Below are 57,671 nucleotides of genomic sequence, written 5' to 3'. Positions count from 1 at the left end.
CCACGGGGCTCTCGAGTTACCTGGCGGCCATCGGGGAACTGGCCGGCCCGTCGGCGCGCTACGAACTCCCCTCCTACGACGTCCTGGGTCTCAGTGAAACACCGATCGTGGGGCCGTTGATCTTCGGACAGAACGCGCTGGTCTACGTGTCGTGGCTCCTGGTGGCGCTGGTGGCCTTCTACCTCTATCGCACGCAGACCGGCCTGCACCTGCAGGCCGTCGGTGAGGATCCCCGTTCCGCCGACGCCATGGGGATCAACGTGTCCCGTTACCGCTACGGCCACACCATGGTTGGCGGCGCTCTCGCCGGCGTGGCCGGCTCCTACTACACGCTCGAACTCCAACCCTCTTGGATCGACGGCATCACCGCCGGTGCCGGATGGATCGCCATCGCCCTGGTCATCACCGCCTTCTGGCGACCCGGCCTGCTGCTTGGGGGGGCATACCTCTTCGGCATCGTGACCAGCCTCGGCTTCACCTTGCAGGCGCGCGGCGTCGATCTGCCGCCGGAGATCTTCAGTTCGCTGCCGTACGTCCTGACGATCGTGGCCGTCGTGCTGGTCTCCAGTGGCTGGGCTCGAGGGCGGCTCAACGCGCCGGCAGCGCTCGGTGAGCCGTACTCGAGAGAGGAGGCGTGACGACTTACCATAAGCAAGACATGTGCTAATGCTAGACTTTCCGTACTTGACTTATGAATTCGGCCTACTAGTCTGCATGGTCAGGCCAATGCGCGGCTCTCTCGCGATTCGCCGGAGGAAGCCGGGCGGGATTCCTTGAGGGGAAGGGGAGAGACCATGACGGTTAAGACACGAAAGGCCCGGCGCTCGAGCGCCGGCCGGTTGTTCCTCATCTTGGCGGTTCTGGCCGTCGGAACACTCATCGCAGGCGCCTGCGGTGACGACGCCGCCGAGCCCACGGCAGCACCCGCGCCGGCACCTGAGCCGGCCCCGGCTCCTCCCGAGCCCGCACCCGCACCACCGCCGGAGCCGGCAGAGGCGCCCGCTGCCGCACCCGAGGAACCACCGCCACCGCCACCGGAGGAGCCGCCGCCGCCGCCACCGGAACCCGCGGCCGAGGAACCGGCGATGGACGACGAGCCGCTGGAGATCCTGTTCCTGTATTCGGGGCCCGCCCGCGACGGCGGCTGGACCCAGACCTTCGACAACGCCCGTATGGGGATCGAGGAGACCTACGGGGATCGCGTCTCCACGACGTTCAAGGAGAGCCTCTGGGGGGCCGACGTCATCACCTCGGTCATCGAGACGGCAATCCTCGAGGGCATCGACGTGATCGTGGGCACGAGCTACGAGCAGGGTGAACCGATGATCGCCGCGGCCTACGAGAACCCCGACGTCTACTTCGTCGCCAGCCAGTGGGACAACCCCGGCGACCTCGACAACTTCGCCGGCTACGTCAACGCCCCCGAGGACGGCGCCTACATCTCCGGCGTCGTGGCGGGCCTGATGGTCGAACCCGGCGATGACATCGGTTGGGTGGACGCGTTCGCCATCCCCTACGACATCCGGACGATCAACGGGTTCGCCATCGGAATGCAGCTCACCAACCCGACCGCCACGCTCAAGGTCGTGTTCACCAACGACTGGGTGGACACGAGCCTGCAGGGCCAAGCGGCGCGCAGCCTCGTGGACTCCGGTGTCACCTTCATGTCCACGAGCCTGCCGAGCCCGGCGATCGGCCCGGTCGTCGAGAGCGCCGGGGTGCCCTACGCGGGCGTGCAGGTGGACGCCAGCACCTATGCACCGACCGTGACGGTCGTTACCGCCGAGTACGACTGGAGACCGCAGATCGAGAGCTACATCCAGTCCATCTTCGACGGCGACTTCAAGACCGAGTTCTCGTACTTGAGCATGGACGACGGCGCCATCACACTCACCGAGTGGGGGCCGCTCTACGACCAACTCTCCGACGACGAGAAGGCTATCGTCGAGGCCGAGATCGAGCGGATCTCCAGCGGTGCGGGCCAGGTGTATACCGGCCCGCTGTCGGACATCGGTGGCAACGAGATCCTCGCTGACGGTGAGGTGATGGCAGTCGGGGATCTGCGCTCGATGTTCTGGGTCATGCCCAACGTCGAGGGCGTCGACCTCTGACCGGTAGCCGGGAGGAACGACGGCCATTGACGTCACCGAGCCGAGGATCGAGCCTGGCGCCTGCGTAGGTGAACAGGCAGACGTGACGACGGTGCGCCCCGTCCTCGGGGCGCACCAGACCGCGGCAACCCTGGCGCCGCCGCGGCCGGCCTCGCGGGTGGGCGAGTCGGCGCCGCGCCCCGACGGCGTGCCCAAGGTCACCGGGGTGTTCGCCTTCTCCTCAGACCTGCACGCCGACGCCATGCTCTGGGGGCGCACACTGCGCTCGCCCCATCCCCACGCCCGCCTGCTGTCCATCGACACCTCCAGGGCGTTGACGATCGCGGGCGTGGTCGCCGTGCTCACCGCCGAGGACGTTCCCGGGCGGAACTCATACGGATTGACCCTCCCCGACCAGCCGGTCCTGGCCTCCGACATCGTGCGTTACGAGGGTGAACCGGTCGCCGTCGTGGCCGCCGATCATGCAGAGACGTGCCAGATGGCACTCGAGGCGATCACCGTGGAGTACGAACCGCTACCGGCGCTGACCGACCCGGAGTCGGCCGCCACCGCCGCGCCCATCCATCCCGACGGCAACGTGATCCACACGGTGCCGATCCGCCGCGGCAGCATCGACGGTTCCGCTGAGGTGGTCGTGGAGGGCACCTACGAGGTGGGGATCCAGGACCAGGCCTTCCTGGGTCCGGAGTCGGGCCTTGCGGTGCCCGACGGCAGAGGCGGCATCGACCTGTACGTCGCCACACAGGGCCTTCATCAGGACTTGGCGCAGGTCGCTCCGTGCCTGGGGCTGAGCGAGGACGACGTGCGGCTGCACCTTGCGGGCACCGGCGGAGCGTTCGGCGCCCGGGAGGACCTCTCCATGCACGTGCACGCCTGCATGCTGGCCCTGCGAACCGGCCGTCCCGTCAAGATGATCTACCAGCGCGACGAGTCGTTCGTCGGCCACGTCCACCGGCACCCCGCCAGGATGTGGTTCCGGCACCACGCCACAGCCGAGGGAGAACTCGTGGCCGTCGAGGGGCGCATCCTGCTCGACGGGGGTGCCTACGCCTCCACCTCGGCTTACACGGTGTCCTGCTCGGCGCGGTTCGCCTGTGGCCCCTACCGCGTCCCCAACGTCGACGTCGAGGCCACCGGCGTGCGCACGACCAACCCGCCGTCGGGAGCGATGCGCGGCTTCGGCGTCGTGCAGGCCTGCTTCGCCCACGAGAGCCAGATGGACAAGCTCGCCGCCGCCTGCGGTCTCAGCCCTCTGGACATCCGGCTCCGCAACGCCCTGCGCACCGGTGACGCACTCATCACCGGCCAGACCATCGACGTGCCCGCTCCCGTCCGCGAGTGCCTGGAGGCCGCCGAGGCGTTCGACCTGCCGCTCCCGACGGCGAACGACGACTACGCCCTGCCGGGGGGAGCCGGGCGTACCGCCGACCGCAGACGGATCCGCCGGGGCGTGGGATACGCCGCCGGCTTCAAGAACATGGCCTACTCCGAGGGCTACAACGACGACACCCGGGCCCGCTGCCGGCTCGAGGACGGCACCGTCACCATCACCTGCGCCGCGGCGGAGATCGGCCAGGGGTTCGTCACGGTGGCGGGCCAGATCGCCCGCTCGACAATCGGCGTCACCGAGGTCCGGCTCGCCACACCCTCCACCGCCACCATCGGGACGGCCGGGTCCTCGGCGGCCAGCCGGCAGACCGTCATGTCGGGCGGCGCCGTCGAGAAGGCCTGCCGGGCGATCGCCAACCTTGTGAAGCAGACCGTCGCCGAACGCCACGGGATCAGCGCCGACCTTCTCGCCGTCGAGGACGGCCGGATCACGAGCAGCGACGGCTGGATCGATCTGCCCGTCGCCGAGGCGGCTGACGGACCGGTCGAGGTGGAGGTGCGCCACGAGCACCGTCCGACCTCCCCGCTGGACCCTGAGACCGGCCAGGGCGACGCCGATGTCTCCTGGATCTTCGCCGCCCACCGCGCGGTCGTGGACGTGGACCTCGACCTGGGCTTGGTGCGCGTGGTGCAGGTCGCCGTCGGCCAGGATGTCGGCAAGGCGCTCAACCCTGTCTCGGTGATAGGCCAGATCGAGGGGAGCACCTCCCAGGGCATCGGGCTGGCGGTCATGGAGGAGGTCGTCATGGAGAACGGCTCGATCCGGAACCCGTCGTTCACCGACTACCTGATCCCCACGTCCGCGGACATGCCCCCGATGGAGGTGACGCTCATCGAGATCCCCGACGAGACGGCGCCGTTCGGGGCCAAGGGAGTCGGCGAGACGTCCAGCCTGCCGTCGACGCCGGCGGTGGTGGCCGCCATCAGGGCCGCCACGGGCCTGGAGCTGCCCCGCGTGCCGGTGCGCCCGCAGGACATCGTCGGGAGGAGGTCACGATGATCACGATCCCCGTCATCGACATCTCGCCGTTCGAGAGTGGGAGCCCGGCGGAGGACGCGATGATCCGCGCCGTCAACGACGCCTGCGAGGAGCACGGGTTCCTCGTCGTGGCGGGCCACGGCATCCCCGCCGAGGTGAACGATGATCTCGACCGAGCGTGCCGCGCCTTCTTCGGCCAGTCCCCCGAACGCAAGGCGCGCTTCACGCCGGCCAACGGCGACATCCTGCGGGGGTGGTGGGGTGTCGGCACCATGGCCACCGCCGCGAGCCTCGACATCGAGACCCCGCCGGACTTCATGGAGTACCTGGGCTTCGGGCCCGAACTCTCCGCCGAGCGACGAGCCGACTACGCCGGCCGGGACGTGAAGCACGTCGACAGCTTCTTCGCCACCAACGTGTGGCCCGACACCGAGGGGCTGCGGGAGGCCGTCGAGTGCTTCTACGCCGAGACGACCGCGCTGGCGCGCCGGCTGATGCGCATCCTGGCAGTGGCGCTCGATCTGCCGCCGGACTGGTTCGAGGACAAGCTCGAGGTGCCGGGCTCCTCGCTGTTCGTCAACTACTACCCGGCGACGGGCATCGAGCCCCAGCCGGGACAGTTCCGGCGTGGCGAGCACACCGACTACGGGGCCGTCACCGTTCTGTACACCGACGGCGAGTCGGGCCTGCAGGTCAAGACGCGCGACGGCCGGTGGGTACCCGTGCCGGTGGTGCCCGACACCTACGTGGTGAACCTCGGCGACCTCATGGGGTTCTGGAGCAACGGCCGCTGGCGATCGAGCCTGCACCGGGTGGTCTGCCCCACCGACACGAGCACCGACCGGCTGTCGGTGCCGCTGTTCTTCAACCCCAGCCTCGACGCCCTCGTGCAATGCGTGCCGACGTGCCTCGCTCCCAGCGAGCAGCCCAACGATCCGATCCCGGCCGGCGAGTGGATCGCCAACAAGGTCGCCGCCACGACGTAGCCCCGAAGTCGCCGCGGTCAGGCCGCGGCAGCGGCCTTGCTGCAGCACCTCCCATCCAGTGCTACAACACTCTCACGTCATTCCGGTGAAGGCCGGAGTCCATGGTCCAGCAGCCCGATTCACACTGCTGTAGGGATGGCTGAGCAGTCCCCTACTCCGTGAACTCCAACAGCGGCGCGAGGTCGGGATCGGCGACCAGAATGCTGAAGCGGTCGTACATCGCCGCCAGCACCTGATTGTCGAACAGGTCGATAGCGGGCATGAGCGTGGCCTCACCGGCCGCCACTTCTTCCATGCCGTTCGCCACCTCGACCAGGAAGCCCGAGTCGATCGTGGTCCGGCCGTAGTGGTGGGGCACGACCAGGCTCACGTCATCGGCGATGTCGGCGAGCCGCCGCGTCGACGCCGCATAGGTGCCGATGTCCGCTTCGTTGAACTGCGCCAGGTTGGCACCGGTCAGCACCGTGTCGCCCGTGAACAGGAGGCTGTCGCGCTCGTCGTAGAGGCAGATCGAGTCGGGAGTATGGCCGGGCGTGTGCATCACGACCAGGGAGCGGTCGCCGAGCTCGATCCGGTCGCCGTCGGCCACGGTGGCCGTCGGCGGTCCGGTCACGATGTCCCAGGAGTCCAGGTCGAAGCCGGGCGGCAGAGGCCCGATGTCGTTGAACGACTCGAGCAGGTGGAAGTGCTTCCGGTCGATCGCCCGGTACGCCTCAGCGCACGCCAACAGGTCCCGCACGTAGCTCGCGAAGCCGGCGCGCCACTCCTCCGCGAGGGGCTTGGAAATCAGCTCCGCGCCGACCTCGTGGGTGATGATCTCGTCGAACTCGCAGTTCCCGCCGATGTGATCGGAGTGATAGTGCGTGTTGACCACCGTGACCGGCAGGTCGGTCAGTCCGGCGACGACCGGCCGGAGCGGCGAGATGCCGCACCCCGTGTCGAGCAGAACCGCCCGTTCGGTGCCCGCGATGAGCCACAGGTTGACCAGGGCCGGCTCGGCGACCAACCAGACACCGTCGGAGAGCTTCCTGGTCCGGAACCAATCCATGGACATCCTCCCTTGCTGCGCCCGCCCATCGCAAGGCGGCGCCGGGGTTGCATCGCGGTGATCGGTGCCGCCTGTCGAGTCGGCTGTGGCGATGGTAACCCGCTCGCCGAACCGGACGGAACAGTCGCCGGCGACTGCACTCGAGTCCGACGCAGCGACCAGTCGACGCCGGTCGGTCGACGGGGACAGCCTCCTGGTCGGGCGGGCCGCCGGAAGCCTCGTCGAACTCGCCCTCTGAGTGACAGGTCACATGTCCCCGTGCCTCAGACCCGCGGCCTGGGCCGCGCCGTCCCTGCCGCGCACGGCCTCGGTAACAGAACCCCGGTGCCTGTTGGAGACGTAGCCGCCTGGCTAGCTGGATGGGTTCAGAGGACCCCGGCGAGCCACTCGCGGGCGTCGATCATCATTTCGATGGTCTGGCTGTGGGCCATGTCGTAGGCGTGATGCCGCAGATCCCACCCACCGTCGGCGAGGGCTGCGATCACCTCTTTGGGCTTGTCTGGGCCGATGACGATGTCGCGGGTTCCCCACTGGAAGAGCGCCGGTCGACCATTGCCGTGCGTCAGGTCGAGGTCCAGCCTTGGATCGCCCGGAAGGCCGCAGCAGATGGCCCACACGCCGGCATAGCGGGGCGCAGCGGCTCTGCCGGCGAGCGCCAGCGACAGGTAGCCGCCTTGGCTGAACCCGCCCACGACGCAACGCTCGAGTGGCACACCTGCCTTGTCCGCCTCGTCCGCGATGAACGACTCAAGCATCTCAAGCGACGGCATGAACTGTGAGAGGTCGGATTCGAAGGTGTCGAGGTCGATGGTCCACCAGCCCGCGCCGTCGCCGTCGGGCATGTCGATCGGTCCCCGCGGCGCGATCGCAGTGAAGCGCTCGTCCGGGTCGACCAACGGCACATACGACGCGAGGTGGTGCTGCTCGGCGGTGTAGCCGTGCATGAGGAAGAGCAGACGGTCGGCACCGTCGCGGTCAATCCGGTATTGGGTCAGTGGCATGGCGCTGCACGCTCCTGTGCTGTTCGTTCGATCTCGACACGAACGATGTGGGGGCGTCCCATCAATTGGTGGGCTCTTGTGTTGAGCATCGGTGATGGTCGCCGACTGTGAATACGGCTGTGGCGATGGTATCGCGCTGGGCGTAGAGCAGATTCATGGAGTCTTCGGAAAGGTAGCGGCGGTCGGTGGCCCGCCCTACGTGGCATTGCAGTGACGGCGGTCGCCGCTGGTACGCTCGGAGTTGGCTTCCCCCTGACAGAGCCGGCCGGGCGATCCCGCCCGGAGGAGGGAGCAGCGCAGTGGAAGTCGCTCAGATCCAGTTCATCATCGCCTGGGTGTCGATCCTCGTCACCATTCTGGGTGCCGTCTTTGCCGGCTACGCGTTCTTGCAACGCGAGATGCGAGACGGCTTCAAGCGCCAGGACAAGCGGATGGACGGCCAGGACGCCGAGATCAAGGAACTCAGAACCGACGTCGGTGACTTGAGGGTGAGCGTCGCTCGCATAGAGGGCCGCCTGGGAATCGGCTTCCCCCGCTCCGGCACCGACGAGCCGACGGAACCGAGCGAACGACCCGACTGCGCCGCCTGATCGGCTGCGCGGCGAACCCCGCGAGGCCGTCCGCCAGTCCACCCTGGCTGATCACATCGTCACCGGTGCGACACCTGTGACCACATCGGCGGTGCCTTGTGTCCGCACGTTTGCGCGTTCGACGGGTCCGAACCGAGGGCGAACTCCCCGGCGACGCCTCGTGCCTGCGCGCCCCGGATTGGATCGCTCTACTCGAAAGGTTTGCGATGACAGACGATGAACTGCTCCGGTATCTCGGCACCACCGACGATCACATCAGGTTGACGGTGCTGGTGCGCCTCGAGCGCCCAAGCGCCGAAGCCACAATCGGTACGCTCGATGGCCCCAACGCGTGGGTGCCGGCGTGGCCGCCGGACGGACTTGCGTACGCGTCGGTTCAGACGGAACCGATGATCGGGCTGCTCGGCCCCGCGGCGCGCGCGGTCGCCCGGGCCGCGGGCCACGAGTGCAATGGGCCGTACTCGGAGCGGTGCCCCGAGGCTGACGACATCATCGCCGCGTGGGTCGGGATCGACGACACCGAGGTAAACGGGGAACTGTTCGCCGCACGGGACGTGATGCTCGCGGTGCAGTCCCTGACCCGGCCGCTCGAGTCTCGGCGGATCTGGGGAGAGGCGGAGGGCTGGCAGTTGGTGATCGAGACGGTCGCCGTCAACCCGAACTAGCCGGGCGGGCATATGACTAGACTGCGACTAGTATTTTCAAAGGCTGAGGAGGCTCACATGACGGATGCACCCGCCGATGGCGGTGCCGTGGATCTCAGCCGCCCGATCGGCGCGGCGGACTTCAAGGCCAGATGCCTCCAGATCATGGACCTCGTCAGTGAGTCCGGCGCCGAGGTGACCATCACGAAGCACAACCGGCCGGTCGCCAAGCTGGTTCCCGTGCAACCCCCGGCGAGACGGGCGAGCATCCTCGGCTCGTGCAGGGACTCGCTGGTCATCGTGGGCGACGACCTGGATCTCTCGACCACCGACGAGTGGGCCGAGTGGGAAACGAAACTGGACCGGCTTCCCGACGCGCCCACAGCCACCTGATGCTGCTGCTCGATACCAATGCCCTGCTCTGGTCGCTGCGGGACGACCCGCGACTCGGGACGGCGGCGCGGTCCACCATCGAGGAGGGGTGGGAGATCGGCTCCCTGGGGGTGTCGGTCGTGACGTTCTGGGAGGTCGCCATGCTGGCGGAGAAGCGCGAACTTGTTCTTGGGTGCGAACCGGCTCGCTGGCGTCGGGACCGGCTTACCGACGGGCTGCGGGAACTCCCCCTCCAAGGCGCCGAGGCCGTCCGCGCCGCCACCTTGGCGCGCGACGGTTTCCACAACGATCCGGCCGACCGGTTCATCGTGGCGACCGCGCTCGTCGGTGGGCACACGTTAGTGACGGCCGATCGGGCGATTCTCGACTGGGGCGGGGATCTCCGCTGCGTCGACGTGCGGATCTAACCGTCGCCGAAGCCTGGATTCCGGCCTTCGCCGGAATGACGGGGATCATGGATCGGGATCCCCGGTCGGCGGGGGTTAGCGTTCGAAGGCTCCGGCGAAGCCGCCGATCATCGAACCCTCGCCCTTGGAGGCGCCGGGGACGGGGGCGGCTGCGGCCAGGATGCGGTCGGCGAGGCGGGAGAACGGCAGTGACTGCAGCCAGACCGAGCCGTGGCCCGACAGCGTCGCCAGGAACAGGCCCTCACCGCCGAAGATGCTGGACTTGAGGTTGCCGGCGCGCTCGATGCCGTAGTCGATGCCCTGCTCGAACCCCACGATGCAGCCGGTGTCGACGCGCAGCTGCTCGCCTTGGAGCTGGCGCCGGATGACGGTGCCGCCCGCCGACAGGAACGCCAGGCCGTCACCGCTGAGGCTCTGCAGGATGAATCCCTCGCCGCCGAACAGTCCGGTGCCGATCTTGCGCTGGAAGGCGATGTCGATCCTCGTGCCCAGGGCGGCGCACAGGAAGGCGTCCTTCTGGCAGATGATGCGCCCGCCGTGCTGCGCGAGGTCGACCGGGACGATCTTGCCGGGGAACTCCGCGGCGAACGCCACGCTGGACTTCCCCGACCCCATGTTGGTGAAGTGGGTGAGGAAGAGGGACTCCTGCGCCAGCACCCGCTTGCCGGCGGACTTGAGCTTGCTCCAGGTGCCCTCGTCGGGGTCGGCCCCGTCGCCCATCTTGGCCTCGAAGGTGATGCCGGGGTTCATGTACATCATGGCACCGGCCTCGCCGATCACCGTCTCGTGGGGGTCCAGCCAGACCTCCACGAATTGCAGGTCGTCACCGCCGACGCGGTATTCGATTTCGTGACTCTGTGCCATGGGAGCAGCATTGCACAGCACTCGCCGCGCGCGGTGGCACTCGCCGGCGCCCGGGAGCGTCACGGTCGGCGATGACCGGTCGGCCGCGGAACCGGATCCCGGTCTTCGCCGGGATGACGACTGGAAGTCCCGAGCGTGCTAGCCGGCGAAGGCGGCGGAGCGGGTCCTGAGGCCGCGCTCGTAGAACTCCTCGGGTATGTCGAGGTCGCGTTCCAGGGTCAGCCACAGCCGGATGAGGTCGCGCCGCAGAGCCGGGTCGGGATGGTCCTCGTAGGCGGTGCGCGAATGCATGACCGCGTAGTTGTTGATGAACTGGATCTCGCCCGGCTGGAAGTCCATGTGCAGTTGGTACTCCGGGCTGCCGTTGATCTCGTCGATCAGTGCCATCGCCTCCCACTGCTGGGGGGACAGATCGGGGACGTGCTCGCCGCGCTGCGCATACTTGTACAGATCGGGACCGTAGAAGGCGAAGAGCCGGCCGGCGCCGTTCACGGCGTAGATGGGGCACTGGGCGAAGCTGTCGGGGCCGTCGCCGCGCTTGCGGTCGAACCACCACGGCTCGTACATGACCGCGGCGAGATCGGGGCGGCGGCGGACGATCTCATCGTGCACGGCCACGGCGCTGACGATGGTGCTGGTGCCGCCCCGCATCGCCGGGTGGATGCACAGCAGCCCGACGATGTCGCTGGTGTCGGTATGGAACGGGAGCGCTTGATTGTGCCGGTTGAGCAGGCCGCCGCCGTAGGTGGACGTGCGGTCGACGCCCTCGTCGCGCACGTGGGCGAACAGCTCGGTGCCCTCAACGCCCTGCGGCAGACAGATGCCGATGTAGAGGCCCATCCCCCAGTACATGAGCTCGATCCGGCGCTCGCTGAGCCCCTCGATGGGCACGCCGCGCAGCAACACGAAGCCGCGACCCTCCAGCAGGTCGTTCAGCATCGATACGAGCAGCGGGCCGACAGTGGGCAGGGGAAAGCTCTCCCGGGTGATCTCCACGTAGTCCAGCCCGGCGTCCTCGACGCCCGCCAGAGCGTCGAGCAGTTCCCGCTGGTGCGACTCCTGCAATTCGAGGATCCACTCGTCGCTGTCCTGCAAATCGGGCCCCATCCAGGACGTCGGTCCGGCGATCTCGGCGATGGTCTTCATGGGCACGCTCCCGTCTCTCAACCGCTCGTGTCGTCGATGCCGGCCAGTTGCCTGGCGAGCGCCTTCAGGGGGGCGGCGTCGTAGGACATGCCGAGGCGCTGGCGGGTCGTCAGGTGCGATCCGGCGTTGTGCATCTCGAACAGCAGCTGGCGCGACCCGAAGGAGTCGCAGCCGTACTCCCACGCCAGCTTCAGCAGCCGGAAGCGGTCGACGGCGTTCTCGTCGGGCCCCACGAGATAGCGCATGACATCGCCTTCCACCTCGGCGTTGGCCAGATCAGCCGTCCCTGGTGCCATCAGTATGCCGGACCCGCACATCTCACGCACGATCTGCAGGATGCGGGGATGGTGCTCCACCGCGTGGATCCGCCCCAGCGTGACCTGGGTGGGGTTGGGGATCACGTTGCCGTCGGGGGTGCGCAGGTGCTGCTCCTCGGCGGCGGTGAGGAACGCCCGCAGCGTCTCCACGTAGCCGTAGACCTCGCAGAGTTGGAGCTGCAGGTACTGCTGGTTGTCCTTGCCGAGGTACTCGGTGACCTGGGCGCAGATGCCGGCCAGCACCTCGGCCTTGCAGGTCATCCTGATGAGGATGTGGTAGAAGGCCCACGGCAGGATCTGGCCGAGCAGGCCCAGATGCACATGCGTGGCCTGGCGGTAGAAGACCCGCTCGGCGGGCACGAAGACGTTGTCGAAGACGACCCAGCAGTCCATCTCGTCGAAGGCCGCTGCCAGCCGGCGATCCGGGACGGCCGGCGGCACCAGCGACGGGCGGCAGAAGACCCGCAGGCCGGGCGTGTCCATCGGCACGGCGAAGTAGACGATCTCGTCGTCGGCCAGCCCGGGGCGGTTGGGCGCCAGCGCCACGTACTCGTCCGCGAACGGCGCCAGCGTGGCCACCGACTTCACGCCGTGCACCACGATCCCGTCGCTGCGCTGCTCCTTCAGGCGCAGGTTCTCGAAGCGCTCCCGCGGGATGCGCATGTCCTTGGGTGCGTCCGCGAAGCTGTGCGTGAGCGCCACGTCGTTCTCGCGGCAGAACTCCATGTAGGCAGCGATGTTGTCGGCGTAGGCAGGTTCGACCTCGGCAAGCGTGGCCCGCACGTCGTAGAGGCCCACGATGATCGACGCCATGTACTCCGGCAGGCGCCCCAGGGTGCCGCCCGAGCGGCGGGCCAGCAACTCGATCATGGTGCGGCGGAGGCGCAGGTCCTCCGGTGACTGCGGGAGGATGTAGCTGAGGCTGACCCGGTCGCCGGTGGACGGCGACTGCATGGTCAGCAGGTCTCCGAAGGTGGGATCGTGCTGCAGGTCGTAGACGTCGGCCAGCGTCTGCGCGCAGCCGGCCAGAGCGGGATGCGCCGTCACGTCGTCCACCAGCTCACCGTCCAGCCAGACGCTCCGGCCATCGCGGATGCCTTTCAGGTACTCCTCGCCGGTACGGATCCCCATGGCTCTCTCCCGCTGCGTCTCAGCCCTGTGCTCCAGCCCACACCGAGTGGATTCCGGCCTTCGCCGGAATGACCGAGGGGAAGAAGCCGGGCATTCGTGACCCTATCCGGCAGTCCCTCGCGGTCCCGCCGCGGCCGGCTCGACAGCGTCGGCGGCGTACTTCGCCCGCAGCGCGGCGAAGCCCTCCACCTCCAACTCCACCTGGCGCTTCCAGGACTCGGGCAGGTCGGTGTACGGCGGCCGCACGGGGCCGGCGGCGATGAGGCCCGAGGCGTTCAATCGCCACTTGGCCACCTGCGTGTTGTAGCGGGCGAAGTCGTCGGTGTGATCGCGATTGGCCATGGCACCTGGCGGGAAGTACGACGGCACTGCCCGGAAGTCGGCGATGATCTCCTCCACCGGTTCCTGGTCACCGGACCGAATGGCCGCCAGCAGGGCAACGACCGGTTCGGGCCCCAGAGCGGCCTGCGTGGACCAGACCGCATCGATGGCACTGCCGATGAGACCCCAGGCAATGAAGATCCCCGGGTCGCCGGGGATCATGTTGATCCGCCCGGCGGTGGCTTCGACCTCCTCCCGGTAGTTCCGGAACCCGTGCGTGACCTTGGCGGCGACGACCGTCGGCGCACGGTCCACGAGACCGGACCAGAACTCCAGCGGGAAGTCGAACTTGAAGTACCAGGAGTTGGAGTAGACCATCACGGACATGTCCGGCACCGCCGCGGCGAGGTCGGCGAAGAATCCCACGGCGTTCTCGACTGTGGGCGTCTGCCACAGCGGGAGCCCGACCAGGGCACCCTCGACACCGACGTCACGCAGGCCTCGCATCTGACGGATCACGTCGCGGGTACCCAGGGCGGTGACACCGCCGAAGATCTGCACCCGGCCCGCGGCGGCCTCAACCGCGGTCTCGGCGCAGCGCAGCTTCTCCTCCCACAACAGCGAGTGGCCCTCGCCGGTCGTGCCGAACAGTCCGAGCCCGGTGACCCCCGGCTTGATGAGCCAGTCGGTCATGCGCGCCGTCTCGTCCAGGTCCACCGAGTCGACCGCGTCCCAGCCCCCGGCGTCGGGCAGGCAGGGCGTCGGCGGCAGGACGTAGACGCCGGCGATGTCCTGGACCTTCAGCATCAGTGGAGCGACTCCGGTGTGGCGTCGACCGGATCGCCGGCGGATGGATTCCGGCCTTCGCCGGAATGACGAAGTGAGGCGCCGGAATGACGAGCCGAGAGCAGTCGAGGCGGCATCATTGCTCTCCGAGATCCAGGCGCACGTCCCAGAGGATCGGCTCGTGGCGCTGGGCGATCTCCACGTCCAGCAGGGTGACGCAGCCGGGGCAGAAGAACTCGCGGCACACGAACCGGTCGCCGCCGATCTCGTTGGGGTCGACCCATGGGCCCGCGTTCTGCACCGGACCCTCGCGCATCAACAGATGCAGCTTGTAGTTCTCGGAGGCGGGGCCGATCTCGTGGCCGCAGCGGCAGACGGCGACCGCCTGGGCGCCCGTGCCCACGACCTCGATCTGCTCGTTGAGCCGCGCCACGGCTACGCGCCCCCGTGCGGTGCCGCCTCGGGCACGCCGCGCATCAGCGTCCGGGTCTCCGGCGTGGGACGCAGCGAGGAGATGTCGGCCCAGTCGTCGTACACCTCGTAGTCCTCCGGCACCCAGAACCGCGGGGCCAACTCGTCGTCGGGGATCTGCTCCACCTCGGCGGTGTACTCGACGACCTGTCCATTGGGCGCCAGGAAGTAGCCGAAGGCGTTCATCCCCTGGGGATGGCGGCCGGGACCCCAGATCGTGTCGAAACCGTGGGCGCGCATGTGCTCGATGCCCGCCAGGACGTCCTCCACCGTCGGCACCTCGAAGGCAACGTGGTTGAGGGAGGCGTGCGGGGACCGGGCGATAGCCACGCTGTGGTGGTCCAGGTTGCACTTCAGGAACACCATGTGCTCGGTCTCATCGGCGACCCGGAAGCCGAGGACCTCGATGAGGAGTTGCAGATAGGCGTCGGCTTCGGGCGAGTTCAGCACCACGTGGCTCACCTTCGTGGGCCGGATCGGCGGGCCGCCGGAAGCGGCTGCCCGCTCCCCCGCCTGCGCCACCTCGGCCGACAACTCGATCTCCCGCCCATCGGGGTCGATGATCCGCAACCCGTAGCCACCTCCGGGTCTCTCGAGGGGCCCTGGGCCGGCGACGATGCGGCTGGCGGGTCGGGCTCCCAACTCCTCCGCCGCACCGTCCACCGCGGCACGGTCGGCCAGTCCCAGGCGGTAGCCACGCACCGTGGTCTGGGGACCCGGGTGAATCGCCAGGATGTGATGCTCCGGTCCCGTGCCGCGGAGGTAGACCGACTCCCCTCCCGGGGCAACCCGCTGCAGGCCCCAGACCTGCTCGTAGAAGCCGGCGATCTCATGCGGCACCGGGTCGGTCAGCTCCACGCCGCGCAGGTGCGTGATCCTCATGCCGGTATGCCGCGCCTGGTTCGCGGGCGGTTGCAGAGGTCCAGCGCCAGCCGGGCGTAGATCCTCGTGACGGCGACGAAGTCGGCGATCTCGGCCGAGTAGCGACCTCCACCGACGCTGCCCGTGGGCCCGTAGGTGATCGCCGGGATACCCATCTCGATGAACGGGTTCGTGTCGCGCCACATGCTCGACATCTGCGGCTCCGCCTCGCCCGGCTCGGTGCCGAACTCGGCCCGGTGGGCGATGGCGGTGGCATCCAGCAGCTCATCGACGCCGACCGCCTCGTAGCCGCGGCGGTAGAGCGTGCACTCGAGTTGGGTGGGCACGTCGAGGGCGCCCAGCACCTCGGTCAGTTCCGCCTGGACGTCCATGGCCGTCTGCGCCGGGGTGAGACGCACGTCGAGATAGAGGTAGCAATGCTCGGCGCTCACGATCGAGAGGAACGGCTGACCACCGCGAATGGCGCCGATGTTCACCTTCGGCACGCAGCGGCCGCCGTCGAAGCGGTACTCGTGCTCCACCTCGTAGCGCCGCCCCCAGTCGGTCAGGGCCTCGATCACCGGCACCACCCGCACCAGGGCGTTGCCGTGCTCGGCGAGGCTTTCGGGATGGGTGACATAGGGCGTGTAGCGGGAGCTGCCGCCGAGCACGGTCACCTTGAAGAAGGCCTTGCCGGCCTCCACCCAGGTGACGCCGAAGCTCGTGGCCTCGGCCACCACGGCGTAGTCGCCGATGATGCCGTGGGTGATGAGGTAGCGCGCACCGACCTCCTTGGAGAGGTAGCCAGGGGAGGTGAACTCGTCGACGGGCTCCTGGCCGATCTCGCCGGCGACGCCGGTGACGATGAGGTCGCCGGCCAGCGGCGCGCCCGAGTCCTTCACCGCCTTGGCCGCGATCAGCGTGCACGCCAGCGGCCCCTTGTCGTTGATGAGGCCGTTGCCCACGAGCGTGTCGCCCTCCCGCCAGGCGGAGAAGTAGATGGGGTTGTCGGGATCGTGCATCCAGCGCCGCTCCTCGGGGCCCCAGGCCACGTCCATGTGGGCGTTGAAGATCACCGTGTTGCCGCCCCCGGAGCCCCGCAGGCGACCGACGACGTTCGTGCGATCGGCGAACATGCCCACCTGCGACGCCTCGAACCCGTTGTCGGTCAGCCACTCCAGGACGCGGTCCGATACGGGCTGCTCCTGGCCGGGCGGACTGTCGATCTGCGCCAACTCGAGTGACAGGTCGACAAGTTCCTCCCGGTCGATGGCGGCGAGCGCCGCCTCGTAGTGCTCGGGCGTGGGCCTGCTGGGCGGCGCGGTCATCGTCTACCCCCTGTGGTGTCGAGCAATATGTTGCCCCAGGCGTCCACGTCGGCGCGCTGGCCGGGGTGGATCAGCATGGTGGTGTCGACGGCCTCGATCACGGCGTGGCCCGGCACGGAGTTTCCGGGCCGGAGCAGCTCGCGCCGGTAGATGGGCGTGGGGGCGAAACCGCCGAGGGGCCGGAAATAGACCTGGCGCTCCGAGACGAGCGCGCCGCTCGGGTCCTCGGGCCCGAGGGCCGCGGGATGCAACTCGGGCTTCGCCTGCCGTCCCACGCCACGTACCACGAAGGTTCGCGCCTCGATGGCGGCGTCGGCGGCCGCACCCGAGCCGTAGCGGCGGTTGTAGCGGCGGCGGAACTCCTCCATCACCACCGCAAGGCTCCCGGAGTCGAGCGGGCCCTCGGGAACGGGCACGCGCACCTCGTGCACCTGACCGCGGTAGCGCATCTCGACCTCGCGGCTGGTGGTGATGTTCCCCCGGGCGACGCCGTTCGCCGCAAGCTCCGCCACCGCCCGCTCGGCGAGCGCGACATAGAGCGTGCTCAACCTCTCGGGGTCGAAGGGTGCGACCATCGGGTCACTGGCCTGGATGACCGAGACGGGATCGGAGGCGGCGATCCCGAAGGCCGAGAACACCGCCGAGTTCGTCGGCACGACGGTGAGGCGGGTGCCGACGTCCGCCGCGTACGCCCCGACGTGGAGAGGACCGGCACCGCCGAACGCGAAGAGCGCGAACTCGCGGGGGTCGTAGCCCCGACCGATCGTGCTCATGCGGACCAGGTCGGCCATGCGGGCGTCGAGGATGTCCACGATGGCCATCGCCGCCTCGGTGACCGAGAGTCCGGTCGGCGCCGCGACGTGGGTCTCGATCGCCTCTCTCGCTCCCTCGACGTGCAGCCGGCGCTCGCCGCCGAGGAAGTAGTCGGGGTCGAGACGTCCCAGCACCAGGTTGGCGTCCGTCACCGTCGGGCGCGTCCCGCCGGCCCCGTAGCACGCCGGGCCCGGGACCGCGCCAGCACTCTGCGGCCCCACCTTCACCAATCCGGTGCCGGGCTCGATCCAGGCGAGACTCCCCCCGCCGGCGCCGATCGAGACCACGTCGATCACCGGAAGGACGGTGTGGTACTTGTCGAACACCGGCGTGCCGACGACGAGGGGCTCGCCGTCGACGACGAGGCCGACATCGAAGCTGGTGCCGCCCACGTCCGTCGTCACGATGTTCTCCGCGCCGATCAGCCGGCCCAGCGAGGCCGCCCCGAACACGCCGCCGGTCGGTCCGGATCCCAGGAGGGTGACGGCACGTCCCTTGCCGACCTCGGCCCGGGTCAGACCGCCGATGGACTGCATGATGACCGGATCGTTGGCCAGGCCACCGTCGGCAAGTCGTTGCTGCAGCCTCGATATGTACGTGTGTGTCGTCCTGCTTAGGTAACCGTTGAGCACGGTCGTGGCACAACGCTCGTACTCCTTGATGACCGGCGCCACCTCGCAGGACACCGTGACGAAGAGATCCGGGTGGTGAGACCGGATCAAGTCGGCCACCGCCCGTTCGTGCTCGGGGTTCAGGAAACTCCACAGGAAGCACACGGCGATCGCCTCGACACCAGCGGTGACGAGTTCGTCGATGGCACCGGCCGCCTCGTCGGGATCGATCGGCACGACGACCGAGCCCCTGTAGTCGATCCGCTCGGTCACTCCCTTGATCAGGGGCCGCGGCACGATCGGGACCGCCTTCTCCAGGTGTGCCAGGTTGGAGAGTTCCGACTCGGCGATGCCGGCGGCCTTCTGGATCGTCCGTCCGACGATGATGGCGTCCTCGTGTCCCTTGGTCGTGACGAGGCCGACCGCCGAGCCCGATCGCGTCAGCAGAGCGTTGGTGGCGACCGTGGTCCCATGGCAGAACAAGCCGGTGCGCGCCAGGAGATCGCCGAGGCCGAGATCCTCACCGGCGGCGGCGCGCGCCACCGACTGCACGACCCCCTCGGAGAAGTCCGACGGCGTCGACGGCGCCTTGGCAGATCCGATGCGGCCCGCGGCGTCGAGCGTGACGCAGTCGGTGAACGTACCGCCGCTGTCGACGGCGACGAGGCGGTCCACGTTGATCAGGTCAATCCCGGGTGCCGCGTCGCGGCGCGCGGAACCGCGGCCGAGCGGCGGCGCTCGTCGCGGATCTGGCGGCGTCGCCGGTCGGTGGCGGCCTCGTCCACGCACATCCCGTCGACGTCGATCACCACGCCGTAGGCGTCGCGAGCGTGCGCCACCGTCACAGCACCGACGACGTAGTCGGCCAGCACCAGTTCGGGCTCGCGGTCCAGAGGGTCGAGGTACCCGCCCCCGCCCATGGCGACGTAACGGTGGACGTCGTCGGGCCCCTGGGAGGTCTTGACGATGGGGTCGGCGAAGATCTCGAGTTCACCGTCGAGGGCGCCGAGGTCGTCGGGCACCGCACCGCCGGCGAGCAGGTCGCGGACGTTCGTGTCGCGCTTGATGACGAACTGGTTGGTGTTCGACGGGTACCCGCCGGCCACGCCGATGGAGCCCGGCTGGAAGGTGCCGATGGCGTGAAGGATCTTCGTGGGCAACCGCTCAACATCGTGGGTGATGTAGGTCATGGCGAGCGTGTTGCCGCCGCGGTACTTGCCGGCGCCCCCGGTGTCGGGCTGGATCCGGCGGGACAGGTAGAGCACCGGGTAGCTGTACTCGATGTCCTCGATGTTGGCGATGATCGCCGACGGCGAGTCCAGGAAGCCACCGGCATCCAGCCCGTCGGCGAAGGCCCGCGCCCCCGACCCCCCTGCCATGGCGTCGAGGATCGCCGCGCCGAAGAACTCGCCCCGCTGATCCACGCCGAACATGTCCTCCACGTAGAGCCCGCCCATCCAGGTGGACATGAATTGCCGGAGATGTCCCTCGCTCGCCGCCAGCAGCTTCGACAGGCAGACACCCGCGGAGATCGTGGCCATGAAGCTGCCGGTGGTGGTGGCCTTCGAGGTGCCGGCCGGCCAGGCGGCGTGGACGACGGTGCCCTCGCGGGTGCGCACCTCGATGGCCCGCTGCAGCCCGGCGGGCGACCACGCCATGTCGTAGCAGAGGTACGGGAGAACGGCGGCCACGACGGCGCCCACGCAGGCCGGGCGGGTGCAGTTGATGACGGCGCCGGCCTGATCGGCACTCTGCGTGTAGTCGAACGTGAGCGAGTCGCCGTCCTTGGTCATCTCCACGACGACCGGGTACACCTCGTCGTACTCGATGTAGCCGCGATGCGACCAGGTGCCGTCGGGCAGCTCCGCCAGCCGGGCCCGGAACCGGGCGGCGGTGGCGACGTTGATCCCCTCGATGGCGGCCAGCACCACGTCGGTGCCGTAGCGCCCGGTCAGATCCTGCACCCGTGCCACCCCTACGTTGCAGCCGGCGATCATGGCCTTCAGATCCAGGTCCACGAGGTGGGGCAGGCGGGTGCGGCGGAGGTAGCCCCGCTCCACGTCGGGGCGAAGCTCCCCGGCGTCGACGATCTTGATGGGCGGGAACAGCGGCTGCTCGCTCCAGATGGAGGTGGCGCCGAGCTGCACCTGACCCTCGACCGGGCCGCCGAGGTCGATCTGGTGCACCGTGGAGCCGGTCCAGGCCACCAGCCGGCCGCCGGCGAAGATCGGGGCCACGACCGCCACGTCCATCTGGTGGCACGCCCCGACGTAGGGGTCGTTGGACATGAACACGTCGCCGGGCCCGACGTCGTCGGCGGCGAAGCGCTGCCTGATGTCCTTGACCGTGGAACTCAGCGCGAGCGCGTGGATGGTGATGTACATGCCGATGGCGAAGCAGTCCCCGTCGGCATCCATGAGACCCACGTTCATGTCGTAGGCCTCGTTGGCCACCGGCGAGCCGGACACGAGGCGCATCGTCATGGCAGCCTCGTCGTTGATGGCCGACAGGCGCGAGCGCAGGATCTCGAAGGTGACCGGGTCGAGGCTGCCGTTGCCGCACCCGATGAGATCTTCGGGGGCGAGAGTGTCGGTCATCGGTCGGCACCTCCGGCGTTGGCACGCAACTCCTCGACCACCTCGTCGGTGACGAGGATGTCGGCGAACTCCTGGATCAGGACGTTGAGCGAGGCCTGGTGCTCCTCGTCGGTGAGCGCGGCGGTGGCGTCGCTGAGGACCACGACCCGGAAGTCCAGCATCATGGCGTCCCGGGCCGTCGACTCGACGCAGATGTTCGTCTTGGTGCCGGCGAGCAACAGGGTGTCGCAGCCCAGGCTGCGCACCAGCCGCTCCAGCGACGACGAACCCGGGATGAGGCACGAGTACCGGTTCTTGAAGACGATGTAGTCCTCGTCGTGGATGTCCATGTCGGGATGGAAGCGCGAACTCGGGGCGTCGTCGGAGAGTGCCGCGGCGGCCGCCTCCCGCCGTTCCGGGCGCACGAAGTGGTCGAAGAAGTGGCGCCAGTCGGAGCCGCCCTTGGGGTGGTGCGAGCGGATCCAGATCACTGGCACGCCCAGCTCCCGGCACTCGGCGGCCATGCGGTTGATCACCGGGATGATCTCCCGGCTGGCCGGCACCTCGATGACGCCACCCTCGGCCACGAAGGCGTTCTGCATGTCGATGACGACGAAGGCCGTCTCGGTGGGCCGCAGATCGTTGTACAGCCGCAACTCGCCTCGTATGAGCGCCAGCCGCTCCTTGACGAAATCGGATACATCGGTGGGTTGCGGCATGAGTCCCCCCGCGCCGTTACGTGGTTCTCCGCACGACCGGAAATTACCATCACCGCTCCGATACCGGCCATCGGAGTGGCCGCCCGGTTGGGGGCCGGGGTGCCGTTCGCTCCTTCGGCGCGGGCGCAAGGCGTCGCGAATCGGCCCCCCGGCCCGCTCCCTCGACGCGACTCACTCGATTCCCAGCAACTCCACGGCGTTGTGTCGGCTCACCCTGGCCAGGTCCTCGGCGGACAGCCCCGCCGCTTCCAGGGTTTCCACGAAGACGCGCAGGGCACCCGGCACGTGCGGGTAGTCGGTGCCGAAGACGAACTGTGAGACCGGGAACGTCTCGAAGGCGCAGCGCATGGCGGCGGGGTGGGTGCTGACCGTGTCGAAGAACAGTTCGCGCAACTGCTCCGATGGCTTGCGCGTGATGTGGCGTCGGCACTCGGGGAACTGGCCGGCGTAGTTGTCGAAGCGGTGGTGCACGAACGGGATCGTCCCGCCCAGGTGCGTGAAGATCCAGCGGATCCCCGGGTAACGCTCGAGGGTCCCCGAGTAGAGCAGCCGGCCGACGGCGTTGGTGGTCTCGGCGAGGAAGTCCAGCGCGAGCGACAGCGCGAAGTCGCTCAATCCCTCGGTGCAGCAGGCCGTGGTGGGATGGACGAACACCACGGCCTGGTGCCGGGACAGCTCCTCCCAGAGGGGCCCCAGGAACGGGTCGTCGAGCGTGCGCCGATCCACTGTGGTGCAGAGCATCACGCCCACGACCCGGGGTCGCTGCAGCACGCGGTCCAGTTCGGCGAGCGAGGCGTCGATGTCGGGAAGTGGCAGGTTGGCGAAGAACCTCAGCCGCCCGCCGGAGGCTCCCGTCAGGTCGTCGAGCTCGTCGTTCAGGTCGCGGGTCAGCGGGACGCGCAGCGGCGCCGGCAGGCGGAAGACGTTGGGAGCCGACACCGACAGCACCTGGACCTCCACGTTCACCTCGTCCATGAGTGCCAGGCGGTGGTCCATTCCGGGCAGCGGTTGCGGAACGGCGGCAGCCACCGCCCCGTCCTGCAGCACGACCAGGCGGCCGTCGTCGCGGACGTAGTGCTCGAGGCCGCTGTCGGGACGCCGGCAGGCGTCGAGGTAGCTGTCGGGGTAGTGGTGCGAATGCACGTCGATCAGTCCGGCAGCCAAGAGGCCTCCTTCCTCCACCGCCCGGTGACGGTCCCGCCGGATTGGCCCGTCGGGTACGAACGAGCGCTCTGCCGGCGGCGCCCGGCCGCCTCCCGAGCAGGCACCGGCAACCGTAGCCCACTGCGGGCCGAGAACTCCAAGGAGTCCGACCGGCCGTGACGCACCGATGCCGCGGCGCTTACGATGGCGCCGTGCGACGTTCGACCGTCGGTGGTAGCCACACGGATGCCCTCACCGGCGGTGGATCCACCCCGCGCAGGATCGGCGCCCCCGTGTCCATCCGGGACGTCTCGAAGTGGTTCCGCACCGGTCGCAGCTTCCTGCACGCGCTCGACGGAATCGACATCGAGATCCAACCGGGCGAGTTCGTCAGCCTCATCGGGCCGAGCGGCTGCGGCAAGTCCACTCTGCTGCGCGTCGTGGGCGGGCTCCTGGCCTACGAAACCGGCACCGTCGAGGTCGACGGCGCCAGTCCGGCAACCGCGCGCGACACGAAACAGATCGGGTTCGCCCCGCAGACACCGTCACTCCTGGGCTGGCGGACCGTGCGCCGGAACGTCACGCTGCTGGCCGAGGTGAACCGGCGGGGCGCCGTGCACCCGCCCCTCAGCGAGGCCGACACACTCAGACTCCTGGAGACCGTCGGCCTGGGTGACTTCCTGGACCTGCTCCCCAAGGAACTGTCGGGCGGCATGCAGCAGCGCGTCTCACTGGTGCGCTGCTTCGCGCTCGGGGCACCCGTGCTGCTTATGGACGAGCCCTTCTCGGCTCTCGACGAGATAACCCGCAACGAGATGCGCTACCTCCTGCTGGATCTGTGGGAGCACACCGGCCACACGGTGATCTTCGTCACCCACAGCATCCCCGAGGCGGTGATCCTCTCCGACCGAGTCCTCGTGATGGCGACACAACCGGGCCGGATCGTCCATACCGAGACGATCTCCCTGCCCCGACCCCGGTCGGCGGCGATGGAGGACGACGAGCGTTACCTGGTGCACATGCGCAACGTGCGCCGCGCCCTCGGCGAGGTGTCGGCCCGATGACCACCGGTACCACCCAAGCCGACGGCGCCGGCGCAGCGAAGCAGCCTCCCCCCCAGCGCCCGCAGCGCCTCCGCCGGTCGGCGATGCTCGGGGCACCGGTCGTGGGTATCGCCGTGGTGTTCGCCATCTGGGAGTTCTACGTGCGGGTCTTCGATATCTCCCGCCTGACGCTGCCGACGCCGATCGACATCGTCGTGCACGTCATCGACCAGGCGGGCTTCTACGGGCGCCACGCGCGGGTCACGCTGCTCGAAGCGGGCTTGGGATACGGACTCGCCCTCGGCGCGGCGCTCGTCGTGGCCACGTTGATGGCGCACTCGCGCTTCGTGGAGCGCGCCTCGATGCCCGTGATCGTCCTCCTGCAGTGCACGCCCGTGGCGGTTCTGGCACCGGTGTTCCTGATCTGGTTCGGTTTCAGCGTCTGGCCCAAGGTCCTGGTCGCCACCGTGATCTGCTACATCCCCTTCACGATCAACGAGTTCACCGGGCTGCGATCGGTGGATCCGAACGCCTACGAGTTGCTGCGCTCCGTGTCTGCCAGCAGGACGGAGATCTTCCTCAAGCTGCGGTTCCCCCAGTCTCTGCCCTACCTGTTCTCGGCGGGACGCCTCTGCGTGGGTCTGTCGCTCATCGGAGCGGTCATCGGCGAGATGTTCGGCGGCTCCACCGAGGGTCTCGGGAACACCGCCCGCGTGGGCCAGACGCGGCTGCTCATCGACCAGCTCTGGGGCTCCATCTTCGCTCTCGCTGTCATCGGCGTGATCGGGTACCTGCTTCTTGCGGCTCTCGAGGCTCGGGTATTACGGTGGCATAGTTCCCAGGATCTCCCCGGCGGATCGGCGACGGCTCGCTGAAGGGCGAATACGCCGGAACTATGGCAGGATTCAGTGGCAACCCGATCGGCGACAGTACAAGGGGGAAGCCGAGCAATGCTAAGACTCTCTACACGACATGGTGTCCGGTGGACCTGTGTCGCATTGACCTGTGTCCTCGCATTGGTCGCTGCCTCGTGCGCCGAAGACGATGACGCAGACACGATGGCCGCGGTGGACGCCGCCGCCAGTGCCGCGGCCGCTGCACAGAGCGACGCGGCGGCGGCGCAGAGCGACGCGGGAGCCGCGCTGAGCGAGGCCCAGACAGCACGCGCCGAGGCGTCCGCGGCCGACGCCGAGGCCTCCGCGGCGGCCGCCGAAGCCGAGGCCGCCGCCGCGGAAGCGGCCGCCGCAGCCGCTCTGGCCGCCGAAGCGATCGCTGCCGCCGACGTTGCGAGGGCGGCGGCCGAAGGCAACGAGGCCGATCTCGCCGCCGCGGAAGCGGCGCTTGCAGCGGCACAGGACGCGGCATCCGCCGCGCAGGCCGAGGCCGCGAGCGCCGAGGCCCAGGCTGCGGCCGCGCAGGAAGAAGCCGCACGCGCCCAGGCCGAAGCGGAAGAGGCTCGCAGCGCGGCCCAAGCGGCTGCCGAGGAGGTCGCCGCCGCCGAGGCAGCGGCCGCGGCGGCCGCTGAGGCACTCGCCGCCGACGCAGCGTTGGGCCCCGACGGGCTTCCCGCCTTCGGCACCCCCGAGCGCTGCGAGGCCAACCGGGCCGCGGGGAAAATGGTGTTCATGACGGGCTTCGACTTCGCCGCCGCGGCGGGGATCATCGAGAACGTCGTCGCCGAGGCCGAGGGCTACTTCGACGACATGTGCCTCGACGTGGAGGTCCAGCCCGGCTTCGCCCCCGGCCACCTCGCCGCAGTGGCGGCCGGCACCGTCCAGGTGGCCGACGCGCCCGATTTCGGCTCACTCGTCCGCGCCAACCTGGCCGGCGATGTCGAACTGGTGGGCTTCGGCCAGTTGGGACACACGGCGATCAACCAGCTCCTCGTCTCCCCGGACTCGGGCATCACGAGCTTGGCCGACATCCGGGGCAAGACGGTCGGCATCAAGGGTGACCTCCCCGTCGCCATCCAGGCGATGATGGCGGAGGAAGGTCTGCAGCGAGGCGAGTTCACCGAGTTGCTGCTCGAGGGCTTCAACCCCGTCGAGCACTTCGCCCTCGGCATCGACGCGCTGCCCGTCTACCGCTCGAACGAGCCGCGCTGGCTCGACCTGGCGGGCATCGACTACATCACATTCGACCCGCTGGACTACGACGTGCCGGCCAGCTTCGCCGTCATCGCCACGAGACGCGACTTCTACGAGGCGCACCCGACGGCCGTGGAGGATTTCGTGCGGGCCGGGCTCCGGGGCTACTACTTCGCGGCCGAGAACCCCGAGGCGGCCCTCGACCACGCCTTCGAGCGAATCGAAGCCGCCGGAAACAACCTGTTCTTCGCCCGCGAGCACGAGTTGTTCCGCTGGACGACGGATCAGAAGAGCATCGAGGAAGTGACGCCTGAGGGTCTCGTCATCGGTCAGTTCAACGTAGCCGGCCTGGGCAGGGAGATGGAGGTGCTGGTCGAGTTGGGGGTCTTCGACGAACTTCCCGACTGGCGGTCGATGATTGACGTCACCGTCATCCCGAAGCTGTACGACGGCGACGAACTCATCTGGACGTCGATGAACTGAGCAGTAGCGCACGGGGCCGCAGGCGGGAACCGAGCCTCGCCGGCGGCCTTTGCGCGCTGGACGCCCCTAACGCCTGGGGCGACCTGGAGTCGTTCCTCAGGGTCAGACGCACCCGGTGACGGAGCTGCCCTGCAACAGCGAAATCTGTAGGCGCGCCTTACGATCTGCACCCGCGGGAGTTGGCCGCGGAGTCTGCCCGGGCATCGGTGTGATCTCCACCTCGACGTTGTGGTTCAGGCCGAAGCGATCACGCAGACCTCGGGAATGGTGATCTGGCCTCGCTCGGAAATGATCATGATCTTCTCCATCCGAATCACGGCTACAGGAATTCATCTTCCAGCCATCGGAGAAACCTCGGGCACGCATGCTGCCCGACGTCGTGCCCACCATGGTCGTCCTGTACCTGCGATCGCCAACCGCTGCACCGGCGGTTGTCGGCCGCCGAGGCACTCAGAGCCGGCGGACGACTCAGCGGGGCGGCGAACCTTGACGGCACATCCGACTTGGACGCACCAACGCGACATGTGCTCAACGAAGGCCGGGGCAGCCGCCCCGGCAACTCATGTCAGCCTGGGATGTGCACTTGCCAGACATCCTCGCTCAACGAAGGCCGGATCGGTCGATCACGGCAACCTGAATTACGTGCGATTCCTGTCGTTGGGGACGGCGGCGACAAGAATCGCAGGCCGTCGACATGAGCGGTGCCCTGTGACGTACCGGTTCGTCGCCGCGGGCCGCCCTCTGCACCTGAACCGCGTCGCCGCCCACCTCCCACAATCCGGCCAATACGGCGCCTACCCGCGACGCCGTTCGGGTGGGCGGAAGTGGCTGGGGTCGTAGCCCTCACCGAGAATCTCGACGGCCTCGCCGTGGCGAGGATGGCCGGCATTGCCGAGAGCGTCCAGCAGATCGGCATAACCCCACGCGCCGCCGCAGTCCTCGGGCGGACAGGCACCGCCGCCGTCGGTGCAGCGCGGCAGAGTCACCCCGGGACCGGCCGGCGCGATGGATTGCACGACGATGTCATGGTTCCAGGAATCACCCATGTCGTACTCCCACTCCATCGTCATCCGACTGCGCGGCAGCACATCGCCGACCCGGTGCCGGGACTCGTCCTCGTAACCGCCGAACCAGTCGTCGTTGCCGGGCGGCCAGTATGCGGTGCCGTCGGCGGTGAAGACGTGAAGATGGTAGCCCTCCCACCCCATTGCCCACACCAACGCGCCCGACAGCTCGCCGAGCGTCATCTCCGAGGGAACCTCCAGCAGCCGCCACACCGGCGGCCTCACGTCGCGCAGAGTGACCTTCAGCGTGTGGACGGTCGCAGGCATCGGCAACTCCTCATGTCCGGGACACGACACCCAGGTCTAGCAGGTCCGTCCCCCTCGTCGTCCCCTTCTGGGGCTCGGCGGGCGTCTGCGACACTCTGGTGACGCGCACGGGGAAGCCCAGGGGCCGCCGGTCGGTGCTCGTGGCATGTGGGGCTCAGGGGCCGCGGGTGGTGGGTCTGTCGGGGGGCCGGGTGAACGAAGGGCGGTCACGGCCGCCGGACCGCCAACTCCGGAAGCTAGCTGTGACAACCGGGGAGGTTGTCCCTGGGTTGAGGGGATCGAGGGGTCCCCGTTGGGGTGAGCCCTCCGGGCGATGCTGTGGGTCTGTAACAGTCCACGGCTCCCAAGGAGGGCTCATGGCACAGATCACACAGCACCGCAACGCCAAGCTGACGCTGGCGGCGCGGCGGGCGATGGCCGGGTTGATGCTCGAGGAGGGCTGGAGCGTCGCGGCGGCCGACGAGAAGGGGTCGGACGTCAACGTGGCGTCGCATCTGCTGATCGACGTCCACACGCAGGAGATCGACGCGGCCGTGCTGATCTCAAACGACAGCGACTTGCGTCTCCCCGCGCAGCATGCTCGGAGTCGCGTTCCGACCGGCACGGTGAACCCGCGCGGGCGGCCCACCGCGAGGGGCCTCAGGGGCTCGCCACGCGACGGTGTCGGCGGACACTGGTGGTACCGGCTCACGGCCGAGGACTTCTTCGACCACCAACTGCCCAACTTGGTCGGCGCTGCCCGGAAGCCGGCAGCCTGGTAGTGGCCGCTCCGGCCGACATCGGGTTGTTGCGCCGACCGCGACAGTTCGCTATACTGAATGTCACCCACCCGGTCCCTGCGGGGGCCGGGTCTTCTCTTTTTCGACTCCGCCGTCCGACCGCAGCCGACCGTCGAGCTGCGCGGCACTCGGCCGAGGATCCACCCGCTCGCTCTCCTCGACGCGGCGGCGCCCGTGCGGGCGCTGGTCGGTACGTGCATCCGAACCCCGACGGTGACGCAGTGACGGCCTGAACGTCCAAGGGGGGCGACCCGGTGAAGGAATCCGCCCCCCTTGTGGAATCTCCCCCAAGCCGACGACCGTCCTGGCCTGCGGCGCGGCCTGTCAGGCGATTGGGTCGGACGCGCCGTGCGCCACGTCCAAGCGCAGACCTCCTCAGTCGGCATTCTCGTAGAGGTGCTTGGCCACGTCGTTGATGGTCACGATGGCTGTGACGGTTTGCCCCTCGTCGTCGGAGATGAGCACGAAGTCATGCTCGAATAGCAACTCGAACACCTCACCGAGAGTTGTGGCCGAGCGCCGCACCCGAGCGGGCGGCATGACATCGAGAATCTCGGAAACATCGACTTGACGCCAGTTCAGTTCTCTCCACAGCCGCCTCCGTGTCACAACGCCTCGCAGCCGATTTGCATCGTCAACGACCGGCAGCTGATCAACGTTGAGTTCATCCATCAGCGCTCCAGCGCGCCGGCCTGTGTCGCTGGGACTCACTGATTTGACGGGTACTCCCAGCGTCGACAGCGGGATTCGATCAACGCTCATCAGAACCTCCTCGAAGGTCATGCGCAGCCGAGTGAATCCTATGACCGGCTACAGCCTCGAAGCACGGTCAAACCCTTCGGGGGCGTGGCTCTCGGCAGTCGCGACGAGGAGCGCGACGGCGCAGCCAGGGCCACGCCGTGACGGTTCGGGGTGCGCGGGGCTCGATCACTTCGACGAGATCGACGCAAGCCCCCCTCGATCGATGGCCGCCATTCGATCTGCGGGCGGCGCTGCGCGAGTTGGCAGCGGGCTGGGCGCAACTCGACAGACTACCGCGAGCCCGTCGCCGCGGTGCGCGCCTCCGGAGCCAGCTTGGGCGACGGGCGAAGGTCCGTCGACAGGTCCGAGGCCTCGCTCGCTAGCTGTAGGCACCGTTTGCGACGATACGAGAACCACGGCTCGTTCTCAGGCGGATCGTGGAGTTCCTCTTCGACGTAACGTAATTCGTGGTCGACTCTGGCCGTCGCGGCTCGCAGTGACAAGATCCGATAGGCCATGGCCGCGTTGATGGATGTCCAGTCGATTTCCGCCGGAAACTCGGGTTCGGTCGGCATCGGAACGCTGGGGAGGCGGTTACCGTTCCGATATCTTCCTTCGTCGTTGATCGCGGCCTGACAGTCGGCGACGAACTTGTCCAGAATGGGACACACGAGCAAAGCGAATGAGCGGCGTCGGCGCTTCCTGGTGAGCCAACGGGTCGCAGCCGGGGTGAACATGGACAGCACCCAACCTGCACAGACGCTGATGAGCACGATCCACACGTCGTTCACGACGATGCCGTCTCCCTTGTGGCGCAGCGGGTCAACACCAGCCACGCTATCGGGGCGTGCAATCGGGAGGCCGGCGCAGCGCCAAGTCCCCGAGCGCGGCCTCGGCCTCACCTGTGACTGAGGCCCCGACCACTGACCTCCAGAATCATGACTGCCATACGCCTGTGTGGTGTGCCGTGGGTTCCGCGGAGTCAGCTTGCCTGACTCCGGCGATGGTGGAATTGGGGCTGGAGGTCCGGTGCGACGTCGCCGATAGCTTTACCGCGTGAGGGAGCTCCGATCCGCAGCCAGAGCGTGCCGATGGGCACGCTGGTCCCGTCAACGCCTGCTACGAGCGTTCCTGAGCCGGAAACCATGGTCTTGAGACGGGAGACGACGGTAGCCGTCACAGCTGTGCGCTGTACGCCGGTGTCCACCAGTGCATCGAATCCGAACTTCTCGCCGTTGGGAATGAAGGTGAGAGCCGCTGTGGCGACGATGAGCGGCCGGTTCTCGTCGCTTCCAACGCCCGCCGAGCCGTTGGCCACCGCTGACTACGCGGGCAGAAGGAACATGCCGAGGCAATCGAGTTGCAACGGCGGATGCCCGATCGGGTGTGCGGAGAATTGACCCGGAGGGAATCTGCCGCCGGAAACAACCTGTTCTTCGCCCGCGAGCACGAGTTGTTCCGCTGGACGACGGATCAGAAGAGCATCGAGGAAGTGACGCCTGAGGGTCTCGTCATCGGTCAGTTCAACGTAGCCGGCCTGGGCAGGGAGATGGAGGTGCTGGTCGAGTTGGGGGTCTTCGACGAACTCCCCGACTGGCGGTCGATGATTGACATCACCGTCATCCCGAAGCTGTACGACGGCGACGAACTCATCTGGGCCTCGATGAACTGAGCGTCTCTCAGAGGGGCCGCCGGCCGGAGCCGAGCTCCGCCGGCGGCCCCTCTGCGCGCTCGAGGGCGGGACCGCCAGTCGAGCGCCACGTTGCGGCCCGCCGCTCCGGACCCCCGTGTGAACTACAGTCCGAGGTGCGCAGCCCGGGCCGGAGCGTCCGCCAGGGCACAGGAACTCCCGGGGGGCCGGAGATCAAGGAGGGAGATCATGCACGCGCGATCCATCACATCCAGACACGAGCGTCGGCGTCCGGCCGGCAGGAGGCGGGGTCTTCTCCGACTCGGAATATCGCTCCTGGTCCTCACGCTGATCGCGGCGTCCTGCGGCGACGACGAGGACGCCGGCGAGGCACCGGCGCCTGCTCCGGCAGCACCCGCCCCGGAGCCGCCTCCTCCACCGGAGCCGGCGCCGCCGGCCGCGGCCGAGAAGGAAACGGTGCGCTTCCTGGTCTGGGAGGGCTACGAGGTGCGCGATCCCGAACCCGCCACCTACGAGATCGAAGCGACTTACATGGTGGCGAACGAGGACCCGATCAACAAGAAGGGCACCTACGACATCAGCGTCGGCATCGAGAACATCTTCCCGACCCTCCAGGCTGCGGGAGTGATGCAGCCGCTGGACGTCAGCCGGATCCCGAACTGGGAACAGTTGCCCGCCGAACTCCGCAATGAGCCGCTGATCAACACGGACGAAGGGGTGATCGGTGTTCCGATCGCCTGGGCGAGCATGGGCTTGACCTACGTCGACGACGGCACCGGACCACCTGAGTCCCTCGAGTCACTGCTCGAACCGAAGTACGACGGCAAGTTCGCCATCGGCGATGACGGCAACACGGTGATCATCATGGTCGCCCGACTGCTCGGGCTCGGCGGGGACACGCCGGGGTTGCTGACCGAGGATGAGCTCGATCAGGTCTTCGAGAAGCTGGAGGAGTTCAGGGACGCCTCCTTCGGCATCCTGGCGAACCCCTATGCCGAGTACGCCGGCGCCTACACGCGAGGCGAGATCATCGCCGCCTGGCCGGACAACGCGCCGACAGCACTGAGGGCCCGCGAGGCCGACATCCCCGTGGAGGTTCACTTCCCGCCCGGGGTGGGCTGGTCCTGGATCGACGCGCTGTTCATCGCCTCCGACGTGGAGCCCACCGACGCCATGTACGAGGCGTTGAACGACGCCATCAGCGAGTCGACGCAGTTCGCGCAGGGCGAGATGCTCGGCTGGGCGGTCACCCATCCGGCGGCAATGGCACGGCTCGTCCCGATGGGGTTCGAGTGGGCCGTCTACGAGGACCGCGCGGCCGTGTTCGAGGCGGCGCCGCCGGTGGAGTGGCCACCGGTCGAGTCCGACCAGTACGCGACGTACGACACGTGGCTGAAGCGCTGGCAGGACTTCAAGGCCGGCGCATAGAGACGTCGTGACCGCCCGGGGCCGGCGTCGCAGCGCCGGCCCCGGGCCTGTCCTCGTACGGTTTGAACGTGGCTGCAGGAGCAGGAGAGCACGAGCGCGCCGGTCCCTCGATCGGTGATTCGCGACCCGCAGCCCTCGTTCTGAGAGGCGTCTCGAAGTACTTCGACGAGGTCTGCGCCCTCGACAGCGTGGACCTGCAGATCTCGCAGGGGGAGTTCGTCACGCTGCTGGGTCCGTCCGGCTGTGGCAAGACGACGCTGCTGCGCATCGTGGCCGGACTCGATCGCCTCGACACCGGCGACGTCGAGATCTCCGGGCACACCTCCACGTCGACACCTCCAGAGCAGCGTCCGGTCAACTACGTCTTCCAGCACTACGCCCTCTTCCCGCACCTCGACGTCGCCGACAACGTCCGGTTCGGCCTCAAGGTCGCACGCACTCCTCGGGAAGAAGCCGCCGAGAGAGTCGGGACGGCGATCTCCATGGTCCAACTCGAAGGACTCGAGGCTCGGAGAGTGGACCAGTTGTCCGGCGGCCAGCAGCAGCGCGTTGCGCTGGCGCGGGCGATCGTCAACCGGCCTGACGTTCTCCTCCTCGACGAGCCGCTCGGCGCGCTCGACCTCAAGCTGCGAAAGGAGATGCAACTCGAACTCCGAGCCCTGCACCGGCGACTGGGCGGGACATTCGTGTACGTCACGCATGACCAGGAAGAAGCCTTGGTGATGTCGAACCGGGTGGTGATCATGCGGTCCGGGCGGATCATGCAGGACGGCACCCCCCAGGACATCTACCGGAATCCTCGCAACCGCTTCGTGGCGGAGTTCATCGGCGAGACGAACCTGCTGGCGGCACAGGCCACCGAGGCGGCGATCACTGTGCGCAATCTCGATCTGCGAATCCCGAACGAGTCAGACGCCACCGGTGACGTCTCCCTCTCCGTGCGGCCCGAGCACCTGAGACTGGACGATGGAGCGGGAACCATCGAGGCGGAGAGGCTCAGTGTCGGCGGTGAACTCCTCGACTCGATTTTCCTCGGCTCGCTGTACCGGCACCTCGTCCGGCTCGGCGACGGCAGCATTCTCACCGTGCAGGAGCTGGCCATCGACGACCGGCATCATGCAATCGGGTCGCGGGTGGTCGTGAGTTGGTCGCCGAGCGACATGGCGATCCTGCCCGGGTGATGCCGCCGAACCTGCGAGCATTCAGTCTGCTCGACCGGTCCCGGCGCCGGAGCTACCTGCCTCCGCTCGCAACCTACCCGAGCATGGGCTGGCTGCTCGCCGGCCTCCTCATTCCCGTCAGCGTGTTCTTCCTGTTCAGCTTCTGGGAGACGGGGGTCTTCACACTCATCCGAACCTGGTCCTTGGACCAGTATCGGGAGGTCGTCACCGACGATCTCTACTACGGCCTCATCCTGCGGACACTGTTGCTGGGGTTGACGGTTTCCGCAGTCGTTCTCCCGGTGGCCTATCTCGGGGCCTACGTCCTGCGATTCATCATCTCGCGAGGTCGCCGGATGATCCTGTTCCTCATCGTGGCTTCGGCCCTGGCGTCATACCTCGTACGGATTTATGCCTGGAAGGCGATCCTGACCCCCGCCGGCATCCTGAACTCCGCGCTCGACTCGCTCGGCCTGATCAGCGAGCCTCTGACGTTGCTCGGCCGGCCGGGCGTGATCATCGCATTGACCCACATCCTCGTCCCCATCGCGATGCTCCCGATCGCCGGGGCCATGGAGTCGGTCAATCCCGATCTGATTCGCGCCAGCCGGGACCTGGGCGCCGGACCCGTCGAGACATTCCTGAGAGTCACACTCCCGCTCACCGCCAGAGGCGTCCTCACGGCGTTCGTCCTGACCTTCGTGCTGGCGGTCGGCGACTACGTGACCCCTCAGCTCGTCGGGGGCAAGGGAAGCCTGATGATCGGCCGTGTGATCTTCGACCAGTTCGGGATCACCGGCAACTACGCCCTGGCCTCAGCCCTGTCGTTCTCGCTGATCGTCGCGGCGGCCGCATTCATCGTCGGTGTCCTCCTGTGCGTAAGGGTGCTCACGGGGGGAGCGCGCTGCCTCGGCGCAATGGCCACTGCCGCTCGCGCTCGTCAAGTGCGGCCTGCGTGGCCGGTGTGGGTCAGGCGCCTGCCCTGGGGGCACGCCTACCTGCTCCTGCTGCTGCTGTTCCTGTGGGTGCCACTGATCCTCGTTCTGATCCTCTCGTTCAATCAACTGCCGATCGCCTCCCTGCCGATCACCGGCTGGACCCTCGACTGGTACAGGGAGATCTTCACCGACGAGACGATCCGCGGTGGGTTCGGGACGAGCCTCAAGGTGGCCGGCCTGGTCGTCGCCATCGGATTGGCGATCGGACTCCCGACCGCGTTCGCGGTGACCCGCCGAACCTTCGTCACCAAGCCCGCCCTCATGGGAGCGGTCGTTCTCCCGATCGCCCTGCCGGGGGTCGTGGTGGGCTTCTCGATTCTGGCGATGTTCCGATTCCTCGAGTGGATCCCGTCGATGCGATCCATCGTGCTCGGCCAGGTGACGCTGGTGCTCCCGTTCGTGGTCCTGATCGTGATGGCGGCGCTACAGAACTTCGATCGGAACGTCGAGGAGGCCGCGAGGGATCTGGGCTGCAGCTACTGGGGAGCGCTGAGGCGGGTGACCCTGCGGATCCTGCTCCCCATCATCGCCGGAACGGGACTGATCGTCTTCGCCATCTCGATGGACGAGTTCGTGGTGACCAACTTCATCGCCGGGACGGACCCGACGCTCCCACCGGTCATCTGGAGCATCATGAACCGTCGCGGGATCCCGCCGACCGTCAACGCGGTGGCCTCGATCCTGATGGTCGTGCCACTCATCGCCGCGGTGGTGTACATGGCGCTGACACGTCGGACCCAGCGGAGGCCCGATGCGGTCACGGGCAGAGCCGGCGGCGAGGAGGACGTCGACGCGAGGCTCCCGTTCACATAGGAGTCGGGACGGCGAAGACGATGGGAGAAGGAGAGATGCCGATGTTGCGCACGGTCCTGGGGGACGTGGATCCAGCCGAGATGGGCATCACGCTGCCGCACGAGCACGTGCTGTGCGACAGCTCCGCCTGGTTCTCCGAACCGACCGACCCCGAAGGGGCGCGGCTCGCCGAGGCCGAGCCGACACTCGAGAACCTGTGGTGGATGCGCCAGCACCCGAACTCCAACCGGTTCCTCCTCTACCTGGACGACGTCGACACCGCGGTCCGTGAACTCGACGCCTACGCAAGGCTGGGCGGCCGGACGGTCGTCGACCTGAGCTGTGTCGGTCTCGGCGGGCAGCCCGAACAGTTGGCGGTCGTCTCGCGCCGCACCGGCCTCAACCTCGTGCTCGGCTCGGGCTTCTACGTCGACGCCAGCCTCAGCGACGACATCCGCGCGGCGAGTGTCGAGCAACTCGCCGACCACATCGTCCGGGACCTCACCGAGGGCGTCGGCGGCACGGGTGTCCGCGCCGGCGTGATCGGGGAGATCGGGATGTCCCACCCGCTGACGCCTGTCGAGGAGCGCTCCCTGCGGGCCGCGGCCCGTGCCTCCCTGGAGACCGGCGCCGCCATATCCGTGCACACGGCAGCGCACGCGGTCGAGGTGGACTCCGCGCTCCAGGCAGCCGACATCCTCGGTGAGGAGGGAGCGGACCTGTCGCGGGTGATCATGGGTCACATGGACACCACGCTGCACCGCCCCGACTACCACCGGCGGGTGCTGGATCTGGGTTGCTACGTGGAGTTCGACCTGTTCGGTCACGAATTCTTCGAGAGTGAGAACGACTTCATCTCGCCGGGCGACTACGCCAAGACGAAGGCGGTGAGCCGTCTGGTCGCCGAGGGCTACGAGTCGCAGATCCTGCTCTCCCACGACTGCTGCTTCAAGATCCAGCTCCGTACATGGGGGGGATACGGGTACGCGCACCTCCTCCAGAACATCCTGCCCCGTTTCGTGCTCGAAGGAGTCCCGGAGTCGGTGGTGCTCCAGATGATGACCGAGAACCCGGCGCGCGTGCTGCCCCTCCGGCAATAGAGCTGCCGCAGTTGCTCAGGCGTTCTCGAAGCCGCGCTGGAGATCCCAGTCGGTCACAGCTGCTCGCGCCTCGTCGCGCTCGTTGCGGACCATGCCGAGCAGGTGAGCGTGCACGCTCGGACCGAACGCCGCCCTTGCCACCTCAGAGTCCCCGAATCGCTGGACGGCCTCCGTGAGATCGGCGGGAAGCCCCGGAGCGTCGGATTCGTAGGCATTCCCCGCCACAGGCGGCGGTGGACCGAGTTCGCCGTCGAACCCGGCGAGGCCGGAGGCAAGCAACGCCGCGGCCGCCAGGTACGGATTGACGTCGGCGCCGGGAAGGCGGAACTCGAAGCGGAGGTCGCGGTCGCTCCCGACGACCCGGACCAGGCAGGTTCGATTGTCGAAACCCCAGGTCGCGTTCACCGGCACCCACGAGCCGGGGCGGAGACGCCGGTACGAGTTGGCGTAGGGAGCGTGAAGCGCCGTGAAGTCGCCGGCGAATCCCACCAGACCCGCGAGGAATCGTTCGCCGGTGTGGCTGAGCGATCCCCCCGGTCCACCGAGAGCGTTGCGCCCCTCGCCGAGGATCGACAGGTGGATGTGGCACCCGGAGCCCACATCGCTCGAGGGCTTGGCCATGAACGTCACGGAGCGATTCAGGCTCTGAGCGGTGGCCTTGACCGCCAGCTTGTACAGCACGTGGGTGTCGGCGGCCCCCAGCGGATCGGAGTGGCGCAGATTCAACTCGTGCTGGCCGCGCCCGCCTTCGCCCTGGGAGGCCACGACCGGGATCCCCATGCCCGCGAGGTACCCGCGCAGCGCCTCGAGGAACGGCTCGTCGTAGCCCGCAATCAGGATGTCGTTGTCGGGATGGCGGTGATAGCTCGGCTCGACACGGCTGTAGGCGGCTTTGTGCGCCTCCTCATAGCTCGTGCGGAACAGGTAGAACTCCAACTCCGAGGCCACCGTTGCCTCGAGCCCCCTCTCCGCGAGGCGCGCCACCTGCCGGCGCAGGATGCTGCGAGGCGCCTCGTCAACCGGCTCGCCCGCGCTGTCGAAGGTGTCACACAGGACGATCACGGTGCCCGGCTCCCACGGGAGCGGTGCAAGGGTCGCCACGTCGGGACGGAGCACGCCGTTGCGGAACCCGGTGTGGAGTCCGGTCACCTCCATGTTCGGCACGGGGAAGTTGTCCACCGCGGAGACGAGGTGGAAGTCGGGCATGGCCATGCCCGACTCGACCACGGAGGGCCACCGCGCCGCGGGCAGGCGCTTGCCGATCAGGCGGCCGGCGTAGTTCGGCACAGCCACCGCGACGGTCCTCGCGGACGACGGCAGTTCGGCGACCGCCGTCACAACTCCCCGCCGTCCACCTCGATGGCAGTTCCGTTGACGAACGAGGCGTCCTCGGTGGCCAGGAACGCGCAGACGGTGGCGACCTCGGCCGGCTGCGCGAGCCGTCCGAGGGGAATCCCGGCCCGGTAATTCTCGTTGATCGACGCCTCAGGGGTCCCCGTTTGCTGCGAGAGCGCCGTGATGGACTCGCGCATCATCGGTGTGTCGACCGACCCGGGGCACACGGCGTTGACGCGTATGCCCCGCGGGCCGAGTTCGACGGCCAGTGACTCCACGAGCCGGAGGACGCCGGCCTTGGAGGCCGAGTAGAGGGACCAGTACTCGCCCGATCGCACACCGGCCTGCGACGAGATCAGGGTGATCGTGCCTCCGTCGGCCAGGAACGTTGCCGACTGCTTGGCCACGAGGAAGGCTCCGAGGAGGTTGACGTCCAGGATGCGCCGGATCTCCGTCGCGTCGAGTTCGATCACAGGTCCGACGGACAGAGCACCCGCTGCGTGGACGACGTCGGTGACCGGCGACCGTGCCGACGCCGCCTCGAGAGCCCGCGCCACAGAGGGCTCATCGGTGACGTCGCACCGCTGCTCCCGCGTCACACCCTCGATGTCCAGAGGCGTGACAATGGCCCCGCGACGTTCGAACTCGTTGCAGATCGCCCGCCCGAGCGTTCCCGCGGCGCCACTCACGACGACGTGGCGCCTGTCCCGATCCGTCGACATCATGACGCGGCGCGCTGTGGCTGCCCGGTCGGTTGCTCGATCAGTTCCACCGTGACCCCGTCCGGGTCCTGGACGTAGATCGACTTGACATCCTTCCAGTCGCCGAACGGGATCCGCACCGGCCGCCGCGACCGGGTGTTGACGCCGGCGTCCCGGAGCCGCTCGACCAGCCGGTCCAACCCCTCGACCTCCAGGCAGACGTGCGTGCAGCCCGGGTCGGGGATCCGAGGGCGCACGGCGCTGCCCACCGGACGGTGATACCGGAACACCTCGATCATCCCCCCGCCCGGGAGCGCCAGTTCGGCCCACTCGATGCGGGTGTTCTCGAGCCCCACGATCTCATCCAGATGGCGGTACTCGACGATCCCCCTCCCGAGCAGGTCGAGGCCCAGCAGGTCCCGCCAGAACACGAGCGAGCGATCCATGTCGCTCACGGTGACGTTGAAGTGATTGAACGCGACGACCTGTGACATGCGTCAGGCCCGCAGCAGTCGCTCGGCCTGCCGGACGATGGATCGGGCGGACGGCACGACTTGCTCCTCCAGCACCAGCGACGCCGGCTGGGGTACCTCCAGAGCGTGCCGCGCCATGCGCACCTCGCCGGGGATTCGCTCTGCGATGGATGCCATCACCTCGCCGGTGGTGCCGAAGCCGGCGAAATCCTCATCCACGATCAGCGCACATGGCGCTCTCTGAGCCTCGCTCGCCAGCCCCTCTCGATCGAGTGGGACGAGCGACCTGATGTCCACGACCCCCGCAGAGATGCCCCCCGATTCGAGCTCTCGGGCTGCAAGCACGGCCTGCTGCACCATCCAGCCGCTGGCGATGATCGTGACATCCGACCCGTCGCGGATCCTGCGCACCTCGCCGACCGCCGCAGGCTCGACCGGCGAGTCCGGCGAGTCCGCGTCGTTGAACGGGAGTTCGACCAGCCGTGACTTCAGCAACCACTTGTGCTCGAGGAAGACGACGGGATCGTCCGACCGGATCGCCGCGACGAGGAGACCCCGGAGATCCCCAGGCGTCGCGGGGAAGAGCACCTTGATCCCAGGGATGTGGGCGAAGGTGGCAGACAGGACCTGGGAGTGCTGGGCCGCCGAACCGATGCTGCCGACCGCGGTACGCATGACCAGCGGCACCCTGACCCGCCCACCGGACATGTAGTGGTTCTTGGCCATCTGGTTCAGCACCTGATCGAAGCACACGCCGACGAAGTCGACGAACATGATCTCGGCGACCGGCCGCAGCCCTGCCTGTGCCGCCCCGATCGCCATGCCGACGAACGCCGTCTCCGAGATGGGTGTGTCGAAGACACGGGCATTGCCGAACTCACGCTGCAGTCGCCGCGTGGCACCGAAGACGCCTCCGAGCGCGCCGACGTCCTCGCCGAACACGACTATCCGGTCGTCCTGCCGCATCTCCTCCATCAACACTTCGGCTACGAGGTGCGAGCCGGTGCGGCGATCGGACGCGCTCGTCGATTCAGGCATCGACAAAGGTCCCGCGGCGGGCTTCGGACGGATCCGGGAACGGCAACGAGCGGGCGGCCTCGAACCAGCCGGCCACTTCGCTCGCGACCTCACCCTCGAGTGCAGCGATCCGATCATCCGACCAACCGGTGCCGGCCAGTTCGCGCCGCGCCACCGAGAGCGGATCCCGCTCCCGGAGAGCGGTCTCCTTCTCCTGAGCAGGCCGATAGTGGTCGGTATCGCCCTCGTAGTGCCCGCGGAACCGGTACACGTGCGCCACGATCAGGGTTGGACGCGCATGCTCGCGCGTCTCGGAGAACGCTGACGAGAAAGCTTCGTCCAGCGCCCGCGGGTCGACGCCGTCGCACTCCCATCCGCGGATCCCGAAGCCCGCGCCTCGCTCGACGAGGTTTCCGGCCGTGGAAGTCTCTCGCGGGACACTGATGCCGTAGTCATTGTTCTCGCACAGGAAGACCATCGGCAGGGACAGAACCGCCGCCAGGTTCATGGTCTCGAAGACGGCGCCCTGGTTCATCGCTCCCTCACCGACGACGGCGACGGTCAGCCCACCTTCGGCAACGAGTTTCTGGTGGAGCGCATAGCCGGCGGCAAGCGGCGCGCCGGAACCGACGATGCCCGTGCACATGAAGTTCGCGGTCGGATCGAAGAGGTGCATGTGCCCACCCTTGCCCCTGTTGAGACCGTCCCTCTCCAGCAACTCGGCGAGCATCTGGACGGGATCCACGCCCTTGGCGAGCGCATGGAGATGGGGACGATGGGTGGACACGAGCGCGTCGCGTGGCTGCAGATGCGGACCCATCACGGCCGAGACCATCTCCTGGCCGACGCCGAGATGCATCTCTCCATGGATCTCGCCGGTCTGGACCGCCCCTCCGACACCCTCCTCGAGGAGCCGCATACGAAGCACGGTCTCGTACAACTGGCGGGGAGTGAGCATGTGACCAATCCGGGGCGTGCGGCAACCGGTCCGGGGAATAGTAATACTCGCGCCTGCGGCCACGAGGGGCGCTGGCTGGGCGAGGCGGTCACGCAGGCGGGGGCGGGAACCTCGCCAGCACCGGCTCAGCGCGGTTCCCGCTGAGTCGGGCGATCGGATCGCCGACCTGCGAGTCCGATTGCCAAAGTAGCAACTAGACGCTACATTAAGCACATGAGGTCGGTCGGGATAAAGGTGCTGAACAGCCGGTTGAGCGAGTACGTCCGGCTTGCCGCGTCGGGCGAGACGATCCTGGTGACCGATCGCGACCGAGTGGTGGCGGAACTCGGACCGCTCAGAGAGACCCGGAGCCCGGTCCTGGCCGATGCCTTCCTAGCCGATGCGGTGCGGACCGGCATGCTCACGCCCCCGGCCCTGGGCGGTTCGGGGCCGCCGCCGAAGCCTCCAGCGGTCGCGCGGCTGGACGAGATTCTGGCTGAATTGGACAAGAGCCGCCAGGACCGTTGATCTATCTCGATACGTCGGTCGCGCTCGCACATCTTCTCGCCGAAGATCGCCAGCCGCCGGCCTCGCTCTGGAGCGAGACCCTGATTTCCAGCCGGTTGCTGGAATACGAGGTTTGGGTCCCGCTGCACGGTCGCGGGCTAACCGGTGTCCACGGCGAGGCGGCCCGCCAGCTGATCGGGCGGGTCGCGCTGCTGGAACTCACCGCACCGGTTCTGGCGCGGGCGCTGGAGCCGTTTCCCGGCCCCGACGCCTTGCGCACCCTCGACGCTCTGCATCTGGCGTCGTGCTCATATCTGCTTGAGCACGGCCAATCGGTCGCTCTGGCCAGCTTCGACCGGCGCATGACCACGGCGGCTCGCTCCATGAACCTGCCACTATTCGAACTGGACGGGTCACCCTGAGACGACCTCTCAAGTTGTCACATGCGTGCACCCGCCCGCCTCGTACCGTGACCGGCGCGGGCGCTACGCTTGGCCACAGTCGCCGGGGTCGGCCCTTCAGCGAGTTGCTGGCTGCCTGCCCGGTGACGCCCATACCGACGACGGAGGTGCCCTCGATGCTTCTCAAGCAACTCCGCACCAAGCGCCCGACGACGCCACGGCCGATGTCCCGCTACGTCAGCCGCACTCAGACATCGCAGATTCTCGAGGACGGCGTCTGGCTCGACTCGTGGGAAGCCCGGGCCACCCTGCAGACGAAGAAGGCCGACATCGAGACCGGCGAGGATCAGAAAGGCGCATGACAGACATCCTCGTCCTGTCAAACGAATCCGACTACTCACTTGACCGCGTCGTCCATTGGCTTGCTCACAACGAACCCGCGCTCCGCGTACAGCGGATCAACAGGGAAGACCTCACCCCACTCGGTGACCTCGCCGCTGTGCTCCGCCCGCATGGCTGGAGCACCGACGAGCGCCCACGGGTCGCCTGGCTGCGGCAGTTGCTGCCCGACAGGGATCCCTACGGTCCGGCACCGGCACCGGAGGAGATAGATGACATCCTCGTCGCCCGCCGCCAGTGGTTGGCCTGGCTGTCGCTGATCCGTCTCCTCGGCGTCCGGTGGCTGAACGATCCGCTTCGGGTCCACGTCGCAGAGACCAAGCCCGACCAACTCGTTGTCGCAACCCGGACCGGGTTCGATGTGCCTCGCACCGTGCTGACGTGTGACAGGCGAAAAGCCGCAGCGTTCGTAACGGAAACAGGCCCATGCGTCATCAAGTCGCTCACCACGGCTTTCTGGGAGTTCTCGGATCAGTCGTTCGTCTTTACGACCCCCGCCGAGGCTGCTCTCGCCGCCGACGAGAACTCGTGGCGTTCGCACGTCTCCCGCTCAACCTCGCTGAACTCGACAACAACCGCCGAAAGGCCACCCCGCCGCGGCGCCCACTGATCTTGGGCAATGATCGTCTGGGTCATGATCGTCTCCGATCACCGCCCACTCGCCGCCGCCCTAACCCACAACACCGCACCACCAACGAACTAACGGCTCACGACACTAGCAGGTCCGTCCCCCTCGTCGTCCCCTTCTGGGGCCCGGCGGGCGGGCGTCTGCGACACTCTGGTGACGCGCACGGGGAAGCCCAGGGGCCGCCGGTCGGTGCTCGTGGCGTGTGGGGTTCAGGGGCCGCGGGTGGTGGCGGTGGCGCGGGTGGTGGCTGTGGAGGGCGGCGGATGGTTCCCAGTGGGTCTGTCGGGGGGCCGGGCGGGGGGCTGTTTGCTGCGGTCGGAGTGTTCAGGCCGGCTTGCGCGGTGGTGGCCCGTGTCGGTGTCGTCGGTTTGGTGGTGGTGGGTGTGGCAGGGTGCGCAGAGGAGTTGGAGGTTGGTGATTTCTGTCAAGCCGCCGGCGGCGTGGGGGAGGCGGTGGTGGGCGTGGGTCGCTTCGGTGTGGGCGCCGCAGTGGGCGCAGCCGCCGTCGCGGGCGGCGAGGATGAGGCGTTGGGCGTCTGAGGCGTTGCGGCTGCGTCCGAGGGCGAGGTTGGTCCAGTCGGCGTTGAACACGGCGCAGTAGACCTCGGCGTCGAGGGCCTCTTGGGCGAGGAGCTCCGCCGACAGGGGCGTGCCGTCGTCCAGGCGGGGGTTCCGTAGGGTGTCGGCAGTGCAGTCGTAGTCGGCGAGGATCAGCAGCTGGGTGTCGGGCCGCCCGCCGGGTTGGCCGCAGAGGAGTTCGGCGAGCGCGTCGGCGGCATGCTGGGCGGGCGTGTGGTCGGCGGAGCCCTCGTGCTGTTTCCGGCTTCGGACCGCGGCGGCGAGCGCCTGATTGATTCGCCGTCCGGTGAGGAAGTCGAAGCGGCCCCGCAGGTGCCACAGGCCGTCGGCGCCGCAGTTCATGGTCGCCTTGCGTTCGGCGCGCTGGAGGGCGTACTCGGCGTCGGCGGGCTCGCGACTCTTGGCGGCCTGTTCGGCGGCAAGGTCGGCGTACATCTCCTCGGATTGGTACGCGAAGGGGTGCTTGGCGACGATGTCGGCGGGGTAGGCGCGGCACAACTCGAGAAACTTGTCCTCGCTGCGGCGGTGCTTCTTGGGCGCCTCGCGGGCGATCACCCGCGCGTGCGCCATGTTCACCTTCCCGGCGCGGAGGGCCTCGATCGTGTCGCCGAGATCGTTCTCCTTGAGCTCCAGGGCCAGGCGGGCGTCGCCGCGGGCCGCCATGGAGGTCATGCGGTTCATCTCCCGCAACCGATGCGCCGCGCCCGCCACGCCCGAGCGTGACGCGTACTCCCCCAGCGCCGCGAGGTACTCCCCGTCCAGGCGCGCCCGCGCCTCGGCCAGGTCCACTATCCGGTCCTGCAGCTCGCCATCGCTCATCTTCTCGGGATCCTTGCAGGAGACCCGCACCAGCGCGCCGCAGTCCCCGCAGTCGACCTTGCCGGTCCCCTCGCCCCACTGATGCTGGGACAGGAACGTCGTCTCGGTGCCGGTGGCGGTGACCCGCTCGGACCGCTCCGCGGGTAGGCCCCCGAACCGGTAGCGCACCGTGAAGGAGCGGCTCTCGGGGCGGGGCACCAGTGTGTCGCCCTCCTCCAGGTTGCGGCGCTGCCACGCCACCTCGTCCCAGAACCGCTCCAAGCTCACCGGCGCAAGCGGCGGCACCGGCTCGAAACGCAGATGCCTACTCCCGCCCACGAATTCCATGCCTGTAACACTACCAACAATAGTGCAATTATTCAAGCCTAAATCAATAAAACCGGCGAAATCCCCAACAAATCCCCAACGGGTGTTCGAATCCCCCCAATCCGTGCGCACGGCCGACACCCAACGCCTGTTCGACAGCGCGGCGAGGTCAGGCAGCCCTTCCATGTGAAGCCTGACCCGCTACCTGATTGCTGTCGCCGAATCGCCGGTGCCAGCGACCCGCCGGCGCGCGACACGATCCAGCTGCAATGAGGGGCGGCGTGCGCACTCCGCCGAATGTGAGCCCGAGTTCGCGCAGGTCCAACTCATCCTGAAGCTTCAATGAGGGGCTGTTGCAGCAGGGTGTTTGCCACTGTTGTTCGTTGCGTTCACGGCCCGCTGGGGCCATGGCCAGGCCCGTATGGGCCAGCGTCGCTTGCCTACTCGCTCGGCCACTTGGTCTGGTCCTGGCGCGGCCGCCGGACAGCGTCCCGCCGCGGCGGTGTGCGCTTGGATGGCGGACGACCGCGGGGACGCCTACGGTCGGGCTGGGCCGCTGCCGCGGGATCGCGGTGGCCACCGGCTGGAAGAAGTGGCCGCGGCCCCGCCGCCGGCAGCTGCGACGGATAGTCCCGGACTCCGCGTTGTTCATGGCGCTGGAGTCGGGCGCCGCGGTGCGGTCGACGTCGGACGCGCAGCGGTAGGCACGGACCCGTCCCGTAGCCGAACGCCGCCTGACCGGTCAACCGGAGGGAAATGCCGACCGCCCAACAACGAAGAGGAGGACCTCCTCGTTGGAGGGAGGACCTCACGCCGCTGTCGACGCGAGCGACCACACTGATGGAGCCACCTGTGTCGTACCCCTGACCTAACCTGACCGCCGTGCGAAAACCCCTACGAGGATTCGGGCGCTGATGGGCTCTCCGAGTTCCTGCGAGCCCTCGACCCCATCGGTGCTCAACCGTGGTGGCGGGGTTGGTTCATTGGAGTCAGCTTCGGCGCCGTTTGCGCTTTGGGGGAAGTCGCGCGGACTTGACACGCCGTATCCTCTGATAGCTCATCTGTTGGACGCGGCCGCAGCAGCGCAGGTCGTTGCCACGGGCTTCGTTCCGGATTCGCTTGCGAAACGAGCCGCTCGGTGGATGGAATCGACGCCCGCTGAATGGGCGCAGACGGTGACGGTGCTGGCGGGTTGGCACGACATCGGCAAGGCCTCGTGCGGGTTCCAGGACGGCGACGCTACCGCATGCCCGGATTGGGCGCGCGGACGACAGGATCGGTCAGGCGTGGGGGCGCACGATCAGGTAGGGGCATGTTTGGCCTGGGACCGGCTGGACCATCATAGAGACCGCCATCGCGCCGCTCAGATCGTCGGAGGGCACCACGGCACGATCCGTCCACTCCAGGAGAAATGGCTTCGCCTTGTGGGCGGCGCTGGGTTGGTTGACGACGACCCGCCTGATGAGCTGCTGAGGCAGCGCAGCCGCTTGTGGGAGATCCTTGACGAGGTCGTGGGCGAGCTTCCCGACATCAGGCTTCCTACCCCTGCGGCATCGGTGACGCTCGCAGTCGTCGTTCTAGCTGACTGGATCGCTTCCTCTTCGGAACTCATCGAGCGTCAACAGGCGCATCTTGGCGACCACCCGGTCTCATGGGATCCGCTCGCCCACTACGAGCGCGCTTCGGAGCTGGCCAGCCTGCACTTGGCCAAGAACGGGTTGACGGCCCCGGCTGTGCGCAGAGTCCCGAACGCCGCCGCCATGTTCGATTCGGATCGGGCAGCATGGACCGATCTACAGGCGAGCCTCGTGGACAAGTTCTGTCCTTCGGCACCCGGGATTGCGTTCATTTGCGCGCCGACGGGCGACGGGAAGACGGAGGCAGGACTCATCGCAGCTGAGCGGTTCGCTGAGGCGTCGGGCAGGCACGGGTTCTTCTTCGCCATGCCGACTGTGGCAACGGTTGAAGGCCTCCACGAGCGGCTGCAGAGCTACCTCGATCGCCTCTCGCATGAAGGCCACAGCCTCCGAAGGGTCCACTCGCAGTCCATCCTGTATGACTCGGGCTCCGTGCCGATCTCCGACGATCGAGACGCGGTGCGTTCGGCGGCCAATTGGATGTCAGGCACCCGCAAGGCGCTGCTCGCGCCGTTCGGGGTGGGCACAGTCGATCAGGTGCTGCTGGGAGCGCTGAAGGCGAAGCACTCGCCGGTGAGGCTCCTCGCGACAGCCTGCGGAACGTTGATCGTCGATGAGGCTCACGCCCTCGATCCGTACATGAGGAAGTTGCTAGGGCGCGCGGTTGAGTGGCTCGCTGCGCTCGGTGCACCGGTGGTAATCCTGTCGGCGACACTGCCGCCGAACCGTGTGGCCGAACTCGCCTCGGCTTACCAGGAAGGGGGTCGGCGCGGCACCAACGCGGGAGCCGGACATGCGAGCGGAGATCCGGTGCTTGCAGGCGACGCGGAGCCTCCCGGCGGTGTCGGCTACCCGGGCTGGGTCGCATGGACTGCTGCTGACGGATGGTCGAAGGCTGACGTCTCGCCTCGGAGCAATTGGAGGTTGCGCGTCGAGACCGAGGATGTTCCCGAGGCGGCGGCACCGGACCGCAGGGCCGAGCGGGCCGTCGCGGCTTCGCTCCCCGGCGAGTGCGTGCTCGTGGTCTGTTCGACCGTGCGGGCCGCCTGTGCCACATACTGGGCGCTGCGGCGCTTGGATGAGACGCTCGTCCCGGGCGAGAGCGTCGAGATCCTCCACTCCCGCATGCCGCACGGCGTGAGGCGTGATCGCTCCAAGAGGCTGCTCGAACTCGTTGGTCCGGCCAACAGGGGCCGGCCCCGGCGGCTGATCCTCGTTGCCACGCAGGTCGTGGAGCAATCGTTCGACGTTGACTTCGACACGCTGATCACAGAGCCCGCACCGGTCGCCGCGCTGCTACAGCGCGCCGGTCGGGTCCGCCGCTTTCGCCCGCCGCCCGCCGGAGAGGCCGTTGGTGCACATGTCGTGTGGCCGACGGGCCAGTGCGGCGCGCCCCGCTTCGGTTCGCCCGTCTACCCGAAGGCGGAACTGATGGCCACGCGGGCCTGCCTCACTAGCGGGGAGAGCGCAAGAACTCTGGAGGTCCGAGTGCCGGAGCATGTGCCGGATCTCGTCACGCGCGCCGACCCCGAGGACGCCTCGGGCTTCGACTTCGACGAGTCCGTCGCGGCCGAAGCAGAGGAGGCGACCCTCGCCCAACTCGTGCGAGTGGACTACGACAAGGCCGAGGGGATCAAGTGGGCCATACCGACAGCGACCCATGACAGCCCCCTCGTGGGACTCACCGGCACCCTCGACAGCGACGACACCCATCCCGGAACGCGTCACAGAGCGGCTCAGGTCCTTGTCGTGCCCGCCGAGCCGAACGGCGAGTCGTGGACGCTCGCCGGCGGCGAGTCGTTGAGCCGCAACCCGAGCATCGCCCCAGCCCGAGGACTGGTCGCGGCGGCCTTCGACGCGGCCATCCCTGTCTCGTATCCCGACGACTCGTGGGTCAGCGCAATGCCCCGCCTCAGTGGCGGTTGGGGCCGCACTCCCCTCGCCGGCGCAGTCGTCCTCGACACATCGTGCGAACAGGTCGAGGCGGGAGGGTATGCCCTGCGGCTCTGCGATGAGACGGGCCTGACGGTGGAGACGGTCGGCTCATGAGTGACTCTCGTGGATTCAACTTGGTGAATGACGCCTGGATCCCCATCGGCGGGCGCGAGGTGTCTCTGTCCGATGCGTTGACCGAGGCTCATGAACTGCCCGGCTGGCCGGACGGCGAACCCAGCTTCGCCGCGGTCCTGCTGCGGCTGATGGCAGTCATCACATACCGGGTCACGGCACTCGACGACGAGACCCTGAACCGCGCCCAGTTCGCGGAGCGTCAGCGGCGACTGCTCGACGAGGGTCGCCTGGATCCCGGCCGCGTGCGCCAATACCTCGCACAGCACCACGACAGGTTCTGGCTGCTCAACCCGCCCGCAGGCCTGACACCCTTCGCCCAGGATCCAACCTTGCACACAGCTGGCTCGCATCCAGCTGCCAAGGCGGTTAACGCCTGGGCGTCCGGCAATAATCCGGCCCTTGGGCCTCACGGCGAATGCACTGCCATACCCGCTGCCGCCGCGGCGAGGCAGTTGCTGATGCAGCGCTCCTATGCGTCTGGCGGGCTTCACACGAAGCATCCTGACCTCCGCGGCAAGGGCAAATTCGTTGCCGGACCGCTACGGCGCACGATCTCGTTGCATCCAGTCGGAGCGGATCTTGCAGTGACACTGGTGGGCCATCTCGTCCCTCGTCCACCAGACGGAACCGGCTTCGGCAGGCCGTTCTGGGAGGAGCCGCCGCCAACGAATCCCGTAGCGCCCCCCACTGGCATCCCAGGACTTCTTGAGCAGGTCGCCGGTCGCCAGGACAAGACGATGCTGCTACGGGCGGGTGTGGAGCAGGGGGCCGATGCGAATGTGACAGGGTTCACGATCTCCGAGGGCCCAGGTGTTGACCAGAGTCTGCGCTGGAGGGACCCGTACCTTCTGGTCGATGCGCAACGGGAATCTCTCAAACCCCGTGCTGGCCGAGCGTTCTGGCGGGAGGCCGAATCACTACTGGCCCAAGACGATCAAGGCAGGAGACACCTGTCCGCCCGAGTCCTGGATTGGGCCCGCGGGGAGCACGCCACATCGCTGTACGAGCCGCAGACGTACTCCTGGATGGCCATCAGCCACAACGGCGACAAGTCCAAGGAACTCGCCTGGACGACATCGACATCACCGAACCTGCTCAGCCTGTTCGCCCCCGCTGCAGCCCTCCGTGCCCATGGCTTCCTGACACTCGCTTCAGAGGCCGAGGAGAGGATGGTCAGCCAAATTGCCAAGGTGTACAAGAGCCCCCATCCCTCGGAGGATCCCTATGGCCGTGTCTGCCTGATCCCTCATAGGGGACGGCAAGTATATGAAATCCAAGACCTCCTATGCCGATCGGCGCGCGCCGAGTTCTGGAGGCGATCCGAAAGCGACTTCTGGGATTCTGCACTTGATCGCCTCGACACGCGCACCATGACCGACAGACTGCGGAACCACGCGCTCGCAGGATATGACACAGCGACCGCAGGTCTGTTGCATAATCCCCGCGCTCACATGATCGCCGTTGAGAGTCGCAGATGGGTTGCCGCTTGGCAGCGGCGATCATCCGCCGCCACCGAATCACCCGGGGAGTAGACGCCCATGAAATCCACAGAACGAACCGACCTGGCTGAGCCTTCGGCACGAGGCGCGTCAAGGTCGCGCAACGAGCAGTTCGTGGACTTCGTACGGTCCCGTTCCGCCGATGCCGGGGACCGGGCGCGGTTACGGCGGTCGCTACGCGTCGATGGCACCATCAACGACGATGCATGGTGGCTGCTGGGTGCCTGGCTGCCCGCCGATTCCGACGAGGCCCTCATTCTGGCCCGCGTCGCGGCGTGGATCGCCGTGACCCATCCGGGGCGGCCCGAGCCGTACCACACTATCGCCGCGGAACTGGGCGACGCTGCCAACGGGATCACGCCCGATGTGGCGCGGCGCACTCTCGAAGGCGTCACCCGAGAAGGTTCATCAACTTCTGCACGGCTCGGCCACATCACGCGATGCCTGCCGAAGTGCAAGGGCGAGCGAATCGACTGGACCCAGATGATCTCCGATCTGAGAGGCCTTGTGCGGGGCGGCGACTGGGCTCACCGGGTCAGATCCAGGTGGTACAGCGCCTACTACGACGCATCCTCGCCGAAGCGCGCCGACGAGGCCAACGACGATCTCGCCGAAAGGAATCAACCATGAATGCAACCCCCAACTTCCTCGATGTCCACATCCTGCACGCGGTGCCGTACAGCAACCTCAACCGGGACAATCTCGGCACCCCGAAGCAGATGATCTACGGCGGAACGGCCAGGGCCCGGATCTCGTCGCAGTGCACGAAGCGGGCGGCTCGCTTGTGGCTTGAGGAGAACGCCGACCTCGGCGAGGCGCTGCGCACCCGCCGGCTGCCGCAGTCGTTGCGCGAGGAACTGACGGAATCCCATGGATTCGCCGACGAGGACGCCTGCGAGGCCGTGGACCAGCTGTTCAAGTTGGCGGGCATCAAGATCGCTGAGACGTCTGCGGGTGAACTCCAAGGCGACCAACTCACCTTCACCACCGCCGAAGCTGCGCGCCGCCTCGCCCACAAGGTCGCCAAGCACCGGGAGGCGATGCTGGACGAGCACTTCAAGCCGACCAAGAGCACCAAAGATGACCTGCTCGAGCCGCTGCGGGCCAAGAACGCCGTCATCGCGTTGTGCGGCAGGATGCTTGCCGAGTCCTCGGCAGGTGCAAACGTGGACGGCGCACTTCAGGTCGCTCATGCCTTCACTACCCATGCCTCCGCGGTGGAACAGGACTACTTCACCGCGGTCGATGATGTGGTTCAGGGCGACGACGAGGAGACGGGCGCGGGCCACATCAACGTCAACGAGTTCACGAGCGGCGTCTTCTACCGTCACGCCACAATCGGGCTGGGAACCTTGCGAGAGTCTCTTGACGGATCCGAGACGACTGTGGCTGAGGCGGCCTCGAGTTTCCTCAGAGCGTTCACGCTCTCGGAGCCGACCGGCAAGCAGAACGCAGCGAACGCCCACACCAGGCCAGCTCTGGTGGCCGCAGTGTTGCGCAGCGACAGGCCCGCCTCATTCGCCGCGGCGTTTGAGAGTCCGGTCCGGCCGCGCGGCGGCGGTCACATGGCTGAGAGCATCGCCCGGCTCGCATCCCACGCCGCCGCAGAAACAGCGTTCTATGGGGATGCAGGGCAGGCGGGCGCGTGGTGCGCCGCGGTGGCGTCGGTCGCGCCTGACGATCCCCTCAGCAGCCTGGGCGAGACCTGCACATCTCTCGACGACCTGATATCGGCCGTTGAGACGGCTCTCGACGGCTCATACTCATGACTGATCGGGTGGTGATGCTGCTGACGGCTCCGCTTCAATCGTGGGGCGGCCCCGCCCCGGGCGTCTATGAGCGTCCGACAGAGACCATGCCGTCGCTGTCGGGTGTCGTCGGTATCATCGCCAATGCGCTCGGGCGTCGCCGCACCGACCCCATCGCCGACATCGCCCCGGGGGCTGAACTGGCGGTGCGCGCCGACAGGCCCGGCAGGCTGCTGAGCGACTTCCATACCATCGGCACCCCCGGCCGTTACGCACTGGCCTCCGACACCGGCAGGCAACTCAGAAATCCTGTGGTCACCGACCGCTTCTACTTGTCGGACGCGGCGTTCTTGGCCGTGTACACACCGCCGCCAGAGGGGTTGTCGGCAACCGACATCCTCAATGCGCTGGCGAACCCGGCGCGCCCGCTGTACCTAGGACGCCGCAGTTGCCCGCCCGCCGAGCGTGTCGCCGTCACCACCGCAGCAGGCAGTCAGACACCCGAGGAGATCCTCTCCACTGCCAAGCTCCTCCGCAGCCCGCCCGGCGCGGCTGCACGAGCGTTGTCCGATGCCGACTTCTACGAGGCAGCCGACGACAACGGAGAGCCTTCAGTCACTGCCCTGGTGGAAATGTCCGCTCCTGCGGGATCGGACCCGCTGCAGGCGTCGACCCGCAAGGACGCCCCCGAGACCTTCGACCCGAGGCGGCTCTACCACCTCGACAGGCACATCGTGACCAAGACCCTGCGATTCCCGGCCAGTGCCTGCGCTGGGCGCGGGCGAGAGGGCATCAAGGCCATCTACGACTCGTTGGGGGCAGTGCCATGACGCACCTCTCGTTGATGCGGCTCAACCCGGGCAACCGCCGCTGCCGCAGGGACATGGCCGACCCCCAAGACATGCACAGGTCGCTCATGAGCATGTTCCCCCCAGCGCCGGACGGGTCGGGTTCGCCGCGCCGGCACTTCGGGGTTCTGTGGAGGATCGAACCCGCAGATTCACCGACTCTGCTGGTGCAATCATCCCAAGCGCCCGACTTCCACAAACTCCCGAGCGGTTACGCCTCTTGCCAGACCAAACCAATCGACGACCACCTCGCCTCCCTCGAGGCAGGCCAGGTGCTCGCCTACAGGGTGGTGCTGAACCCCGTCAGGATCAGCCGCCGCTCCGACACCGAGAAGCGCACAGTGGTCCCCTCCAGTGAACGACCTGCATGGTGGGCAAATCTGGCACCGAAAGCGGGCCTCCGACTTCACGAGGCTCCCGTCCTCACCGGCCTGCATGACAGATATCTGAGACGTCGGGGCACTGGGTTCCCTCTCTACTCCGTGCGGGTGGACGGCACGGCCGAGATAGCGGATCCCGAACTCTTGAAGATTGCCGCTGCCGAAGGGGTCGGACGCGCCAAGGCGTGGGGATGCGGACTGCTGACGGTCGCACGGCTCCGGCGATGAGACGACGGTAGAGATGCCGAAGCTCCCTCAGCGCCTCAACCGCCCCACCTTGGTGATGTTGCCGCGCGTCAGCGACCAACTCTCATTCGTCTACATCGACCGAGCCAGAGTCGAGCGCGACGACAATGGAGTTCACGCCATATTCAGGACTGAGCAGCGCGGGGTCGAGAGGGTCTATCTGCCCACCGCCTCCGCGGCCGCCCTGCTACTGGGCCCTGGCACCTCGATAACCCAGCCCGCCGCGTCGCAGGTCCTCGCCGACGGCGCTGTGATCGTCCTCTCGGGCGAGTCGGGAGCGCATTTCCATGGAGCGCTCACGCACAAGAATCTCACAACCCGATGGCTCCACCTCCAAGCTTCCCAATGGGCCGACCAGGACTCCCGCGCCGAGGTGGCCCGACGCCTCTACACCCTTAGGTTCGCAGACAAGGCTCTCGCCGAGGGCAAGACAATCGACCAACTGCGAGGCATGGAGGGACACCGCGTCAAGAATGCCTACAGAACGATGTCGCAGCGGTACGGCATCCCGTTCCGGCGCGCCTACAACCCTCAGAACTTCGATGACTCCGATCCTGTGAACCAAGCCCTCACCACCGCCAACCAGGTCCTCTACAGCGCTGTCCACTCAGTAATCGCAGCACTCGGCGCCTCCCCGGCACTGGGATTCATCCACATGGGCGGACAGCGATCCTTCGTGTTCGACATCGCCGACCTGTACAAACTGGAGATCGCGGTCCCTGTGGCCTTCGCGGCTGCCAAGCGCCCCCAACCAGCTAGCGCAGCACGGGGCGCGATGCGAAAGAACTGGAGGATGCTCCGCCTGACCCGCCGCATCGTGTCAGACATACAGCACGTTCTCGACCCCGTGGGTCACAATCCCGATGAACGCCCCCCAGCCGATGACGACGGCGTCGTCCATCTCTGGTCACCCGAGATGGGGGCACTTGCCGCTGGCGTGAACTACGCCTCCAAGTCATGAGCGGCCATGCCACGATGATCCTATCGGCAGTACCGCCGAATATCCGCCACGCCCTAACGCGATGGATGATCGAACCAGCAGCAGGAGTCTTCGTCGGCACCATGTCAGCCCGCGTGCGCGACGAACTGTGGGGCATCGTGGAGAACGAGACGCACGGCGGCTGGGCGCTGCTTATCTGCCCAGAGGACACCGAGCAAGGATTCGCCATCCGCACATGCGGTGACGATCGCAGGCACATCATCGACCTGGATGGACTCCAACTCGTTGCGCTGCCCGCAGAGCATCTTGACAATCCATCAATTCCGGGCATTCTGTCGACACTCTCCTAAACCAGCAGGTCAAGGAGAGTGGTCCCCGCCCATGCGGGGGTGAGCCCGGCAAACGGCAAGTTCAACCAAGGAAAGCGTTGGTGGTCCCCGCCCATGCGGGGGTGAGCCACGGCAACGGCAAGCCCAACCGAAGAAAGCGTTGGTGGTCCCCGCCCATGCGGGGGTGAGCCCGGCAACGGACGCTGCGCCGAGAGCCCGACCTGGTGGTCCCCGCCCATGCGGGGGTGAGCCCAACCGGCTCGTCGTGCGGGCGCACGCTTACGGGTGGTCCCCGCCCATGCGGGGGTGAGCCCAGCAGGCTGACGCTGAAACTGCTCAGCATGGCGTGGTCCCCGCCCATGCGGGGGTGAGCCCGGCTAGGAACCGCCGAAGAACCGCCGAAGAACGTGGTCCCCGCCCATGCGGGGGTGAGCCCGACCCCCTCAACGTGCCGGGGTTTCGGCGCCTGTGGTCCCCGCCCATGCGGGGGTGAGCCCGAGGTCGCGGTCCGGCTCTGCAAAGACCGCGTGTGGTCCCCGCCCATGCGGGGGTGAGCCCGTCCTCGCGCCGCCCGTGGAGGTCGTCCAGACGTGGTCCCCGCCCATGCGGGGGTGAGCCCATCGACGGCCTCACGCTCGCCGGCTCGTACTGGTGGTCCCCGCCCATGCGGGGGTGAGCCCCAACAATGACGCACACGACGGACATAACGTACGTGGTCCCCGCCCATGCGGGGGTGAGCCTACCGACGGCACGACAGCGGCACCGCCGTGTACGTGGTCCCCGCCCATGCGGGGGTGAGCCCAGCGACGGCGCCGGCACCTACAGCCCCCCGCTGTGGTCCCCGCCCATGCGGGGGTGAGCCTTGACATCCCCGGAATCCGGATCACATCAGACAGTGGTCCCCGCCCATGCGGGGGTGAGCCCAACTGGTTGAACACGTCCCGCTCCGGCTCGCTGTGGTCCCCGCCCATGCGGGGGTGAGCCCGAGGCGCTGCTGCCCCCCCACCTCGCGTTCGGGTGGTCCCCGCCCATGCGGGGGTGAGCCCGCTACACGCACCGGACGGACGCCATCGACATTGTGGTCCCCGCCCATGCGGGGGTGAGCCCGACTATCCGGGCCGCGAGTCGCCCGACGTGGTGTGGTCCCCGCCCATGCGGGGGTGAGCCCGCTGAGACGCGGGCGCCCGGCGCCATAGGCAGGTGGTCCCCGCCCATGCGGGGGTGAGCCCGACGCGCGCGAGCGCACAGCGGAGCAAGTCGTGTGGTCCCCGCCCATGCGGGGGTGAGCCCGACACGCTGCGCATCGCTGTCACGCGCCGCCTGTGGTCCCCGCCCATGCGGGGGTGAGCCCGGCCAGCTCCCCTTCGCTGTCGGCGCGGGGAGGTGGTCCCCGCCCATGCGGGGGTGAGCCCCTGGACTCCCTGGAGTCGGGCTGGGGGGCCCGGTGGTCCCCGCCCATGCGGGGGTGAGCCCGCGGACTGGGCCGTGATCGGCGCGCTGGGCACGGTGGTCCCCGCCCATGCGGGGGTGAGCCCATAGCTGCGTACTTGCCACGGACGACCAGCGGGTGGTCCCCGCCCATGCGGGGGTGAGCCCTCCGAGGACCAACGGTGCGCACATCAGCAGGAGTGGTCCCCGCCCATGCGGGGGTGAGCCAACGGCCCGGCGCTCCCGATGAGGCCGGGGGCCGGTGGTCCCCGCCCATGCGGGGGTGAGCCACGACCGCCACCCCGGCGACCCCGCCGCCGTCGGGTGGTCCCCGCCCATGCGGGGGTGAGCCCCGCACGCTCGCGTCTCGCAGGGCCATCTTCACGTGGTCCCCGCCCATGCGGGGGTGAGCCCTCGCCCGTGAAGCTGGGGTCGACCCAGCCGCCGTGGTCCCCGCCCATGCGGGGGTGAGCCCGTGGTCGCCTACCTCAACAGCCTCGCGACCTAGTGGTCCCCGCCCATGCGGGGGTGAGCCGGAACCGCCCTAGGCGGCCCTAGGCGGCCCTAGGTGGTCCCCGCCCATGCGGGGGTGAGCCTCAACGTCGCCGGCGACGGCACGGTCACCGTCAGTGGTCCCCGCCCATGCGGGGGTGAGCCCCTCGCGTCGGCCGACGCCACGGTGGCGGCGCTGTGGTCCCCGCCCATGCGGGGGTGAGCCCCCCGGTTGCTTCGGCCTTGTTGGGTAGGAACCGTGGTCCCCGCCCATGCGGGGGTGAGCCCAGAACTGACCAGGGACCTCTGGAGACGAAGTGGTGGTCCCCGCCCATGCGGGGGTGAGCCCGAGAGGGGGTCGCCGGCGTGGGGGATCGTCACGTGGTCCCCGCCCATGCGGGGGTGAGCCCCCCAATAGTAAGCGGTTAGGGAAGCGTTTTCCTGTGGTCCCCGCCCATGCGGGGGTGAGCCCCGGTTCTGGCCCGTCGTCGCCGCCGGCGGCGAGTGGTCCCCGCCCATGCGGGGGTGAGCCCGACGCTCCCGGCCGCAGCCGGCGCGAGGTTACGTGGTCCCCGCCCATGCGGGGGTGAGCCCGTGAGCAGCTCGCCGGTGCCGTCGCGGGCCGTGTGGTCCCCGCCCATGCGGGGGTGAGCCCCGCACGCTGGCGTCGCGCAACGCCTCCTTGACGTGGTCCCCGCCCATGCGGGGGTGAGCCCAAGGAAAGGAAGAACGTTGAACGCCTTTGGAAGTGGTCCCCGCCCATGCGGGGGTGAGCCCGTCAGGCGCTCGGCCAGGATGTCCATCCTGGGTGGTCCCCGCCCATGCGGGGGTGAGCCCCCCAAGGCGGAAGCCGCCGGAAACGGCAACGGGTGGTCCCCGCCCATGCGGGGGTGAGCCCTGGCTGTCGCTGTAGTGGCCGGCGAGGTAGGCGTGGTCCCCGCCCATGCGGGGGTGAGCCCGACGGGCCCCTCACGGCCGCCGAGCAGGCGCGGTGGTCCCCGCCCATGCGGGGGTGAGCCCGCGAGCCGGGCGACGCGGCCGGCCTGGGTGACGTGGTCCCCGCCCATGCGGGGGTGAGCCCTCGCTCAGGTCGCCCTCCCAGACCTCGCCGAGGTGGTCCCCGCCCATGCGGGGGTGAGCCCAACACGCTGATAGCCGACTCGGCCGTCACCGTGTGGTCCCCGCCCATGCGGGGGTGAGCCCGGCGTGCGCGTGCCGTGCACGACGACCCGGAGGTGGTCCCCGCCCATGCGGGGGTGAGCCGGAAAAGCGCCGAACCAAGGCCGGAAGGCCCCGGTGGTCCCCGCCCATGCGGGGGTGAGCCCCCCTTGAACCCCCTAACCCCCTAACCCCTTGAGTGGTCCCCGCCCATGCGGGGGTGAGCCCCACGCGAAGCCCGCGCCGGGGTCCTGCAGGGCGTGGTCCCCGCCCATGCGGGGGTGAGCCCATCACGGTCTTGCCGTCGCGCCCGCCCTGGGGGTGGTCCCCGCCCATGCGGGGGTGAGCCCGCCGGCAAGATCTTCACCAAGAGCTACGGCGAGTGGTCCCCGCCCATGCGGGGGTGAGCCCATCGACGGCCTCACGCTCGCGGGAGCGTTCGCGTGGTCCCCGCCCATGCGGGGGTGAGCCCCTTCCTTTCCTACCGCGCCTAGGAGACTGCTGATTTATTCGGCCTGAAAGGCTCGCGTTTCGGTGCGGGGTGTGGGATCCTGGGGGCATGCAGGG

At 68.2% G+C, this 57,671-nt stretch carries 52 protein-coding genes and 1 CRISPR repeat array (1 of these 53 running past the window's edge); of the genes, 29 read left to right on the top strand and 23 right to left on the bottom strand.

All coding sequences use genetic code 11. From position 1 onward, the window contains the following. The 4 genes from OXG55_02215 to OXG55_02200 all read left to right on the top strand — a co-directional run. Positions 1-638, top strand: partial view of an ABC transporter permease gene (locus tag OXG55_02215; protein ID MCY4102071.1) — the 3' portion only. The gene continues 322 nt to the left of window position 1, outside the view; the window shows 638 of its 960 coding nt (coding positions 323-960); its start codon lies beyond the left edge, outside the window; the stop codon is at positions 636-638. Between the two features lie 156 nt (positions 639-794). Next, complete coding sequence (locus OXG55_02210; GenBank protein MCY4102070.1) at positions 795-2,111, top strand: BMP family ABC transporter substrate-binding protein; 1,317 nt, start codon at positions 795-797, stop codon at positions 2,109-2,111. A 130-nt stretch (positions 2,112-2,241) separates the two neighbouring features. After that, positions 2,242-4,500, top strand: coding sequence for a xanthine dehydrogenase subunit D (gene pucD, locus OXG55_02205; protein MCY4102069.1), 2,259 nt, complete (start codon positions 2,242-2,244; stop codon positions 4,498-4,500). Continuing rightward, complete coding sequence (locus tag OXG55_02200; protein MCY4102068.1) at positions 4,497-5,465, top strand: isopenicillin N synthase family oxygenase; 969 nt, start codon at positions 4,497-4,499, stop codon at positions 5,463-5,465. The genes pucD and OXG55_02200 overlap by 4 nt, the downstream gene beginning before the upstream one ends. A 151-nt stretch (positions 5,466-5,616) precedes the next feature. On the opposite strand, the gene OXG55_02195 is transcribed toward OXG55_02200, so the two are convergent. Both OXG55_02195 and OXG55_02190 read right to left on the bottom strand, forming a co-directional pair. Next, complete coding sequence (locus OXG55_02195; GenBank protein ID MCY4102067.1) at positions 5,617-6,513, bottom strand: MBL fold metallo-hydrolase; 897 nt, start codon at positions 6,511-6,513, stop codon at positions 5,617-5,619. 365 nt (positions 6,514-6,878) lie between these two features. Then, the gene (locus OXG55_02190; GenBank protein ID MCY4102066.1) at positions 6,879-7,514 is read right to left on the bottom strand and encodes a hypothetical protein; all 636 of its coding nucleotides are present in this window, start codon (positions 7,512-7,514) and stop codon (positions 6,879-6,881) included. 299 nt (positions 7,515-7,813) lie between these two features. On the opposite strand from OXG55_02190, the gene OXG55_02185 reads away from it, so the two are divergent. The 4 genes from OXG55_02185 to OXG55_02170 all read left to right on the top strand — a co-directional run bounded on the left by OXG55_02185 (position 7,814) and on the right by OXG55_02170 (position 9,548). Then, positions 7,814-8,104, top strand: a complete 291-nt coding sequence (locus OXG55_02185; protein MCY4102065.1) for a hypothetical protein — start codon at positions 7,814-7,816, stop codon at positions 8,102-8,104. A gap of 206 nt (positions 8,105-8,310) precedes the next feature. Next, entirely contained in the window at positions 8,311-8,769 is a 459-nt protein-coding gene (locus tag OXG55_02180; protein ID MCY4102064.1) for a hypothetical protein, read from the top strand. 57 nt (positions 8,770-8,826) lie between these two features. Beyond that, a complete protein-coding gene (locus tag OXG55_02175) occupies positions 8,827-9,141 on the top strand; it encodes a type II toxin-antitoxin system prevent-host-death family antitoxin (protein ID MCY4102063.1) in 315 nt (104 codons plus the stop codon). Next, positions 9,141-9,548, top strand: a complete 408-nt coding sequence (locus OXG55_02170; protein ID MCY4102062.1) for a type II toxin-antitoxin system VapC family toxin — start codon at positions 9,141-9,143, stop codon at positions 9,546-9,548. Before OXG55_02175 ends, OXG55_02170 begins: the two co-directional genes overlap by 1 nt. A gap of 75 nt (positions 9,549-9,623) precedes the next feature. On the opposite strand, the gene OXG55_02165 is transcribed toward OXG55_02170, so the two are convergent. The 11 genes from OXG55_02165 to OXG55_02115 all read right to left on the bottom strand — a co-directional run bounded on the left by OXG55_02165 (position 9,624) and on the right by OXG55_02115 (position 22,656). Next, on the bottom strand, positions 9,624-10,412 hold the full coding sequence (locus OXG55_02165) for a TIGR00266 family protein (protein ID MCY4102061.1): 789 nt from the start codon (positions 10,410-10,412) through the stop codon (positions 9,624-9,626). Positions 10,413-10,550: 138 nt separating this feature from the next. Then, positions 10,551-11,558, bottom strand: coding sequence for a TauD/TfdA family dioxygenase (locus tag OXG55_02160; GenBank protein MCY4102060.1), 1,008 nt, complete (start codon positions 11,556-11,558; stop codon positions 10,551-10,553). A gap of 17 nt (positions 11,559-11,575) precedes the next feature. Beyond that, positions 11,576-13,006: a hypothetical protein gene (locus OXG55_02155; GenBank protein ID MCY4102059.1), complete on the bottom strand. Its 1,431-nt coding sequence runs from the start codon at positions 13,004-13,006 to the stop codon at positions 11,576-11,578. A 102-nt stretch (positions 13,007-13,108) separates the two neighbouring features. Then, positions 13,109-14,134 carry a dihydrodipicolinate synthase family protein gene (locus tag OXG55_02150; protein MCY4102058.1) on the bottom strand — a complete coding sequence of 342 codons (1,026 nt, stop codon included), beginning with the start codon at positions 14,132-14,134 and terminating at the stop codon, positions 13,109-13,111. 115 nt (positions 14,135-14,249) lie between these two features. Further along, on the bottom strand, positions 14,250-14,546 hold the full coding sequence (locus OXG55_02145) for a hypothetical protein (GenBank protein MCY4102057.1): 297 nt from the start codon (positions 14,544-14,546) through the stop codon (positions 14,250-14,252). 2 nt (positions 14,547-14,548) lie between these two features. Beyond that, positions 14,549-15,466 carry a VOC family protein gene (locus tag OXG55_02140; protein ID MCY4102056.1) on the bottom strand — a complete coding sequence of 306 codons (918 nt, stop codon included), beginning with the start codon at positions 15,464-15,466 and terminating at the stop codon, positions 14,549-14,551. After that, positions 15,463-16,773 carry a M20/M25/M40 family metallo-hydrolase gene (locus OXG55_02135; protein MCY4102055.1) on the bottom strand — a complete coding sequence of 437 codons (1,311 nt, stop codon included), beginning with the start codon at positions 16,771-16,773 and terminating at the stop codon, positions 15,463-15,465. The genes OXG55_02140 and OXG55_02135 overlap by 4 nt, the downstream gene beginning before the upstream one ends. Next, a complete protein-coding gene (locus OXG55_02130; protein MCY4102054.1) occupies positions 16,770-18,872 on the bottom strand; it encodes a hydantoinase/oxoprolinase family protein in 2,103 nt (700 codons plus the stop codon). Before OXG55_02130 ends, OXG55_02135 begins: the two co-directional genes overlap by 4 nt. 5 nt (positions 18,873-18,877) lie before the next feature. Further along, entirely contained in the window at positions 18,878-20,794 is a 1,917-nt protein-coding gene (locus OXG55_02125) for a hydantoinase B/oxoprolinase family protein (GenBank protein ID MCY4102053.1), read from the bottom strand. Then, complete coding sequence (locus tag OXG55_02120) at positions 20,791-21,492, bottom strand: cysteine hydrolase (protein MCY4102052.1); 702 nt, start codon at positions 21,490-21,492, stop codon at positions 20,791-20,793. Before OXG55_02120 ends, OXG55_02125 begins: the two co-directional genes overlap by 4 nt. A 171-nt stretch (positions 21,493-21,663) precedes the next feature. After that, positions 21,664-22,656, bottom strand: a complete 993-nt coding sequence (locus tag OXG55_02115; GenBank protein ID MCY4102051.1) for an amidohydrolase family protein — start codon at positions 22,654-22,656, stop codon at positions 21,664-21,666. A gap of 191 nt (positions 22,657-22,847) precedes the next feature. On the opposite strand from OXG55_02115, the gene OXG55_02110 reads away from it, so the two are divergent. From OXG55_02110 to OXG55_02100, 3 genes are all read left to right on the top strand, one after another. Then, on the top strand, positions 22,848-23,699 hold the full coding sequence (locus OXG55_02110; protein MCY4102050.1) for an ABC transporter ATP-binding protein: 852 nt from the start codon (positions 22,848-22,850) through the stop codon (positions 23,697-23,699). Continuing rightward, entirely contained in the window at positions 23,696-24,553 is an 858-nt protein-coding gene (locus OXG55_02105; protein ID MCY4102049.1) for an ABC transporter permease, read from the top strand. Before OXG55_02110 ends, OXG55_02105 begins: the two co-directional genes overlap by 4 nt. 183 nt (positions 24,554-24,736) lie before the next feature. After that, entirely contained in the window at positions 24,737-26,248 is a 1,512-nt protein-coding gene (locus OXG55_02100) for an ABC transporter substrate-binding protein (protein MCY4102048.1), read from the top strand. A 794-nt stretch (positions 26,249-27,042) separates the two neighbouring features. Here OXG55_02100 and OXG55_02095 read toward each other — a convergent pair. Next, on the bottom strand, positions 27,043-27,579 hold the full coding sequence (locus OXG55_02095; protein ID MCY4102047.1) for a plasmid pRiA4b ORF-3 family protein: 537 nt from the start codon (positions 27,577-27,579) through the stop codon (positions 27,043-27,045). Between the two features lie 356 nt (positions 27,580-27,935). Between OXG55_02095 and OXG55_02090 the strand changes: the two genes are divergently transcribed. Next, on the top strand, positions 27,936-28,340 hold the full coding sequence (locus OXG55_02090; GenBank protein MCY4102046.1) for a hypothetical protein: 405 nt from the start codon (positions 27,936-27,938) through the stop codon (positions 28,338-28,340). Between the two features lie 393 nt (positions 28,341-28,733). On the opposite strand, the gene OXG55_02085 is transcribed toward OXG55_02090, so the two are convergent. The 3 genes from OXG55_02085 to OXG55_02075 form a co-directional block, all read right to left on the bottom strand. After that, the gene (locus OXG55_02085) at positions 28,734-29,141 is read right to left on the bottom strand and encodes a CBS domain-containing protein (GenBank protein ID MCY4102045.1); all 408 of its coding nucleotides are present in this window, start codon (positions 29,139-29,141) and stop codon (positions 28,734-28,736) included. A 248-nt stretch (positions 29,142-29,389) separates the two neighbouring features. Beyond that, the gene (locus OXG55_02080; protein ID MCY4102044.1) at positions 29,390-29,890 is read right to left on the bottom strand and encodes a hypothetical protein; all 501 of its coding nucleotides are present in this window, start codon (positions 29,888-29,890) and stop codon (positions 29,390-29,392) included. A gap of 191 nt (positions 29,891-30,081) precedes the next feature. Then, entirely contained in the window at positions 30,082-30,417 is a 336-nt protein-coding gene (locus tag OXG55_02075; GenBank protein ID MCY4102043.1) for a hypothetical protein, read from the bottom strand. Positions 30,418-30,495: 78 nt separating this feature from the next. Here OXG55_02075 and OXG55_02070 point away from each other — a divergent pair, with 78 nt between their 5' ends. The 5 genes from OXG55_02070 to OXG55_02050 all read left to right on the top strand — a co-directional run bounded on the left by OXG55_02070 (position 30,496) and on the right by OXG55_02050 (position 36,228). Continuing rightward, positions 30,496-30,771 carry a hypothetical protein gene (locus tag OXG55_02070; protein MCY4102042.1) on the top strand — a complete coding sequence of 92 codons (276 nt, stop codon included), beginning with the start codon at positions 30,496-30,498 and terminating at the stop codon, positions 30,769-30,771. 207 nt (positions 30,772-30,978) lie between these two features. Beyond that, positions 30,979-32,178, top strand: coding sequence for an ABC transporter substrate-binding protein (locus OXG55_02065; protein MCY4102041.1), 1,200 nt, complete (start codon positions 30,979-30,981; stop codon positions 32,176-32,178). A 188-nt stretch (positions 32,179-32,366) separates the two neighbouring features. Beyond that, entirely contained in the window at positions 32,367-33,359 is a 993-nt protein-coding gene (locus OXG55_02060) for an ABC transporter ATP-binding protein (GenBank protein ID MCY4102040.1), read from the top strand. Next, on the top strand, positions 33,323-35,149 hold the full coding sequence (locus OXG55_02055; protein MCY4102039.1) for an ABC transporter permease subunit: 1,827 nt from the start codon (positions 33,323-33,325) through the stop codon (positions 35,147-35,149). The genes OXG55_02060 and OXG55_02055 overlap by 37 nt, the downstream gene beginning before the upstream one ends. A 41-nt stretch (positions 35,150-35,190) precedes the next feature. After that, positions 35,191-36,228 carry a phosphotriesterase-related protein gene (locus tag OXG55_02050; protein MCY4102038.1) on the top strand — a complete coding sequence of 346 codons (1,038 nt, stop codon included), beginning with the start codon at positions 35,191-35,193 and terminating at the stop codon, positions 36,226-36,228. Positions 36,229-36,243: 15 nt separating this feature from the next. Here OXG55_02050 and OXG55_02045 read toward each other — a convergent pair whose 3' ends face one another. From OXG55_02045 to OXG55_02025, 5 genes are read right to left on the bottom strand one after another with little or no spacing between them, the layout of a single operon-like run. After that, entirely contained in the window at positions 36,244-37,521 is a 1,278-nt protein-coding gene (locus OXG55_02045; GenBank protein ID MCY4102037.1) for a glutamine synthetase family protein, read from the bottom strand. Between the two features lie 41 nt (positions 37,522-37,562). After that, the gene (locus OXG55_02040; protein ID MCY4102036.1) at positions 37,563-38,285 is read right to left on the bottom strand and encodes an SDR family NAD(P)-dependent oxidoreductase; all 723 of its coding nucleotides are present in this window, start codon (positions 38,283-38,285) and stop codon (positions 37,563-37,565) included. Further along, positions 38,285-38,758 carry a VOC family protein gene (locus OXG55_02035; protein MCY4102035.1) on the bottom strand — a complete coding sequence of 158 codons (474 nt, stop codon included), beginning with the start codon at positions 38,756-38,758 and terminating at the stop codon, positions 38,285-38,287. Before OXG55_02035 ends, OXG55_02040 begins: the two co-directional genes overlap by 1 nt. A 3-nt stretch (positions 38,759-38,761) precedes the next feature. Beyond that, on the bottom strand, positions 38,762-39,775 hold the full coding sequence (locus OXG55_02030) for an alpha-ketoacid dehydrogenase subunit beta (protein ID MCY4102034.1): 1,014 nt from the start codon (positions 39,773-39,775) through the stop codon (positions 38,762-38,764). Next, a complete protein-coding gene (locus OXG55_02025) occupies positions 39,768-40,589 on the bottom strand; it encodes a thiamine pyrophosphate-dependent dehydrogenase E1 component subunit alpha (GenBank protein ID MCY4102033.1) in 822 nt (273 codons plus the stop codon). The genes OXG55_02030 and OXG55_02025 overlap by 8 nt, the downstream gene beginning before the upstream one ends. 336 nt (positions 40,590-40,925) lie before the next feature. On the opposite strand from OXG55_02025, the gene OXG55_02020 reads away from it, so the two are divergent. From OXG55_02020 to OXG55_02005, 4 genes are all read left to right on the top strand, one after another. Then, positions 40,926-41,219, top strand: a complete 294-nt coding sequence (locus tag OXG55_02020) for a prevent-host-death protein (GenBank protein MCY4102032.1) — start codon at positions 40,926-40,928, stop codon at positions 41,217-41,219. Then, entirely contained in the window at positions 41,216-41,620 is a 405-nt protein-coding gene (locus OXG55_02015; protein ID MCY4102031.1) for a PIN domain-containing protein, read from the top strand. The genes OXG55_02020 and OXG55_02015 overlap by 4 nt, the downstream gene beginning before the upstream one ends. Before the next feature lie 122 nt (positions 41,621-41,742). Beyond that, positions 41,743-41,961 carry a hypothetical protein gene (locus tag OXG55_02010; GenBank protein ID MCY4102030.1) on the top strand — a complete coding sequence of 73 codons (219 nt, stop codon included), beginning with the start codon at positions 41,743-41,745 and terminating at the stop codon, positions 41,959-41,961. Between the two features lie 137 nt (positions 41,962-42,098). Then, the gene (locus OXG55_02005; GenBank protein MCY4102029.1) at positions 42,099-42,608 is read left to right on the top strand and encodes a hypothetical protein; all 510 of its coding nucleotides are present in this window, start codon (positions 42,099-42,101) and stop codon (positions 42,606-42,608) included. Between the two features lie 227 nt (positions 42,609-42,835). Here the strand turns inward: OXG55_02005 and OXG55_02000 are convergent, their stop codons facing one another. Then, a complete protein-coding gene (locus tag OXG55_02000; GenBank protein MCY4102028.1) occupies positions 42,836-44,350 on the bottom strand; it encodes an HNH endonuclease in 1,515 nt (504 codons plus the stop codon). Between the two features lie 893 nt (positions 44,351-45,243). Here OXG55_02000 and cas3 point away from each other — a divergent pair. The 8 genes from cas3 to cas2e are packed head-to-tail and all read left to right on the top strand — an operon-like array spanning position 45,244 to position 54,047. Further along, a complete protein-coding gene (gene cas3 / locus OXG55_01995) occupies positions 45,244-48,015 on the top strand; it encodes a CRISPR-associated helicase Cas3' (protein ID MCY4102027.1) in 2,772 nt (923 codons plus the stop codon). Then, complete coding sequence (locus OXG55_01990) at positions 48,012-49,568, top strand: type I-E CRISPR-associated protein Cse1/CasA (protein ID MCY4102026.1); 1,557 nt, start codon at positions 48,012-48,014, stop codon at positions 49,566-49,568. The genes cas3 and OXG55_01990 overlap by 4 nt, the downstream gene beginning before the upstream one ends. A 6-nt stretch (positions 49,569-49,574) precedes the next feature. Further along, positions 49,575-50,165 (top strand): type I-E CRISPR-associated protein Cse2/CasB, encoded by a 591-nt coding sequence (locus OXG55_01985; protein ID MCY4102025.1) that lies wholly within the window; start codon positions 49,575-49,577, stop codon positions 50,163-50,165. Continuing rightward, complete coding sequence (cas7e, locus tag OXG55_01980; protein ID MCY4102024.1) at positions 50,162-51,304, top strand: type I-E CRISPR-associated protein Cas7/Cse4/CasC; 1,143 nt, start codon at positions 50,162-50,164, stop codon at positions 51,302-51,304. The genes OXG55_01985 and cas7e overlap by 4 nt, the downstream gene beginning before the upstream one ends. Further along, positions 51,301-52,113: a type I-E CRISPR-associated protein Cas5/CasD gene (gene cas5e / locus OXG55_01975; GenBank protein MCY4102023.1), complete on the top strand. Its 813-nt coding sequence runs from the start codon at positions 51,301-51,303 to the stop codon at positions 52,111-52,113. The genes cas7e and cas5e overlap by 4 nt, the downstream gene beginning before the upstream one ends. Beyond that, positions 52,110-52,739, top strand: a complete 630-nt coding sequence (gene cas6e / locus OXG55_01970) for a type I-E CRISPR-associated protein Cas6/Cse3/CasE (GenBank protein MCY4102022.1) — start codon at positions 52,110-52,112, stop codon at positions 52,737-52,739. Before cas5e ends, cas6e begins: the two co-directional genes overlap by 4 nt. A gap of 13 nt (positions 52,740-52,752) precedes the next feature. Next, positions 52,753-53,718, top strand: a complete 966-nt coding sequence (gene cas1e, locus OXG55_01965; protein ID MCY4102021.1) for a type I-E CRISPR-associated endonuclease Cas1e — start codon at positions 52,753-52,755, stop codon at positions 53,716-53,718. A 14-nt stretch (positions 53,719-53,732) separates the two neighbouring features. Continuing rightward, a complete protein-coding gene (gene cas2e, locus OXG55_01960; protein MCY4102020.1) occupies positions 53,733-54,047 on the top strand; it encodes a type I-E CRISPR-associated endoribonuclease Cas2e in 315 nt (104 codons plus the stop codon). Positions 54,048-54,065: 18 nt separating this feature from the next. After that, positions 54,066-57,576: a CRISPR direct-repeat array (repeat unit 28 nt; unit sequence GTGGTCCCCGCCCATGCGGGGGTGAGCC). Between the last annotated feature and the right edge of the window lie 95 nt (positions 57,577-57,671).

This window comes from bacterium, assembly GCA_026708055.1.
Taxonomy (GTDB): Bacteria; Actinomycetota; Acidimicrobiia; order Acidimicrobiales; family CATQHL01; genus VXNF01.
The sequence above is the reverse complement of the archived record's forward strand: the minus strand, read 5'-3'. Positions and strand labels throughout refer to the sequence as shown.

Excerpts from the sequence above, each read along its gene's own strand:
- OXG55_02210 (MCY4102070.1), top strand. The coding sequence starts at position 795 with ATGACGGTTAAGACACGAAAGGCCCGGCGCTCGAGCGCCGGCCGGTTG.
- OXG55_02200 (MCY4102068.1), top strand. The coding sequence starts at position 4,497 with ATGATCACGATCCCCGTCATCGACATCTCGCCGTTCGAGAGTGGGAGC.
- OXG55_02195 (MCY4102067.1), bottom strand. The coding sequence starts at position 6,513 with ATGGATTGGTTCCGGACCAGGAAGCTCTCCGACGGTGTCTGGTTGGTC.
- OXG55_02190 (MCY4102066.1), bottom strand. The coding sequence starts at position 7,514 with ATGCCACTGACCCAATACCGGATTGACCGCGACGGTGCCGACCGTCTG.
- OXG55_02180 (MCY4102064.1), top strand. The coding sequence starts at position 8,311 with ATGACAGACGATGAACTGCTCCGGTATCTCGGCACCACCGACGATCAC.
- OXG55_02175 (MCY4102063.1), top strand. The coding sequence starts at position 8,827 with ATGACGGATGCACCCGCCGATGGCGGTGCCGTGGATCTCAGCCGCCCG.
- OXG55_02170 (MCY4102062.1), top strand. The coding sequence starts at position 9,141 with ATGCTGCTGCTCGATACCAATGCCCTGCTCTGGTCGCTGCGGGACGAC.
- OXG55_02165 (MCY4102061.1), bottom strand. The coding sequence starts at position 10,412 with ATGGCACAGAGTCACGAAATCGAATACCGCGTCGGCGGTGACGACCTG.
- OXG55_02160 (MCY4102060.1), bottom strand. The coding sequence starts at position 11,558 with ATGAAGACCATCGCCGAGATCGCCGGACCGACGTCCTGGATGGGGCCC.
- OXG55_02155 (MCY4102059.1), bottom strand. The coding sequence starts at position 13,006 with ATGGGGATCCGTACCGGCGAGGAGTACCTGAAAGGCATCCGCGATGGC.
- OXG55_02150 (MCY4102058.1), bottom strand. The coding sequence starts at position 14,134 with ATGCTGAAGGTCCAGGACATCGCCGGCGTCTACGTCCTGCCGCCGACG.
- OXG55_02140 (MCY4102056.1), bottom strand. The coding sequence starts at position 15,466 with ATGAGGATCACGCACCTGCGCGGCGTGGAGCTGACCGACCCGGTGCCG.
- OXG55_02135 (MCY4102055.1), bottom strand. The coding sequence starts at position 16,773 with ATGACCGCGCCGCCCAGCAGGCCCACGCCCGAGCACTACGAGGCGGCG.
- OXG55_02125 (MCY4102053.1), bottom strand. The coding sequence starts at position 20,794 with ATGACCGACACTCTCGCCCCCGAAGATCTCATCGGGTGCGGCAACGGC.
- OXG55_02120 (MCY4102052.1), bottom strand. The coding sequence starts at position 21,492 with ATGCCGCAACCCACCGATGTATCCGATTTCGTCAAGGAGCGGCTGGCG.
- OXG55_02105 (MCY4102049.1), top strand. The coding sequence starts at position 23,696 with ATGACCACCGGTACCACCCAAGCCGACGGCGCCGGCGCAGCGAAGCAG.
- OXG55_02100 (MCY4102048.1), top strand. The coding sequence starts at position 24,737 with ATGGCCGCGGTGGACGCCGCCGCCAGTGCCGCGGCCGCTGCACAGAGC.
- OXG55_02095 (MCY4102047.1), bottom strand. The coding sequence starts at position 27,579 with ATGCCTGCGACCGTCCACACGCTGAAGGTCACTCTGCGCGACGTGAGG.
- OXG55_02090 (MCY4102046.1), top strand. The coding sequence starts at position 27,936 with ATGGCACAGATCACACAGCACCGCAACGCCAAGCTGACGCTGGCGGCG.
- OXG55_02085 (MCY4102045.1), bottom strand. The coding sequence starts at position 29,141 with ATGACCTTCGAGGAGGTTCTGATGAGCGTTGATCGAATCCCGCTGTCG.
- OXG55_02065 (MCY4102041.1), top strand. The coding sequence starts at position 30,979 with ATGCACGCGCGATCCATCACATCCAGACACGAGCGTCGGCGTCCGGCC.
- OXG55_02050 (MCY4102038.1), top strand. The coding sequence starts at position 35,191 with ATGTTGCGCACGGTCCTGGGGGACGTGGATCCAGCCGAGATGGGCATC.
- OXG55_02040 (MCY4102036.1), bottom strand. The coding sequence starts at position 38,285 with ATGTCGACGGATCGGGACAGGCGCCACGTCGTCGTGAGTGGCGCCGCG.
- OXG55_02035 (MCY4102035.1), bottom strand. The coding sequence starts at position 38,758 with ATGTCACAGGTCGTCGCGTTCAATCACTTCAACGTCACCGTGAGCGAC.
- OXG55_02030 (MCY4102034.1), bottom strand. The coding sequence starts at position 39,775 with ATGCCTGAATCGACGAGCGCGTCCGATCGCCGCACCGGCTCGCACCTC.
- OXG55_02025 (MCY4102033.1), bottom strand. The coding sequence starts at position 40,589 with ATGGTCTCGGCCGTGATGGGTCCGCATCTGCAGCCACGCGACGCGCTC.
- OXG55_02020 (MCY4102032.1), top strand. The coding sequence starts at position 40,926 with ATGAGGTCGGTCGGGATAAAGGTGCTGAACAGCCGGTTGAGCGAGTAC.
- OXG55_02000 (MCY4102028.1), bottom strand. The coding sequence starts at position 44,350 with ATGGAATTCGTGGGCGGGAGTAGGCATCTGCGTTTCGAGCCGGTGCCG.
- cas3 (MCY4102027.1), top strand. The coding sequence starts at position 45,244 with ATGGGCTCTCCGAGTTCCTGCGAGCCCTCGACCCCATCGGTGCTCAAC.
- OXG55_01990 (MCY4102026.1), top strand. The coding sequence starts at position 48,012 with ATGAGTGACTCTCGTGGATTCAACTTGGTGAATGACGCCTGGATCCCC.
- OXG55_01985 (MCY4102025.1), top strand. The coding sequence starts at position 49,575 with ATGAAATCCACAGAACGAACCGACCTGGCTGAGCCTTCGGCACGAGGC.
- cas7e (MCY4102024.1), top strand. The coding sequence starts at position 50,162 with ATGAATGCAACCCCCAACTTCCTCGATGTCCACATCCTGCACGCGGTG.
- cas5e (MCY4102023.1), top strand. The coding sequence starts at position 51,301 with ATGACTGATCGGGTGGTGATGCTGCTGACGGCTCCGCTTCAATCGTGG.
- cas6e (MCY4102022.1), top strand. The coding sequence starts at position 52,110 with ATGACGCACCTCTCGTTGATGCGGCTCAACCCGGGCAACCGCCGCTGC.
- cas1e (MCY4102021.1), top strand. The coding sequence starts at position 52,753 with ATGCCGAAGCTCCCTCAGCGCCTCAACCGCCCCACCTTGGTGATGTTG.
- cas2e (MCY4102020.1), top strand. The coding sequence starts at position 53,733 with ATGATCCTATCGGCAGTACCGCCGAATATCCGCCACGCCCTAACGCGA.